The organism is Psychrobacter sp. ANT206 (assembly GCF_056880555.1).
In genome coordinates this window covers 2,883,574-2,941,244 of record NZ_CP096271.1, presented here as the reverse complement: position 1 = coordinate 2,941,244, position 57,671 = coordinate 2,883,574, and the positions used below count along the sequence as shown (strand labels likewise).

Sequence of the window (57,671 nt, the reverse complement as noted above, 5' to 3'; positions counted from 1 at the left end):
AGGCGTATGTCGTCGAGCTTGGTTGACGCAAAAACGTATCAAACATCTCAAAGATAGCGTAATATTTTGTGTGTTTGCCACCCTTGGTGAAAGACGGCTCCATACGATCGAACATATTGTGTAAAAATTTCATCGTGGTTAGCCCTCCAGCTCAATGCGCGTTAAGTTATCACGCAAAATATCGCCGAATTCATATTTGCCAGGAGATACGAAGGTGCATAATGCTAAATCTTCTTCGTCCAATTCAAGTACACCCAAATCTACAGCCGTGATAATGTCTTCGACAATCAAAGCACGCAATAGCTGGGTTGGCAGATAGTCTTGTGGCATGACTTCTTCATAGACACCGATTGGCACCATCGCTCTAGGTGAGCCATTGCTCGTGGTGGTGAAGTTATACTTTTTGCCACCAAAAAACTGCGAAATATAGATAGGCAGTTTAGAGAAGCGGTTTGCCCCTGGCGTAAAGAAGTGGAACGCTGGACGCTCACGACCTTCTGCTAGCACACTGACTTGATTATCAAAGCGACCAAGATAGGCAATATTGCCAAATACTTGACGCCCAGACAGCACTGAACCTGAAATCACACGGTTCTCGCCAGCTGTCAAATTACCTTTGGTCAAGGCAGCAATATCCGCACCGCGTTCGGTGGCGATAATATGAGGATTGCTAACAGCAGGACCAGCTAAGCTCAACAGGCGACGCGTATATAAACGCCCGCTAGTAAATAGCTTGCCAATCGCAATCACATCTTGATAACCAATTGTCCAAACGCTTGTACCACGCATGATAGGGTGCAAGAAATGAATGTGCGTGCCTGCAAGACCAGCAGGATGTTTGCCCGCAAAGCTATGATACTCAGTGACATTATTAGCTGCAGTTTTTGCAACTGGTGTCAACTGACTATTGCCATGGTGGCAGACAAAGGTCTTTGGGCTCAAAGTGGATAATACAGCAAGACCGTCGTTGAACGCCTGCAGTTGCTCATTGATCAGCAACATCGGGTCAAATGCCAATGGATTGGTATCCATGGCTGTGACGAAGATAGCATGAGGACGCGCACCGATTTCAGGAGCACGGCTAAAGGGGCGCGTACGGAACGCCGTCCATTCACCAGAGGCAAGCAGTTGGGTTTCAACGACTTCAGAATCTAGGTCAGCAAGTTGCTGGGAGTCGTAGCGCTGAAATTCTACTTCCGCACCATTTGGGTCGACCGCAATTACAAGACTTTCAAACACACGACGTTCACCGCGTTTAATGGCGATGACTTTACCAGCAGCAGGCGCAGTGTAGATAACGCCAGCCCGTTTTTTGTCTTCAAAAACGGGTTGACCTTTTGCTACGATATCGCCTTCTTTGACATTCATCGTCGGCTTCATACCAACGTAATCATAGCCAATAAGTGCCACATGGGCGGGTCTGTGCTCAGATATCTCGCGGGAGGGTTCACCAGTGATGGGTAAATCCAAACCTTTCTTGATGGTAATCATAAGCGAAAACTTAGTCCATAGTCTAAAACGATACCAGACGTCCTGTGTGGTATATCGGCAGCATGAATGGTAACGCCATCACTAAAATAACCAAATCATATCTTATAAAAAGACAGCGATAAGGTTTTTAATAATGACACTTCATGACTACTAGTAAGAGTATTAACGCTGACCTTAGACTCCTTAACAACACGTTAATGTCTTATTCGAATGACCAAAGTGGCGACTGGCTACCAAGGTGTATACTAAAACACTGCAATCTAATTCTCATCTCTTAAAGAAATGGTGTTAGACAAAATACGGTTTTACCATACGATTTATTAAAATCTTAAAATCCATACTATTTGTGAGATTTAAGCAGCACCACCCATTTGCTTAAATACAAATGAGAGATAAATGACTTATGATACTGAGTAGAAGCTATCTAAGCGCTATTGAATAACCTATGATTATAGGATAAATATTAGGACTGAGTAACAGCCGTTGCTAAGTGAAACGTTTAATAGCGTATCAATACCGCATTATCATCTATCTTGCAATGATCGAAACCATCTATAGGTAGCAGACGATCTGGCTTTATCGCACAAATACAAATTTACCTAGGATTATACGCTAAACTGACCTAAAATTGCCAGTTGGTAATCGAATTTACCCAATGTTGCTAGTAATCCTTTGTGCTAAAACTTATGGTTATGACTGTCTGTTTTCTGCTGCAATAGAGAGAAAACTTTAGTTGATTTTATGACTAGAGTACTTACATCATTTTTAAATCACTATCATGCTTATACATCTTTCGTAGTGAATTGACTTTATTGTGACCTGCTTAAATTGGCAGTTCTAGACATTTTATATTAAGTTTGTGTTTAAATAGCTCTTGTAAGCTAACCTACCTCCAAGTTTTGATTATTAATATCGTTTTATAAGGAATCCTATATGTGCGCTGTCCCTGTGATTATCCCTGCTATCGATCTCAAAGATGGTAAGTGTGTGCGCTTAAAACAAGGTCGTATGGAAGATGATACGGTATTTTCTGATGACCCTGTGGCGATGGCGGCACGTTGGGTAAAAGAAGGCGCGCGCCGTCTGCATTTGGTCGATCTAAATGGCGCATTTGATGGGATTCCAGTGCATAAGCAAGTGGTGCATGACATTGCAAAAGCTTTTCCTAAACTGCCAATTCAATTGGGCGGCGGTGTGCGCAATATGCAAACTATTGAGCAGTATATTACTGCTGGTCTGACCTATATTATTATCGGTACTAAAGCGGTTGAAGATCCAGATTTTGTTGCTGAGGCGTGCCGTGAGTTTGCTGGACACATTATCGTTGGTATCGATGCCAAAGATGGGTTGGTCGCAACCCATGGTTGGGCAAACGTGACTGACACCAAAGCCACTGAACTTGCCAAACGTTTTGCTGATGTTGGCGTGTCTTCTATCGTCTATACCGATATCGCCCGTGATGGCATGATGCAAGGCGTTAATGTCGAGCAAACCGTTAATTTAGCACGTGAAGGTGGCTTACCAGTGGTTGCATCAGGCGGCGTCACCGATATGAAAGATATTGAGTTATTAAAACCTTATGGTGATTGCATTGAAGGTATCATTACTGGTCGTGCTATCTATGAGGGCACGTTAGATTTGGGCGAGGCACAACTTTATTTGGACGGTAAATAATATTTGAAAAATACGCTTATCAGATTTTGAATAGATAAGGCGTAATCAAGGATGCTTATGGCCACTTATTTTGACTGCATTACATCACGCAAGTGCCAAAAAATGTGGAGTCAATGGCTGTTGCCATTAAGCATCCTATTAAGTTTACCAGCTTATGCCGCTCAAGAAAGCGAAACTGTTAATCCTACTGTATTAGACAGTAATGCTGCCAAGCCTGCGCTTGATAGCAACGCATTACCTAATGCGGCTAATGACATTAATAGCACACCTCTTCCTAGTAATACTCTTGAAAGTGGCACTTTGCCGGCTCAAGCGCCAGCTGTACCACCTCCGCTAACCCCTATTTCAATTGAACCTGCACCTCCTATCGATGGCGAGAGCAGTAATAACACTCAAATTGAAACTGCTCAAACTGTGCAACATGATAATGACATCCGCCAACGTATCAGTGGGATATTCTCAGAAATTGAAGGCTTGCAAGCAATTAATGTTGGTGTCACTCAAGGCGTTGTTACTCTAACCGGTGAAACACCCAACGAGAAAAAAGCCCAACAAGCCATTAATCTTACCAATCGTTTGACAGATGTTGTCACAGTTGAAGATAAGATTAACCGAACGCTTGATGTTCAGGATAATGTCACGACGGTTTATCAAAGCATCAAAGCTCAAGCCAAAAACCTTATCAAAGCTGTGCCGTTATTATTGGTCGGGATTATTTTATTTGCTTTAGTAACTTGGTTTGGTAGTTGGTTGTCCAATCGGCAAAAAATGTGGCAGCGCTTAACGCCCAATCCTTTTGTTGCAGAATTATTGTCGCAGACTGTCAAAGTCATTTTTATTATTCTGGGGCTTATATTAGCGTTAAGCCTAATCGGCGCGGAGACGATTTTGGGAACGCTACTTGGCGGCGCTGGGGTCATCGGTATTGCCGTTGGTTTCGCGGTTAAGGATACTATTGAAAATTATATTGCCTCTTTAATGCTCAGTATTCGCCAACCATTTCGCGCCCGCGATCATATTTTGATTAATGCTCAAGAGGGAATAGTGGTGCGCCTGACGTCGCGCGCGACTATTTTAATGACGTTAGATGGCAATCAATTACGTATTCCCAATGCCGAAGTCTTTAAAGCCACGATTTTAAATTACACCAAAAATCCTGAGCGCCGCTTTACCTTTGAATTAGGCGTTGATGCCAATGACGATCCGCTTGCTGCCATCAAAGTGGGTATCGATGCGATTGCTCAATTGGGTTTTGCCTTAGATAAGCCAAAAGTCACCGCGATTATCAAAGAAGTAGGCGACTCAAACATTATTTTGCAGTTCCAAGTATGGGTCAATCAATCAGAAGCTGATTTTTCCAAAGCCCGCAGTATAGCTATTCGCGAGACCAAGCATGCTTTAGAAGATGAAGGCTTTAGCTTACCTGAGCCCATTTATCAGTTACGCTTTAACCATAATCTAGAGCAAGCTTTTGAGTATTTCCAAAGCAGTCGAAATGGTGATAAGTCTCAAGAGGACATAACAGTAACGCCCATCATCGTTAAACCCCCTAACGATTCTAAAATAGCTAATGATGCTCAAGCGGCTGAAACTACGATTGAAGATAAAGATAAGCAACAAGCAAAGGCGCGGGCGAAGCATATCTTGCAAGGTCGGAATGCCGATCAAGTGCTTGATGCGCGCCCTGACGAAAAGCTAATGGAAAAGGTTGAGCAGGAAATTGCAGAAAACTCAGATGAGACGGATTTATTGAGTAATAATAGCCCGCAAGAATAACGTTGAATACCAACTATAAAAATCGGCATAGAAAATGCAGCGAAATGTTTATCTACATTTTATCGAACTAGACGAGACATTTTTATGCAAATGAAACATCTGATTATATTCGCGGTCGTTGGTATGGTTGTGTTATTGGGTTTTAATATCATGAATGGCAGTCAACGTGAACAAAACCGAGAAGTTATAGCAGCGAGTAGTGAGGCAGCTGTATCTGAAAATAATGGTTCTGATACGAGAAATGCTAATGACAGCCATACATCAGATATCGCAAGCAAGCCCTTAGGTCAGCAGCCAAAAGCCATTCTAGATGATGCTACTACCAAGATCGATCAGGCACAGCAAGCAGATGCTGCGCGCTTAGAGCAAATGAGTCCTGCGGAGCAGTGATAGATCTATTATTAGAAAACTGAAGACACAAAAAAGGCTAACGATAACGTTAGCCTTTTTTAATACTTATAGATTCAAGCTGGTTTAGCTCTTTTTACTACTGCCTCTACCACCACGACTGCCGCTTCTCTTCGCAGGTGATTTCTTTGGCTGATCTTTGCTTGTGGAGCTGCGGTTTGGCTGACTAGAGTTTGAATGATCTTTCTTAGTTTGATTCATTTTACTAGATTGCAGCTTTGCTTGTAAACCAAAGTCAATTTGTAGCAGATCCATATTAACGCCAGCTACTTTAACTTTAACCAAATCGCCCAGCCCAAACACTGTGCCTCTATCTTTACCGATAAGCTGTTGCTGCTGCTCATCATAAACAAAGAAATCGTCACCAACGTTTGAGATATGCACCAAACCATCGATATACAAATCCGTCAGAGTAATAAATAAACCAAAGTTTGTGACGGTAGTTACGACACCATCGAACTCTTCGCCGACATGATCTTTCATATAATGACATTTGAGCCATGATTCTACGTAGCGTGAAGCCTTTTCAGCACGGCGCTCAGTATCTGAGGTTTGCATGCCAGCACCTTCTAATGAAAAATCCATCACAGGCTGTTTGGCATTTGTCACTTTCGCCTTGATCGCACGATGCAACATTAAGTCAGGATAACGACGAATCGGCGAGGTAAAATGACTATACTCATCGTAAGCCAAACCAAAGTGACCGATATTGTCAGGTGAATAGTTCGCTTGCATCATCGAACGAAGCAGCATGCTATGAATGCTAACCGCATCCGGTCGCTCTTTAGTTGCTTCAATGATACGTTTATAATCCTCGTGAGTAGGACTTTCCTGTGGGAAGGGTAGACCAAAGTTTTTGACATATTCATGTAAAATTCTCGACTTTTCATCATCAGGCTTATCATGATTACGATATAACACAGGCAGCTCGTGTTTTAGTGAAAAGTTTGCTGCACAGGTATTGGCAAGCAACATCATCTCTTCGATAAGCTTATGTGAATCACCGCGCGTACGCTTTACGATATCATCGATATCACCTTCTTCATCGAACTTAATATAAGTTTCTGGGGTCTCAAACTCCATCGCGTTACGTTGTTCACGCTTTTTATCGAGTACCTCATACAGTTGGAACATGGTATCTATAGATTTTTTGACGTCTTTATTTCTTGTCAATTCGTCTGGAACGCTCTCGTCAGTTGGATCTACAAAATAATCGTTCACTTGATTGTAAGTCAAGCGCGCTTGCGAGTGCATGACACTAGGATAAAACTCATAACTGGTGATTTTACCTGTACGTGATACCTTAATATCAGCAACCATACAGAGGCGATCGACGCCAGGCTTCAGCGAACAGAGACCATTAGACAGTACTTCAGGCAACATAGGCACCACATGATGCGGGAAATATACTGACGTACCACGCTCGTAGGCTTCGTGATCAAGTGGCGACTGCGGTGTCACATAATGACTGACATCACTAATCGCTACCACGACGCGATAATTACCACCTGTACGCTTTTCTGCATACACAGCATCATCAAAGTCACGGGAATCTTCACCATCGATCGTCACTAATGGCAATTGACGTAAGTCAGTACGATTTTTGAAATCTTTTTCAGTCGGCTCTTTATACGAAGCTGCTTGCTCGAGAGTCGCGGCACCGAACTCATGTGGAATATCATAATTATATAACGTAGTCTCAATGATTACTTCGCGATCATTGTCATCATCCATGACTTCAACGATTTTGCCCGTGGCAAATTCATGCTGATTTGGCCAATCAATAATATCAACTTTTACCGGCGAGCCTTGCTTAGCATTGAAAGCCTGTACATTGTCTTCTGTAACGGTAATCGGCTGATGGTTATTTGGGCTACCAAGCTCAACGCAGTAACCGTCTTCATCATGAGCCAGCGTACCGATAAAATGATTTTGACGACGCTCAACGACATCAACGATACGACCTTCAGTACGACCGCGGTTGTCTGTTGACGTGCCAACGGCTTCTACTGTATCGCCATTAAAGACCCAACGCATTTGTTTTTCATGCAAGAATAGGTCAGGCATATCACTTAATAATACAAAGCCAAAGCCCTTTGGATGGGCTGTTACTGTACCGGTGACGATGTCGTGCTGAGTGACCGTACGATAGCGATAAGGGCGACCGTCACGATTGACTTGTCCATCGCGTGTCATCGCTTTTAGGCGGTTGCCTAAAGCGTCAAACTGATCGGGATCAGCAATATTAAAGGCTTTTGCCAATTGCTGATGGGTGATTTCACCGTGTTCATTAATCGTGCTTAATATAAGCTCGCGACTAGGAATCGGGTTATCATATTTTTGTGCCTCACTTGAGGCGTTTGGATCATTCCAACTCATAAATTACCGTATCTATTTTTAAATTATTAATAATGACTATCTTAACACGAACAACGTCCCAATATCTTAGGTCAATTGTCTTATCTGTATTTGATAGCGAGTAGTCGTTAGTGGTCAAATTTTATTAAAAGTGAATGCTTATCTAAATCAAATATCAATATCGACCGTATTTGATTGATTGGTTATTTTTTCCATGTTCAATTCTTTTGACACTTCTAATACCGTGGTCTGATTAGATTTATCGAGGTATTTTTGGGCTTTATCAACCTCAGTGGTCAAGGTATTGACCGTTTGCTTCATATTCTCAAGCGCTTCAATTTTATAATTGCTAATCATATCCATGGTGTCATAGACATTATTGAAGGCATTTTGCAATTTATCAAGCTCAATAGTGCTACTGGTCGCTTGCTCATGAATCTCAAGTGATTGACGTTTCAGCATTGCCGAAGTCGATTCAATCAAGCTACTGGTCGTTTTATTCAAAGCAGTAATTTGGTCAAGTACCAGTTTTTGGTTAGTCATGGCTTGTGCGACAACCACTGCCGTACGTAGGGCTGAGATAGTGGTAGTAGTGGCGCGATCTACCCCTTTAATCAGCTCTAAATTGTTTTTACGGATAGTATCCAATGCTAAATAACCTTGAACATTTACCGCCAATTGTGTCAAAAAGTCGGTATTTTTTTGGCGAACATAAAATAGCATCTCTTCTTTAATAATACGTGCTTTCTCAGGGTCAGTCGCTTCTATCGCATAGACTTTTTGCTCGAGCTGCTCATCGATTTTTTTACCCACATAGATATATTGGCGAATCGATTGCATCAGCTCCCACATATTAATTTTTTCTTGCTCAATCATAGCATTGTCTTTGAGTAGCTCATCTTTACCATTATATAGGCTCGTTACTACCGCATTAATATGAGATTGCGCTGACTCATACTGACGGAAATAATCTTGTACTTTATTACCAAATGGAATCAAGCCAAATAGCTTACGTGAGCTGGTCAGCTCTTTTTTGCTGGGGTCCAAATCTTCGACGATACCGCGCAGCTCCGTCAATGATTTTGCAATAGGGGAGTTATCAAATAAGCTGTCATTCAGGCTCTTAGCGGGTAGCTCTAACATACGGTTAGACACTTGCGCCGATTCACGGATTTCTTTATTACCCAAATTATGAATAGATTGGACGTTTTGTTGAAATTCAGAGCTGTGTACAGAGTTATTGATGACATGATCGACAAAAGCATCGACTTTGGCATCAAGCTCTGGAATATCGCTGTCATCTAACTTGACCATCTGATCTGCTTCACTTTTTTGTATCTCTTTAACAGGTTCTGGCGCGGTTAGAGTAATCGTTGGTGTAGAGGTGTTAGCAGGTGGGGTTAATTCTTGCATAAGGCTTCCTATGATATCTAAAAGAGGTTATATTTTTTATCAGCGACATTTGTAGTCGAGGCATGGATTATTTTTATCAGTTTAATTGTTTTTATTGAAATTATTCTTCATAAAGATAGAGTAGGTCTTTAGATTACCGTGTAATGAAAAGGTTGAGAAGATGGGTTTTGTAAAGCACTGTCGGCTTCATATATTTAAGGTGAATAATAGTCAAAGAGGTACAAGTGTCATAATTAACTATAAATATGCTTATTAAGCCCTACATACTAAAAACCACCAATATGCCGTAGCATATTGGTGGTAGGAAATCATGAATATCTATATAAACACAGCCACTACTAAGAATAGACGATTAAAAAGTCTATTTCTTCTTAGTAGGTCCTAACAGCATACCCATTTGACGACCTTCCATCTTAGGATACTGTTCGACGTTTGAGATATCAGCCGTATCTTCAATGATACGATCAAGTTGCTTGCGACCAATTTCTTGGTGCGCCATTTCACGTCCGCGGAAACGGATGCTAATTTTAACTTTATCCTGATCTTCTAAGAAGCTAACGATTTTTCTCAATTTAACCTGATAATCGGCTTCTTCAGTGCTAGGACGTAGCTTCATCTCTTTTAGCTGAGTCTGCTTTTGGTTCTTTTTAGCTTCTTTCGCCTTTTGCTTCTGATCATAGAGGAAATGTTTATAATCCATGATTTTACATACTGGCGGTTTGGCTTCGGGAACCAGCTCTACTAAATCTAGACTGTCTTCACGTGCCGCTTTCATCGCGGTGTCGATATCGACCACGCCCATTTGTTCACCGTCTTCTTTGACCAGACGGACTTCTTTGGCACTGATATCTTCATTAATGTTCAAACGGTTTGACTGTTTAATAGGTATTACTCCTGATCTATTTTTGGGATCTGTCGGCCCTTTTTGGCAACAGCTGCTTCTACTAATGTGATAAATTCAGCGACACTCATCACGCCTAGATTTTCGCCTTCGCGAGTCCTAACGTTGACGCTGCCTGATTCGACTTCTTTATCCCCTAATACTAGCATATAGGGAATACGTTCTAATGTTTTCTCTCGTATCTTAAATCCAATCTTTTCGTTACGCAAGTCACTAATGGCGCGTAAGCCTGCTTTTTTCAACTCATTGACCACATTTTCACATGCATCTGCCTGTTTATCTGTGATATTCATGACTACTACTTGTTGCGGCGCTAGCCATACTGGCATCCAACCGGCATAGTTCTCAATCAAGATACCGATAAAGCGCTCAAATGAACCTAAGATGGCACGGTGCAACATAATCGGTACTTCGCGCTCGTTTTGCTCATTGACGAATTCGGCATCAAGACGCTCAGGCATATTCGGGTCAACCTGAATAGTACCGCACTGCCATACGCGACCTAATGAATCTTTTAGACTAAATTCAATCTTGGGACCATAAAACGCGCCTTCACCTGGTAGATAAGCCCAATCAAGACCGGAACTATCCAATGCATCGGCTAATGCTTTTTCTGCAAAATCCCAAGACTCATCGCTACCGACACGTTTTTCAGGACGAGTCGATAGTTTCATAATGATCTTATCAAAACCAAAATCTTCATAAACAGCAAGGGTCAGCTTAATAAAATCAGCGACTTCTTGTTGAATCTGCGACTGTGTACAGAAGATATGAGCATCATCTTGAGTAAAACCACGAACCCGCATCAAACCATGGAGCGAACCTGATGGCTCGTTGCGATGGCATGAACCAAACTCTGCCATACGTAATGGCAAGTCACGGTAAGATTTTAAGCCCTGATTAAAGACTTGCACGTGACAAGGACAGTTCATCGGTTTTACCGCATAATCACGATTTTCGCTCGAAGTGGTAAACATATTGGTCGCATAGTTGCCCCAATGTCCAGAACGCTCCCACAAGCTACGATCGACAATTTGCGGCGTTTTAATCTCTTCATAACCATTATCGTGCTGCACTTTACGCATATATTGCTCAAGTACTTGATAAATCGTCCAACCATTGGCATGCCAAAACACCATACCCGGCGCTTGCTCTTGCATATGGAATAGATTTAACGCTTTACCAATTTTACGATGGTCACGTTTTTCGGCTTCTTCAATACGCTGGATATAGGCTTTTAAATCTTTCTTATCCGCCCATGCTGTACCATAAATACGTTGTAGCTGTTCGTTCTTAGCATCGCCGCGCCAATAAGCACCTGACATTTTGGTCAGTTTAAAGACTTTTAAGAAGCGAGTATTTGGCACGTGTGGACCACGGCACATATCGACATATTCTTGATGATGATATAGACCAAAGGCTTCTTCGCCTGGCATATCATTAATCAGCTTAAGCTTATATTCTTCACCACGTTCTTCAAAGATTCTAATGACTTCAGCACGTGGCGTTATTTTTTTGATAACGTCATAATCTTGCTTAATGAGCTCCATCATACGTTTTTCAATGGCTGCCATATGCTCAGGCGTAAACGGCGTTTCGCTATAGATGTCATAATAAAAACCATCATCGATAACGGGACCAATCACCATTTTCACATCAGGATATAACTGCTTAACGGCATGACCTAATAGGTGAGCACAAGAATGGCGAATGATATCGACACCGTCATCATCTTTTGGTGTCACGATTTCAACTTTCGCATCATGGGCGATAGGGTCATGCGCATCTACCAACTGACCATCCACACGTCCAGCGACAGTCGCTTTAGCAAGCCCTGTCCCAATACTTTGCGCCACTTCCATGACCGTTGTATTACCTTCGAAGTTTTTTACGCTACCATCGGGTAAAGTAATCGCTACCATAATCTATTCACCTTTTTGCGTCCGTTGGCAGTGATGATTGCAACCATCAATCATATAACCGTAAGACTGCGTCAATTATATCTAATTACTATGATATGTTGTAAGAGATGGTATTACTTAAAGGCAAGGCTCAAAGCAGCAGCTTCTTAGCTAAGTCTTAATAAACGAAGTGCCATTAAGTAATATTATAAAGTCAGCTATTATAGCAAAAAATGTCTATTAACACTAGATAAATGGGGAGTAGGGACTGTTATGAATAGCCATCTATTCTATATGGTCGTTAACAAGTTTCCATATATAGGTGCTTTCTATACCAATATCAATACACTCAAATAAAAGGCTTTTTAGCGATAAAGCAGCTACTCAAAATAGATTGATAGTAGGCAGTGGTAATGCAATTAAATAGGGGCATTTATGACCAAAGGTGCATTTACAAGATTATTTAATGATAGCAAAGATAATTAATGCGTTAAGTATTTGAAAACAATCGACTATTTAAACCCCACTTAAATTAGTTTAAAAACCTTTCATAAAGCAGTTGACACCCCAGTTAGAATCTATATAATACGCCCCACAGCAAAGGAAGCTAGGCAATAAGTTAACCAACTTATCACTTAGATTACCGAGTTGAAACAAATTAAGAAAAGAAGTTGACAGACTATTAAAACATGATATGATGGTCAGCTCGCTAAATAGGATAAGCCAGATTGGTTTAGCATATTTAGTCAGAATACTCTTACTGGACGACAGTAGAGACATTATTTAAAAGCATAACTAAAGAACAACTTGTGTGGATTTTTGCTGATTCAGAATGCTAAAAAATAAAGTTGGTTGACTATCTTTTCGATAGGATTCTAACTATAAAAATTATCATTTAAGACAGTAAAAAAACTCAAAGTTAATTCATTACGAACATAATTTTTAGCGATTTTGCCAGATTAGATGAGCCAAGTTTAGAAGCTTCTTTAAAGAGCTTCATAGCAAGATTAAACTGAAGAGTTTGATCATGGCTCAGATTGAACGCTGGCGGCAGGCTTAACACATGCAAGTCGAGCGGAAACGATGATAGCTTGCTATCAGGCGTCGAGCGGCGGACGGGTGAGTAATACTTAGGAATCTACCTAGTAGTGGGGGATAGCACGGGGAAACTCGTATTAATACCGCATACGACCTACGGGAGAAAGGGGGCAGTTTACTGCTCTCGCTATTAGATGAGCCTAAGTCGGATTAGCTAGATGGTGGGGTAAAGGCCTACCATGGCGACGATCTGTAGCTGGTCTGAGAGGATGATCAGCCACACCGGGACTGAGACACGGCCCGGACTCCTACGGGAGGCAGCAGTGGGGAATATTGGACAATGGGGGAAACCCTGATCCAGCCATGCCGCGTGTGTGAAGAAGGCCTTTTGGTTGTAAAGCACTTTAAGCAGTGAAGAAGACTCCGTGGTTAATACCCACGGACGATGACATTAGCTGCAGAATAAGCACCGGCTAACTCTGTGCCAGCAGCCGCGGTAATACAGAGGGTGCAAGCGTTAATCGGAATTACTGGGCGTAAAGGGAGCGTAGGTGGCTCGATAAGTCAGATGTGAAATCCCCGGGCTCAACCTGGGAACTGCATCTGATACTGTTGAGCTAGAGTATGTGAGAGGAAGGTAGAATTCCAGGTGTAGCGGTGAAATGCGTAGAGATCTGGAGGAATACCGATGGCGAAGGCAGCCTTCTGGCATAATACTGACACTGAGGCTCGAAAGCGTGGGTAGCAAACAGGATTAGATACCCTGGTAGTCCACGCCGTAAACGATGTCTACTAGTCGTTGGGTCCCTTGAGGACTTAGTGACGCAGCTAACGCAATAAGTAGACCGCCTGGGGAGTACGGCCGCAAGGTTAAAACTCAAATGAATTGACGGGGGCCCGCACAAGCGGTGGAGCATGTGGTTTAATTCGATGCAACGCGAAGAACCTTACCTGGTCTTGACATATCTAGAATCCTGCAGAGATGCGGGAGTGCCTTCGGGAATTAGAATACAGGTGCTGCATGGCTGTCGTCAGCTCGTGTCGTGAGATGTTGGGTTAAGTCCCGCAACGAGCGCAACCCTTGTCCTTAGTTACCAGCGGGTTAAGCCGGGAACTCTAAGGATACTGCCAGTGACAAACTGGAGGAAGGCGGGGACGACGTCAAGTCATCATGGCCCTTACGACCAGGGCTACACACGTGCTACAATGGTAGGTACAGAGGGCAGCTACACAGCGATGTGATGCGAATCTCAAAAAGCCTATCGTAGTCCAGATTGGAGTCTGCAACTCGACTCCATGAAGTAGGAATCGCTAGTAATCGCGGATCAGAATGCCGCGGTGAATACGTTCCCGGGCCTTGTACACACCGCCCGTCACACCATGGGAGTTGATTGCACCAGAAGTGGATAGCTTAACCTTCGGGGGAGCGTTCACCACGGTGTGGTTGATGACTGGGGTGAAGTCGTAACAAGGTAGCCGTAGGGGAACCTGCGGCTGGATCACCTCCTTATAGATGGCATTCGGTCAGCAAGAATTCACAACAAGTTGTTCTTTAGTTTAAGCTAGTTTATTAGCTAGAGGTATATGCCTCGCACAGGCCTGTAGCTCAGCTGGTTAGAGCACCGTGTTGATAACGCGGGGGTCGGCAGTTCAAGTCTGCCCAGGCCTACCATTATTAGGGGCCATAGCTCAGTTGGTAGAGCGCCTGCCTTGCACGCAGGAGGTCAACGGTTCGACTCCGTTTGGCTCCACCACATAATAAACTATTCTTTAGATGCTAATAAATAAATAGGTATCAAATAGAAACAAGTGATTCGTCTTAACAAAGGCAAGATTACTTCTTTCTGTTTTATACAGAATCTGTGACTCGACGAGAGCACAGAGACTATTTAAAAACATAGATATGAGTCTGGGTTAGGAACACGTGTTCACGCGTTGTTTCTAACCTTAATAACTCACTACTTAACGACATCAGTTGTTATCCCAGTAGTGAGTTATTAAAAAAGTAAAGAGAACTGAATCAAGCGTATAAAATTAGGTGATATCGTTATCATAATTAGACTTATATAACACTTAGAAATCTAACTCTATTTATAGAGAAAGACTACTTGGGGTTGTATGGTCAAGTAATGAAGCGCACATGGTGGATGCCTTGGCAGTCAGAGGCGATGAAAGACGTGACAGCCTGCGATAAGCTTCGGGGAGGCGGCAATATCCTGTGATCCGGAGATTTCTGAATGGGGAAACCCACCTACCATAAGGTAGGTATCTTGTACTTGTACAAGAGGCAAACGAGGGGAAGTGAAACATCTCAGTACCCTTAGGAAAAGACATCAAATGAGATTCCCCAAGTAGCGGCGAGCGAACGGGGAGAAGCCGATTAATGCTAATGTAGAAGAACAGCGTGGGAAAGCTGACCGTAGTAGGTGATAGTCCTGTATTCGAAACATTAGCGTTAACATATTAAGTAGGGCGGGACACGAGAAATCCTGTTTGAAGATGGGGGGACCATCCTCCAAGGCTAAATACTCCTGACTGACCGATAGTGAACCAGTACCGTGAGGGAAAGGCGAAAAGAACCCCTGTGAGGGGAGTGAAATAGAACCTGAAACCGTGTGCGTACAAGCAGTGGGAGCCTTAATTTATTAGGGTGACCGCGTACCTTTTGTATAATGGGTCAGCGACTTATGTTCTGTAGCAAGGTTAACCGTTTAGGGGAGCCGTAGGGAAACCGAGTCTTAATAGGGCGTTTAGTTGCAGGGCATAGACCCGAAACCGAGTGATCTATCCATGAGCAGGTTGAAAGTGCCGTAACAGGCACCGGAGGACCGAACCCACTATCGTTGAAAAGCTAGGGGATGACTTGTGGATAGGGGTGAAAGGCTAATCAAACTCGGTGATAGCTGGTTCTCCCCGAAAGCTATTTAGGTAGCGCCTCGGACGAACACCATTGGGGGTAGAGCACTGTTTCGGCTAGGGGGTCATACCGACTTACCAAACCGATGCAAACTCCGAATACCGATGAGTGATATCCGGGAGACACACAGTGGGTGCTAACGTCCATTGTGGAGAGGGAAACAACCCAGACCGCCAGCTAAGGCCCCAAATTCCTAGTTAAGTGGGAAACGAGGTGGGAAGGCATAGACAGCTAGGAGGTTGGCTTAGAAGCAGCCATCCTTTAAAGAAAGCGTAATAGCTCACTAGTCGAGTCGGCCCGCGCGGAAGATGTAACGGGGCTCAAACTAGGAGCCGAAGCTGCGGATTTGAATTTGTTTTCAAGTGGTAGGGGAGCGTTGTGTAAGCCTGTGAAGGTGTGTCGTAAGGCATGCTGGAGGTATCACAAGAGCGAATGCTGACGTGAGTAACGATAATGCGAGTGAAAAGCTCGCACGCCGGAAGATCAAGGGTTCCAGTCCAACGTTAATCGGGGCTGGGTGAGTCGACCCCTAAGGCGAGGCCGAAAGGCGTAGTCGATGGGAAATCGGTTAATATTCCGATACTTGTTTATAATGCGATGGAGGGACGGAGTAGGTTATGTCAGCCTGGCGTTGGTTGTCCAGGTGAAAGGATGTAGGCAGACAGTTTAGGCAAATCCGGACTGTCATTATGCTGAGATCTGATAGCAAGCTGTACTTGTACAGCGAAGTGGCAAATACCATGCTTCCAGGAAAAGCTTCTAAGCAATAGTTATAAACGAATCGTACCCTAAACCGACACAGGTGATCAGGTAGAGAATACCAAGGCGCTTGAGAGAACTCTGCTGAAGGAACTAGGCAAAATGGTACCGTAACTTCGGGAGAAGGTACGCTGCCGATGGTGATAGGACTTGCTCCTTGAGCTGTTGGCAGTCGCAGATACCAGGCTGCTGCAACTGTTTATTAAAAACACAGCACTCTGCAAACACGAAAGTGGACGTATAGGGTGTGATGTCTGCCCGGTGCTGGAAGGTTAATTGATGGGGTTAGCGTAAGCGAAGCTCTTGATCGAAGCCCCAGTAAACGGCGGCCGTAACTATAACGGTCCTAAGGTAGCGAAATTCCTTGTCGGGTAAGTTCCGACCTGCACGAATGACATAATGATGGCAGCGCTGTCTCCAGCAGAGACTCAGTGAAATCGAAATCGCAGTGAAGATGCTGTGTACCCGCGGCTAGACGGAAAGACCCCGTGAACCTTTACTACAGCTTTACATTGAACTTTGACCTGACTTGTGCAGGATAGGTGGGAGGCTTTGAAGCAGACACGCTAGTGTTTGTGGAGCCAATCTTGAAATACCACCCTGGTCATGTTGGGGTTCTAACTCAGGTATAACAATACCGAGGACAATGTATGGTGGGTAGTTTGACTGGGGCGGTCTCCTCCTAAAGAGTAACGGAGGAGTACGAAGGTGCGCTCAGACCGGTCGGAAATCGGTCGTAGAGTATAAAGGCAAAAGCGCGCTTAACTGCGAGACCCACAAGTCGAGCAGGTACGAAAGTAGGTCTTAGTGATCCGGTGGTTCTGTATGGAAGGGCCATCGCTCAACGGATAAAAGGTACTCTGGGGATAACAGGCTGATACCGCCCAAGAGTTCATATCGACGGCGGTGTTTGGCACCTCGATGTCGGCTCATCTCATCCTAGGGCTGAAGCAGGTCCTAAGGGTATGGCTGTTCGCCATTTAAAGAGGTACGCGAGCTGGGTTTAGAACGTCGTGAGACAGTTCGGTCCCTATCTACCGTGGGCGTTGGAAATTTGAGAGGATCTGCTCCTAGTACGAGAGGACCAGAGTGGACGAACCTCTGGTGTTCGGGTTGTCACGCCAGTGGCATTGCCCGGTAGCTACGTTCGGATGGGATAATCGCTGAAAGCATCTAAGCGAGAAGCCCACCTCAAGATTAGATTTCCCTAAAGAGCCGTTGAAGACTACGACGTTGATAGGCAGGGTGTGGAAGTGCAGCGATGCATGTAGCTAACCTGTACTAATTGCTCGTTTGGCTTGACCATACAACACCCAAGTGGTTTGTATGAAAGCTCTAATTAATCTATCTTGTATAGCCTAGGCTATAGAATATATAATTTCGATATCACCTTTAACCTTGATTCAGTTAGGTTACAAGTTGGTCGACCAATAGATAATATCTTGACGTCAAAACAATAATAACAGACTCATATCTAACCCCCTTTGCTGACGACAATAGCACGATGGAACCACCTGATCCCTTCCCGAACTCAGAAGTGAAACATCGTCGCGCCAATGGTAGTGTGGTTCGCCCATGTGAGAGTAGGTCATCGTCAGCTCTCTATTCCTAGATAAACCCCCAACGTTAATTCGTTGGGGGTTTTCTTTTGCCTGACGTTTGGAAAGGGTGGTGAAAATACGTGGGTTTTACAATTGGTTTGAAAGGTTAAAAACTTAGAAGCTATGGATTAAAGACTGCTTTGAGGTTGTTTTTTAAATCTGATTACCTATTTAGCAGGTTAAATGAGCTTCATGTCATGATGTTCCAAGCACTATCCAAGCTCATAACAGTCTTAAAGCGGTTCAATTTCAGCTAAATAGAAGATCTATATAGTTTTTTACCAGTTGGAGCTAAAGTCATCCAAATAAATATTTTCTCTAACCCATTGAAAACAATCGACTATTTAAACCCCACTTAAATTAGTTTAAAAACCTTTCATAAAGCAGTTGACACCCCAGTTAGAATCTATATAATACGCCCCACAGCAAAGGAAGCTAGGCAATAAGTTAACCAACTTATCACTTAGATTACCGAGTTGAAACAAATTAAGAAAAGAAGTTGACAGACTATTAAAACATGATATGATGGTCAGCTCGCTAAATAGGATAAGCCAGATTGGTTTAGCATATTTAGTCAGAATACTCTTACTGGACGACAGTAGAGACATTATTTAAAAGCATAACTAAAGAACAACTTGTGTGGATTTTTGCTGATTCAGAATGCTAAAAAATAAAGTTGGTCGACTATCTTTTCGATAGGATTCTAACTATAAAAATTATCATTTAAGACAGTAAAAAAACTCAAAGTTAATTCATTACGAACATAATTTTTAGCGATTTTGCCAGATTAGATGAGCCAAGTTTAGAAGCTTCTTTAAAGAGCTTCATAGCAAGATTAAACTGAAGAGTTTGATCATGGCTCAGATTGAACGCTGGCGGCAGGCTTAACACATGCAAGTCGAGCGGAAACGATGATAGCTTGCTATCAGGCGTCGAGCGGCGGACGGGTGAGTAATACTTAGGAATCTACCTAGTAGTGGGGGATAGCACGGGGAAACTCGTATTAATACCGCATACGACCTACGGGAGAAAGGGGGCAGTTTACTGCTCTCGCTATTAGATGAGCCTAAGTCGGATTAGCTAGATGGTGGGGTAAAGGCCTACCATGGCGACGATCTGTAGCTGGTCTGAGAGGATGATCAGCCACACCGGGACTGAGACACGGCCCGGACTCCTACGGGAGGCAGCAGTGGGGAATATTGGACAATGGGGGAAACCCTGATCCAGCCATGCCGCGTGTGTGAAGAAGGCCTTTTGGTTGTAAAGCACTTTAAGCAGTGAAGAAGACTCCGTGGTTAATACCCACGGACGATGACATTAGCTGCAGAATAAGCACCGGCTAACTCTGTGCCAGCAGCCGCGGTAATACAGAGGGTGCAAGCGTTAATCGGAATTACTGGGCGTAAAGGGAGCGTAGGTGGCTCGATAAGTCAGATGTGAAATCCCCGGGCTCAACCTGGGAACTGCATCTGATACTGTTGAGCTAGAGTATGTGAGAGGAAGGTAGAATTCCAGGTGTAGCGGTGAAATGCGTAGAGATCTGGAGGAATACCGATGGCGAAGGCAGCCTTCTGGCATAATACTGACACTGAGGCTCGAAAGCGTGGGTAGCAAACAGGATTAGATACCCTGGTAGTCCACGCCGTAAACGATGTCTACTAGTCGTTGGGTCCCTTGAGGACTTAGTGACGCAGCTAACGCAATAAGTAGACCGCCTGGGGAGTACGGCCGCAAGGTTAAAACTCAAATGAATTGACGGGGGCCCGCACAAGCGGTGGAGCATGTGGTTTAATTCGATGCAACGCGAAGAACCTTACCTGGTCTTGACATATCTAGAATCCTGCAGAGATGCGGGAGTGCCTTCGGGAATTAGAATACAGGTGCTGCATGGCTGTCGTCAGCTCGTGTCGTGAGATGTTGGGTTAAGTCCCGCAACGAGCGCAACCCTTGTCCTTAGTTACCAGCGGGTTAAGCCGGGAACTCTAAGGATACTGCCAGTGACAAACTGGAGGAAGGCGGGGACGACGTCAAGTCATCATGGCCCTTACGACCAGGGCTACACACGTGCTACAATGGTAGGTACAGAGGGCAGCTACACAGCGATGTGATGCGAATCTCAAAAAGCCTATCGTAGTCCAGATTGGAGTCTGCAACTCGACTCCATGAAGTAGGAATCGCTAGTAATCGCGGATCAGAATGCCGCGGTGAATACGTTCCCGGGCCTTGTACACACCGCCCGTCACACCATGGGAGTTGATTGCACCAGAAGTGGATAGCTTAACCTTCGGGGGAGCGTTCACCACGGTGTGGTTGATGACTGGGGTGAAGTCGTAACAAGGTAGCCGTAGGGGAACCTGCGGCTGGATCACCTCCTTATAGATGGCATTCGGTCAGCAAGAATTCACAACAAGTTGTTCTTTAGTTTAAGCTAGTTTATTAGCTAGAGGTATATGCCTCGCACAGGCCTGTAGCTCAGCTGGTTAGAGCACCGTGTTGATAACGCGGGGGTCGGCAGTTCAAGTCTGCCCAGGCCTACCATTATTAGGGGCCATAGCTCAGTTGGTAGAGCGCCTGCCTTGCACGCAGGAGGTCAACGGTTCGACTCCGTTTGGCTCCACCACATAATAAACTATTCTTTAGATGCTAATAAATAAATAGGTATCAAATAGAAACAAGTGATTCGTCTTAACAAAGGCAAGATTACTTCTTTCTGTTTTATACAGAATCTGTGACTCGACGAGAGCACAGAGACTATTTAAAAACATAGATATGAGTCTGGGTTAGGAACACGTGTTCACGCGTTGTTTCTAACCTTAATAACTCACTACTTAACGACATCAGTTGTTATCCCAGTAGTGAGTTATTAAAAAAGTAAAGAGAACTGAATCAAGCGTATAAAATTAGGTGATATCGTTATCATAATTAGACTTATATAACACTTAGAAATCTAACTCTATTTATAGAGAAAGACTACTTGGGGTTGTATGGTCAAGTAATGAAGCGCACATGGTGGATGCCTTGGCAGTCAGAGGCGATGAAAGACGTGACAGCCTGCGATAAGCTTCGGGGAGGCGGCAATATCCTGTGATCCGGAGATTTCTGAATGGGGAAACCCACCTACCATAAGGTAGGTATCTTGTACTTGTACAAGAGGCAAACGAGGGGAAGTGAAACATCTCAGTACCCTTAGGAAAAGACATCAAATGAGATTCCCCAAGTAGCGGCGAGCGAACGGGGAGAAGCCGATTAATGCTAATGTAGAAGAACAGCGTGGGAAAGCTGACCGTAGTAGGTGATAGTCCTGTATTCGAAACATTAGCGTTAACATATTAAGTAGGGCGGGACACGAGAAATCCTGTTTGAAGATGGGGGGACCATCCTCCAAGGCTAAATACTCCTGACTGACCGATAGTGAACCAGTACCGTGAGGGAAAGGCGAAAAGAACCCCTGTGAGGGGAGTGAAATAGAACCTGAAACCGTGTGCGTACAAGCAGTGGGAGCCTTAATTTATTAGGGTGACCGCGTACCTTTTGTATAATGGGTCAGCGACTTATGTTCTGTAGCAAGGTTAACCGTTTAGGGGAGCCGTAGGGAAACCGAGTCTTAATAGGGCGTTTAGTTGCAGGGCATAGACCCGAAACCGAGTGATCTATCCATGAGCAGGTTGAAAGTGCCGTAACAGGCACCGGAGGACCGAACCCACTATCGTTGAAAAGCTAGGGGATGACTTGTGGATAGGGGTGAAAGGCTAATCAAACTCGGTGATAGCTGGTTCTCCCCGAAAGCTATTTAGGTAGCGCCTCGGACGAACACCATTGGGGGTAGAGCACTGTTTCGGCTAGGGGGTCATACCGACTTACCAAACCGATGCAAACTCCGAATACCGATGAGTGATATCCGGGAGACACACAGTGGGTGCTAACGTCCATTGTGGAGAGGGAAACAACCCAGACCGCCAGCTAAGGCCCCAAATTCCTAGTTAAGTGGGAAACGAGGTGGGAAGGCATAGACAGCTAGGAGGTTGGCTTAGAAGCAGCCATCCTTTAAAGAAAGCGTAATAGCTCACTAGTCGAGTCGGCCCGCGCGGAAGATGTAACGGGGCTCAAACTAGGAGCCGAAGCTGCGGATTTGAATTTGTTTTCAAGTGGTAGGGGAGCGTTGTGTAAGCCTGTGAAGGTGTGTCGTAAGGCATGCTGGAGGTATCACAAGAGCGAATGCTGACGTGAGTAACGATAATGCGAGTGAAAAGCTCGCACGCCGGAAGATCAAGGGTTCCAGTCCAACGTTAATCGGGGCTGGGTGAGTCGACCCCTAAGGCGAGGCCGAAAGGCGTAGTCGATGGGAAATCGGTTAATATTCCGATACTTGTTTATAATGCGATGGAGGGACGGAGTAGGTTATGTCAGCCTGGCGTTGGTTGTCCAGGTGAAAGGATGTAGGCAGACAGTTTAGGCAAATCCGGACTGTCATTATGCTGAGATCTGATAGCAAGCTGTACTTGTACAGCGAAGTGGCAAATACCATGCTTCCAGGAAAAGCTTCTAAGCAATAGTTATAAACGAATCGTACCCTAAACCGACACAGGTGATCAGGTAGAGAATACCAAGGCGCTTGAGAGAACTCTGCTGAAGGAACTAGGCAAAATGGTACCGTAACTTCGGGAGAAGGTACGCTGCCGATGGTGATAGGACTTGCTCCTTGAGCTGTTGGCAGTCGCAGATACCAGGCTGCTGCAACTGTTTATTAAAAACACAGCACTCTGCAAACACGAAAGTGGACGTATAGGGTGTGATGTCTGCCCGGTGCTGGAAGGTTAATTGATGGGGTTAGCGTAAGCGAAGCTCTTGATCGAAGCCCCAGTAAACGGCGGCCGTAACTATAACGGTCCTAAGGTAGCGAAATTCCTTGTCGGGTAAGTTCCGACCTGCACGAATGACATAATGATGGCAGCGCTGTCTCCAGCAGAGACTCAGTGAAATCGAAATCGCAGTGAAGATGCTGTGTACCCGCGGCTAGACGGAAAGACCCCGTGAACCTTTACTACAGCTTTACATTGAACTTTGACCTGACTTGTGCAGGATAGGTGGGAGGCTTTGAAGCAGACACGCTAGTGTTTGTGGAGCCAATCTTGAAATACCACCCTGGTCATGTTGGGGTTCTAACTCAGGTATAACAATACCGAGGACAATGTATGGTGGGTAGTTTGACTGGGGCGGTCTCCTCCTAAAGAGTAACGGAGGAGTACGAAGGTGCGCTCAGACCGGTCGGAAATCGGTCGTAGAGTATAAAGGCAAAAGCGCGCTTAACTGCGAGACCCACAAGTCGAGCAGGTACGAAAGTAGGTCTTAGTGATCCGGTGGTTCTGTATGGAAGGGCCATCGCTCAACGGATAAAAGGTACTCTGGGGATAACAGGCTGATACCGCCCAAGAGTTCATATCGACGGCGGTGTTTGGCACCTCGATGTCGGCTCATCTCATCCTAGGGCTGAAGCAGGTCCTAAGGGTATGGCTGTTCGCCATTTAAAGAGGTACGCGAGCTGGGTTTAGAACGTCGTGAGACAGTTCGGTCCCTATCTACCGTGGGCGTTGGAAATTTGAGAGGATCTGCTCCTAGTACGAGAGGACCAGAGTGGACGAACCTCTGGTGTTCGGGTTGTCACGCCAGTGGCATTGCCCGGTAGCTACGTTCGGATGGGATAATCGCTGAAAGCATCTAAGCGAGAAGCCCACCTCAAGATTAGATTTCCCTAAAGAGCCGTTGAAGACTACGACGTTGATAGGCAGGGTGTGGAAGTGCAGCGATGCATGTAGCTAACCTGTACTAATTGCTCGTTTGGCTTGACCATACAACACCCAAGTGGTTTGTATGAAAGCTCTAATTAATCTATCTTGTATAGCCTAGGCTATAGAATATATAATTTCGATATCACCTTTAACCTTGATTCAGTTAGGTTACAAGTTGGTCGACCAATAGATAATATCTTGACGTCAAAACAATAATAACAGACTCATATCTAACCCCCTTTGCTGACGACAATAGCACGATGGAACCACCTGATCCCTTCCCGAACTCAGAAGTGAAACATCGTCGCGCCAATGGTAGTGTGGTTCGCCCATGTGAGAGTAGGTCATCGTCAGCTCTCTATTCCTAGATAAACCCCCAACGTTAATTCGTTGGGGGTTTTCTTTTGCCTGACGTTTGGAAAGGGTGGTGAAAATACGTGGGTTTTACAATTGGTTTGAAAGGTTAAAAACTTAGAAGCTATGGATTAAAGACTGCTTTGAGGTTGTTTTTTAAATCTGATTACCTATTTAGCAGGTTAAATGAGCTTCATGTCATGATGTTCCAAGCACTATCCAAGCTCATAACAGTCTTAAAGCGGTTCAATTTCAGCTAAATAGAAGATCTATATAGTTTTTTACCAGTTGGAGCTAAAGTCATCCAAATAAATATTTTCTCTAACCCATTGAAAACAATCGACTATTTAAACCCCACTTAAATTAGTTTAAAAACCTTTCATAAAGCAGTTGACACCCCAGTTAGAATCTATATAATACGCCCCACAGCAAAGGAAGCTAGGCAATAAGTTAACCAACTTATCACTTAGATTACCGAGTTGAAACAAATTAAGAAAAGAAGTTGACAGACTATTAAAACATGATATGATGGTCAGCTCGCTAAATAGGATAAGCCAGATTGGTTTAGCATATTTAGTCAGAATACTCTTACTGGACGACAGTAGAGACATTATTTAAAAGCATAACTAAAGAACAACTTGTGTGGATTTTTGCTGATTCAGAATGCTAAAAAATAAAGTTGGTCGACTATCTTTTCGATAGGATTCTAACTATAAAAATTATCATTTAAGACAGTAAAAAAACTCAAAGTTAATTCATTACGAACATAATTTTTAGCGATTTTGCCAGATTAGATGAGCCAAGTTTAGAAGCTTCTTTAAAGAGCTTCATAGCAAGATTAAACTGAAGAGTTTGATCATGGCTCAGATTGAACGCTGGCGGCAGGCTTAACACATGCAAGTCGAGCGGAAACGATGATAGCTTGCTATCAGGCGTCGAGCGGCGGACGGGTGAGTAATACTTAGGAATCTACCTAGTAGTGGGGGATAGCACGGGGAAACTCGTATTAATACCGCATACGACCTACGGGAGAAAGGGGGCAGTTTACTGCTCTCGCTATTAGATGAGCCTAAGTCGGATTAGCTAGATGGTGGGGTAAAGGCCTACCATGGCGACGATCTGTAGCTGGTCTGAGAGGATGATCAGCCACACCGGGACTGAGACACGGCCCGGACTCCTACGGGAGGCAGCAGTGGGGAATATTGGACAATGGGGGAAACCCTGATCCAGCCATGCCGCGTGTGTGAAGAAGGCCTTTTGGTTGTAAAGCACTTTAAGCAGTGAAGAAGACTCCGTGGTTAATACCCACGGACGATGACATTAGCTGCAGAATAAGCACCGGCTAACTCTGTGCCAGCAGCCGCGGTAATACAGAGGGTGCAAGCGTTAATCGGAATTACTGGGCGTAAAGGGAGCGTAGGTGGCTCGATAAGTCAGATGTGAAATCCCCGGGCTCAACCTGGGAACTGCATCTGATACTGTTGAGCTAGAGTATGTGAGAGGAAGGTAGAATTCCAGGTGTAGCGGTGAAATGCGTAGAGATCTGGAGGAATACCGATGGCGAAGGCAGCCTTCTGGCATAATACTGACACTGAGGCTCGAAAGCGTGGGTAGCAAACAGGATTAGATACCCTGGTAGTCCACGCCGTAAACGATGTCTACTAGTCGTTGGGTCCCTTGAGGACTTAGTGACGCAGCTAACGCAATAAGTAGACCGCCTGGGGAGTACGGCCGCAAGGTTAAAACTCAAATGAATTGACGGGGGCCCGCACAAGCGGTGGAGCATGTGGTTTAATTCGATGCAACGCGAAGAACCTTACCTGGTCTTGACATATCTAGAATCCTGCAGAGATGCGGGAGTGCCTTCGGGAATTAGAATACAGGTGCTGCATGGCTGTCGTCAGCTCGTGTCGTGAGATGTTGGGTTAAGTCCCGCAACGAGCGCAACCCTTGTCCTTAGTTACCAGCGGGTTAAGCCGGGAACTCTAAGGATACTGCCAGTGACAAACTGGAGGAAGGCGGGGACGACGTCAAGTCATCATGGCCCTTACGACCAGGGCTACACACGTGCTACAATGGTAGGTACAGAGGGCAGCTACACAGCGATGTGATGCGAATCTCAAAAAGCCTATCGTAGTCCAGATTGGAGTCTGCAACTCGACTCCATGAAGTAGGAATCGCTAGTAATCGCGGATCAGAATGCCGCGGTGAATACGTTCCCGGGCCTTGTACACACCGCCCGTCACACCATGGGAGTTGATTGCACCAGAAGTGGATAGCTTAACCTTCGGGGGAGCGTTCACCACGGTGTGGTTGATGACTGGGGTGAAGTCGTAACAAGGTAGCCGTAGGGGAACCTGCGGCTGGATCACCTCCTTATAGATGGCATTCGGTCAGCAAGAATTCACAACAAGTTGTTCTTTAGTTTAAGCTAGTTTATTAGCTAGAGGTATATGCCTCGCACAGGCCTGTAGCTCAGCTGGTTAGAGCACCGTGTTGATAACGCGGGGGTCGGCAGTTCAAGTCTGCCCAGGCCTACCATTATTAGGGGCCATAGCTCAGTTGGTAGAGCGCCTGCCTTGCACGCAGGAGGTCAACGGTTCGACTCCGTTTGGCTCCACCACATAATAAACTATTCTTTAGATGCTAATAAATAAATAGGTATCAAATAGAAACAAGTGATTCGTCTTAACAAAGGCAAGATTACTTCTTTCTGTTTTATACAGAATCTGTGACTCGACGAGAGCACAGAGACTATTTAAAAACATAGATATGAGTCTGGGTTAGGAACACGTGTTCACGCGTTGTTTCTAACCTTAATAACTCACTACTTAACGACATCAGTTGTTATCCCAGTAGTGAGTTATTAAAAAAGTAAAGAGAACTGAATCAAGCGTATAAAATTAGGTGATATCGTTATCATAATTAGACTTATATAACACTTAGAAATCTAACTCTATTTATAGAGAAAGACTACTTGGGGTTGTATGGTCAAGTAATGAAGCGCACATGGTGGATGCCTTGGCAGTCAGAGGCGATGAAAGACGTGACAGCCTGCGATAAGCTTCGGGGAGGCGGCAATATCCTGTGATCCGGAGATTTCTGAATGGGGAAACCCACCTACCATAAGGTAGGTATCTTGTACTTGTACAAGAGGCAAACGAGGGGAAGTGAAACATCTCAGTACCCTTAGGAAAAGACATCAAATGAGATTCCCCAAGTAGCGGCGAGCGAACGGGGAGAAGCCGATTAATGCTAATGTAGAAGAACAGCGTGGGAAAGCTGACCGTAGTAGGTGATAGTCCTGTATTCGAAACATTAGCGTTAACATATTAAGTAGGGCGGGACACGAGAAATCCTGTTTGAAGATGGGGGGACCATCCTCCAAGGCTAAATACTCCTGACTGACCGATAGTGAACCAGTACCGTGAGGGAAAGGCGAAAAGAACCCCTGTGAGGGGAGTGAAATAGAACCTGAAACCGTGTGCGTACAAGCAGTGGGAGCCTTAATTTATTAGGGTGACCGCGTACCTTTTGTATAATGGGTCAGCGACTTATGTTCTGTAGCAAGGTTAACCGTTTAGGGGAGCCGTAGGGAAACCGAGTCTTAATAGGGCGTTTAGTTGCAGGGCATAGACCCGAAACCGAGTGATCTATCCATGAGCAGGTTGAAAGTGCCGTAACAGGCACCGGAGGACCGAACCCACTATCGTTGAAAAGCTAGGGGATGACTTGTGGATAGGGGTGAAAGGCTAATCAAACTCGGTGATAGCTGGTTCTCCCCGAAAGCTATTTAGGTAGCGCCTCGGACGAACACCATTGGGGGTAGAGCACTGTTTCGGCTAGGGGGTCATACCGACTTACCAAACCGATGCAAACTCCGAATACCGATGAGTGATATCCGGGAGACACACAGTGGGTGCTAACGTCCATTGTGGAGAGGGAAACAACCCAGACCGCCAGCTAAGGCCCCAAATTCCTAGTTAAGTGGGAAACGAGGTGGGAAGGCATAGACAGCTAGGAGGTTGGCTTAGAAGCAGCCATCCTTTAAAGAAAGCGTAATAGCTCACTAGTCGAGTCGGCCCGCGCGGAAGATGTAACGGGGCTCAAACTAGGAGCCGAAGCTGCGGATTTGAATTTGTTTTCAAGTGGTAGGGGAGCGTTGTGTAAGCCTGTGAAGGTGTGTCGTAAGGCATGCTGGAGGTATCACAAGAGCGAATGCTGACGTGAGTAACGATAATGCGAGTGAAAAGCTCGCACGCCGGAAGATCAAGGGTTCCAGTCCAACGTTAATCGGGGCTGGGTGAGTCGACCCCTAAGGCGAGGCCGAAAGGCGTAGTCGATGGGAAATCGGTTAATATTCCGATACTTGTTTATAATGCGATGGAGGGACGGAGTAGGTTATGTCAGCCTGGCGTTGGTTGTCCAGGTGAAAGGATGTAGGCAGACAGTTTAGGCAAATCCGGACTGTCATTATGCTGAGATCTGATAGCAAGCTGTACTTGTACAGCGAAGTGGCAAATACCATGCTTCCAGGAAAAGCTTCTAAGCAATAGTTATAAACGAATCGTACCCTAAACCGACACAGGTGATCAGGTAGAGAATACCAAGGCGCTTGAGAGAACTCTGCTGAAGGAACTAGGCAAAATGGTACCGTAACTTCGGGAGAAGGTACGCTGCCGATGGTGATAGGACTTGCTCCTTGAGCTGTTGGCAGTCGCAGATACCAGGCTGCTGCAACTGTTTATTAAAAACACAGCACTCTGCAAACACGAAAGTGGACGTATAGGGTGTGATGTCTGCCCGGTGCTGGAAGGTTAATTGATGGGGTTAGCGTAAGCGAAGCTCTTGATCGAAGCCCCAGTAAACGGCGGCCGTAACTATAACGGTCCTAAGGTAGCGAAATTCCTTGTCGGGTAAGTTCCGACCTGCACGAATGACATAATGATGGCAGCGCTGTCTCCAGCAGAGACTCAGTGAAATCGAAATCGCAGTGAAGATGCTGTGTACCCGCGGCTAGACGGAAAGACCCCGTGAACCTTTACTACAGCTTTACATTGAACTTTGACCTGACTTGTGCAGGATAGGTGGGAGGCTTTGAAGCAGACACGCTAGTGTTTGTGGAGCCAATCTTGAAATACCACCCTGGTCATGTTGGGGTTCTAACTCAGGTATAACAATACCGAGGACAATGTATGGTGGGTAGTTTGACTGGGGCGGTCTCCTCCTAAAGAGTAACGGAGGAGTACGAAGGTGCGCTCAGACCGGTCGGAAATCGGTCGTAGAGTATAAAGGCAAAAGCGCGCTTAACTGCGAGACCCACAAGTCGAGCAGGTACGAAAGTAGGTCTTAGTGATCCGGTGGTTCTGTATGGAAGGGCCATCGCTCAACGGATAAAAGGTACTCTGGGGATAACAGGCTGATACCGCCCAAGAGTTCATATCGACGGCGGTGTTTGGCACCTCGATGTCGGCTCATCTCATCCTAGGGCTGAAGCAGGTCCTAAGGGTATGGCTGTTCGCCATTTAAAGAGGTACGCGAGCTGGGTTTAGAACGTCGTGAGACAGTTCGGTCCCTATCTACCGTGGGCGTTGGAAATTTGAGAGGATCTGCTCCTAGTACGAGAGGACCAGAGTGGACGAACCTCTGGTGTTCGGGTTGTCACGCCAGTGGCATTGCCCGGTAGCTACGTTCGGATGGGATAATCGCTGAAAGCATCTAAGCGAGAAGCCCACCTCAAGATTAGATTTCCCTAAAGAGCCGTTGAAGACTACGACGTTGATAGGCAGGGTGTGGAAGTGCAGCGATGCATGTAGCTAACCTGTACTAATTGCTCGTTTGGCTTGACCATACAACACCCAAGTGGTTTGTATGAAAGCTCTAATTAATCTATCTTGTATAGCCTAGGCTATAGAATATATAATTTCGATATCACCTTTAACCTTGATTCAGTTAGGTTACAAGTTGGTCGACCAATAGATAATATCTTGACGTCAAAACAATAATAACAGACTCATATCTAACCCCCTTTGCTGACGACAATAGCACGATGGAACCACCTGATCCCTTCCCGAACTCAGAAGTGAAACATCGTCGCGCCAATGGTAGTGTGGTTCGCCCATGTGAGAGTAGGTCATCGTCAGCTCTCTATTCCTAGATAAACCCCCAACGTTAATTCGTTGGGGGTTTTCTTTTGCCTGACGTTTGGATGAGTGAGTGTTTATCGGATAATCGCGCTGATTTATTCAATTTAGAGTACGTATCCTAGTGAGGCGTTATCATGAGCTTTTTAGAAAAGCTTACCCGCTTCTGCTGTGTCTTCAAAATCAAACCCCAACTGCTCACCTTTACGCTGTTTCATTTGTTCGATACGTTGCCTGCGTCCAGAGACTAGCCGTAGCACCTCACGGCGCTGCTCGTTAGTCATGCTCAGCCATAGCTGACGCTCAGGACGATTGCGCAAGCAACCAAAGCAATAGCCTTTTTTATTGCTTTTACAAAGACCAATACATGGATTGGCAATCTCGAACAGCTCAAACTGTTGATTCATGGCTACTCCATCGCTATTATCGTCATTCCTTTGACCTATATAAAACTGCAATGACAATATTCTTATGTCGCAAATACTGACTTATAGTGTGCTGTTTTATTGTTATTACTTTTGTCTAGCGGGTGCTATGCTTGGCTTTGATAGCCTATATAAGATAATCATAACAAAATTAACAAAGGAGATGATACGTGAACCTGATTTATATCCATGGACTAGACAGTGATGCCAACTCGACCAAAGGCATATTATTAGAAAGCTACTGCCAAAAAAACCATTCTGACATTAAAGTATATCGTCCTGATCTAAACCAATCACCTGAACAAGTCTTTAGTTATTTAACTGATTTGGTCACTGAGCTGAAAAAAGATAATAAAACCGTACTGATTGGCAGCTCGTTAGGGGGCTATTTTTCCACCTTGGTAAGCAATCATACAGGTTGCCCTGCACTATTGCTAAACCCTAGTACTCAGCCTCATGTCACCCTACAGCGTTTTTATAATACATCGATATCAAATCGAGATAGCAGTGATGGGTTACCTAATAATAAAGTCCTGCATACGACGGCGGGCGGCTGGAATATTACTCCCTCAGATTTACAATGGTTTGCAGACCATCAACTTTTAGCAGTAAATTATCCCGATAAAGTTGCTGTGCTACTGAAAAAAGGCGATGAGCTGTTAAATTCTGAATTGTCTAAAGCTTATTATCAGAGTCAGGGCGCATCGGTAGCTGTGCAAGCAGGTGGCGATCACAGGTTTAGCGATTTTGGTGAGCAATTGCCAAAGGTGATTGATATGCTACAGCAGTTGCTCTAAGTTCAAATAAAGCTGACATAGTGTATTAAATAGACGACATTATCTGACGTAAGCGACTGACTATTACCGTTACCGTCGCTATTTTTCGTTATAATGGTTTGATAGAATTAAACGCACGCGAACAGTTAAGGATGCATTTGTGAGTCAGTATAATGCGCAATCGTTAGAAGTTTTAGAAGGACTTGAGCCAGTACGTCGTCGTCCAGGTATGTATACCGATACCACCCGCCCCAATCATTTGGCGCAAGAAGTTATTGATAACTCAGTTGATGAAGCGTTGGCGGGTTATGCTAAAACCATCAAGGTGCAACTGCATAGTGATGGCTCGTTGTCAGTTGAGGATGATGGGCGCGGTATGCCTACTGATATTCATCCTGAGTTTAATCAGTCAGGGATTGAGCTGATTTTGACCCGTTTGCATGCTGGTGGGAAGTTTTCGACTTCTAATTATGAAGTGTCAGGCGGTCTGCATGGTGTGGGTATCTCTGTCGTCAATGCGTTATCGACACGTGTTGAGGTAACGGTATGGCGTAATAGTACACAGTTTGATATGGCGTTTGAAAATGGCGCACCAGTTACGCCGTTGACTGAAGCAATCAGCTCAAACAAACGCAAACGTGGTACCAGAGTACATTTTTGGGCAGATGATCGCTTTTTTGATACGCCTAAATTTAATGTCAAGCAGCTCAAGCACAATCTAAAAGCTAAAGCGGTGCTAGCAGCTGGGCTGACGATTGAATTCACCGATGATATCAATGATGAAAAGGTGGTTTGGCAGTTTACTGATGGGGTGGTCGAATATTTAAGCGAACAGTTAGATGGTCTTGAGACATTGCCTGAAGCACCGTTTTATTATAATTACGATGCGAAAGCGGGCGAACGAGCTGCTATTACCTTTGCATTGTCTTGGTTGCCTGATGGTGGGACGCCAGTTCAAGAAAGTTATGTAAACCTGATTCCTACAGCTCAGGGCGGTACGCACGTCAATGGACTGCGCACGGGTATTTTAGAAGCCTTGCGTGAGTTCTGCGATATCCATAATTTACTACCGCGTAGTGTAAAGCTAACCGCAGAAGATGTCTGGGATGGGGTGAACTATATCCTGTCTCTTAAGTTCTCTGAGCCGCAGTTTTCTGGACAGACCAAAGAGCGCTTGTCTAGCCGTGAGGCTGCTGGAGCCGTGCAGACATTGGCAAAAGATGCTTTTAGTCTGTGGTTAAATCAACATGCCGATATGGGTACACAAATTGCCGAATTGGCAATTAACAAAGCAGGACGTCGTTTAAAATCGGCAAAAAAAGTCGCTCGTAAGAAAATCACTCAGGGGCCAGCATTGCCCGGTAAATTGGCAGATTGCCGCGGTGATTTGCGTGATGGGGCTGAGCTGTTTTTGGTAGAAGGGGATTCTGCGGGTGGTAGTGCGAAGCAAGCACGTGATCGTCATTACCAAGCGATTCTACCCTTGCGTGGTAAGATTTTAAATACGTGGGAGGTATCATCTGATACAGTGCTCTCGAGTCAAGAAATTCATGATATTGCGATTGCCATTGGCGTTGATCCGGCATCTGACGATTTATCTGAGCTACGTTATGACAAGGTATGCATCTTAGCGGATGCTGATTCTGATGGACTGCATATTGCTACTTTGATCTGTGCGTTATTCGTGAAGCACTTTCCTGCCTTAGTCGATGCCGGTCATTTATTTGTTGCAATGCCGCCACTCTATCGCGTCGATGTGGCTAAAGAAGTGCATTATGCGTTAGATGAAACCGAGCTTCAGCATATTTTAGCCAATGTACCGGGCAATAAAAAAGCCCAAATCACACGTTTTAAAGGCTTGGGTGAGATGAGTGCAGAGCAGTTGCGTGAAACAACTATGAATCGCGATACTCGTCGTTTGGTTCAGTTGGATATGGATGACATGGTACTAACCAACAGTGTGATGGATATGCTGCTAGCCAAAAAGCGTGCTGCTGATCGTAAGATATGGCTAGAAGATAAAGGTAATCTAGCTGATATCTAATAGCTATTTTTAGGACGCTTAGCGTTATTTATAATCATGATTGAGTAAGATATAACATAACAAAAGCATGTAAAATCCAGATTAGTGATACCAGCTTAATGGTATTATATGGATATCTTCTACTACATGGTGCCGTTATGACATCAAAATTATTTAATCGCTCTAATGCTAACAGTGCTAAGCCGCCACGCTCTAAAACATTACCAAGTTTCAATAAAAAACAGCTTGGGAATTTGGTTCCTAGACGCGGCAACAAGATTGCGCCAGTGATTGCGTCTGCATTGTTAAAAGCGGCAGGCTGGCGTACCGTTGGTGAGATAGCAAATATTCCACAGGCGGTGGTGCTAGCGCTTCCGCATACATCAAATATCGACGGTGTATATGCGATACCCAGTTTGTTTGCGCTCGATTTGAAAATTAGTATTATGGGCAAACACACCTTATTTAAGGTGCCGATCCTTGCACAATTGCTGCATTGGATAGGTATTGTTCCGATTGATCGCCGTAATAAAGGCTCCGTATTACAAGCGAGTATTGATAAATTTAAAACAGGTGAGCCATTATTTTTGGGGTTGTCGCCAGAAGGTACGCGTCAGTACACCAAAAATTGGAAGTCAGGCTTTTATTATTTAGCAGTGGGTGCCGGTGTGCCAATCTTGCCAGTGGCGCTGGATTACAATACCAAAGAGATACGCTTTATGCCCTTGGTCTATCCTACCGGAGATATCGAATCCGATTTGCCAAGAATATATGCTCAATATCAAGGTGTAATTCCAAGACATCCTGAGCGTTTATCGCAGCCGCTACAGGACGTTAATAAATCAGCGGAGTAGTTTTTTAAGTAGTAGCTGATTATATTTATAAAAAACCCCTGATATGGAGTATCAGGGGTTTCTTGTTTGCGCTTATTAATCTTGAGCCCTTACACATTAAGGTTTTATAAAGTTATAAAGGTAGCTGACGGTTAGAAGTACTTACACCGCCATCGACGGGCAAATTGGTACCGGTAATCATGGCAGCATCATCGCTTGCTAAGAAAGTAATCACCGCGGCAATATCGTTTGGTGTAGCACAGCGTCCTAATGGACTATTATCTGATGATTCATCTATATTTGCTTGAAGATCTGTTATATCGGTATTTTGAATATCGGTGTTTTGAATCGCATCTGATATATCAGACTGAGTGACGCTTGGATTTACTGCATTAACGCGCACGCCGTCTGCGCTGTGTGCCGAAGCCAACGTACGGGTCAAATCAGTAATACCTGAGGTGGCAGCATCATAAGTTGCTGCACTCTGATCGCTACTACAAGCTGCAAATGAAGGAACGTTAATGATACTACCTTTACTCTGTATTAAGTAAGGCATAGCCGTCTGACAGACATACAAGGTTTCACTTAAATAGTCATCAACAGCTGGACTCTTCTGTTCAGTAGATAACCCACTATTTCTGCCTTGCGTCGTTTGTGCTGCGTTATTCACCAATATATCGATTGTTTCAAACTTATCGATGACTCTTTTTATCATCTCTTGTACTTGGCTCTCAACACCAATGTCACAAGCAATGGTTAAAAAGTTGTCGGTATGAATCCATGTACGGTCTTGTGGAAACCCTTCAGTGATTTGATTTAATGTATCGGTCGAGCGTCCGACGAGTATGACATTAGCACCTTCATTCGCAAAACGAATGGCAGTTGCACGACCGATATGTGAGTCGGCACCTGTTACGACGACTGTTTTCTCTTTAAAGCGTTTCATGATGGGCAAGTCCTTGTTATCATCAGAGAGACATTTTCTAAATAAATGGGCTAATTATATTGTAAGGTAGCATGCGTATTAATTGATTCCTCAATACGCGAGTAATACCGCTTTTATATCATCATAACAAGTCACTGTGCTGAAAGCGACCATGTATAATTGCTATTATGTAGTTTATATTTTATCCAATAGTCTTGGAGTAGCAGTTGCATTTATCCGCTGCACACCAATTGCGCCGCTTACAATAGCGTATTTTTTTCAGACAAAAAGGTGGTGACTGTGCCCAGTGATTCGACGATGGTAATGTCTGATAGCAGCTATCTTATGCATGAAATAGCTTGTTATTTACGAGCAGATATCTTAAAGATTATCTTACCGGATATGCCAGTGATAGAGAGCAACTATCAAGCGCAGTATTCTCAGTACCAGCTACCACTGGGCGATCTTAACTTAGTAGAGTTGGTGATATATTTGCCTAATGACATGCTGCCAGCTGATATTGAGGCACTAGGTAGGACAGCTTTTAATGCTGTAAATATATGGCGCAAGACTCATATATCAAGATCTATAGACAGCCAGTTACGTAGTATTAACATCTTGGTTTTGGATATCCAACGTCAAATTGATATTGATATTGATAATGAACATGATGTTCATAATAAATCCTGCAAAAAAAATCCTGTTCAACGTCTAGCCCATAGTTTTACGGACAGTGATTTAGTAGAGGGTTCGCCCGTTGATACAAGTGCATCTATTCAGCCATTACAAGCATTTGGCTGGCATGACTGGCATATTCATTTAAATAAATTACAGATACCTTGCGAGCTATGGCGATTTTTATACTATCGTTTAGGGCAGTCACAGCAGGGTAATAAGGATCATATAACAAATTCCGAAAACGATATTATTACTGGATTTCTAAATGTTGCCGACTTCTTTGCACCTGCAATCACGATAGATAATGCGTTGATAAAATATGGTTTGCAAAATGAGCCTAACTCGGCATTGATAGCGATGTCGCTGGCGCAGAAAACCAATAGCCCAACTAAGCAGATGTATCAACAGCATATGGCGCAAGCGGCTGCTTTATGGTCACAACTTAGCATGCAGATGTTAGAAACAGTTTATAAGAATCCTGCTGCGTTTAAGCAAAAAGAATCATCGAAGAAGTCTAGTGAGGCAGATTTTTCTCATTGGCAACAGCAGATATTGGATGAATCATTGTTTTCGCGTCATGAGTTAATTCGCACTTTATATAAGCATCCCAAGCAAGCGCAGCAGTTGCAGCAACAAGGCTATGTCGTCCACCAACATTCTTACGAGTGTTTGGGGCGGCATTATGTACTAATATTTTATGGACAAGATGCAGAAGGAAAGCATGGTAAGTCGGCTATACGCCCAAATTTAGCGAAAATCGCTTTAGATGTGGCGACACGGTTACCAATGGCAGAACTACATCATGTGGTTGTATTGGGTATAGATTTTATAATAGAGGCTGAAGATGCTTTTATGGATATTGATTTATGGATTCAGCCAGTTAATCCCATGACCCAGCGCGAGCGCCAACTGACTAAAAAGGTTCAGCAGTTGCAGCAAAGTAATCAAAGTAATCAAAGTAATCAAAGTAATGCTAGTGAAATTACCGAAGATAATAAGAAAAAAACTGACTCTAATCATCTATCATAAGTCCGCCTACATGTCTCGATTCCATCTCGCCCTAATAATAATGACTAAAATTGCTTATTATCAAACATAAAAAAAGACAGCATAAGCTGTCTTTTTTATAAAATAAATTAATGACGATAAATTATCTTAGATTATTAGGACCATCGATATCACTATCATCAGTTGCAATATGATTGATATCAACCGTAGAAGAATTTACATCACTGGTAGAGCTTAAGTTATTAGGTGTGATGGTATTATTATCTACTTGGGTTGTGCTGCTACCAAACGTATCAGTAGCTGTACTTGGCGTATTGTCACGTACTGAAGCAGCAACCTTATCTTGAGTCGATGAGCTTGGTGTCAAAGCAGATTTTGCTTTTGCTTCGTCACGTTCTCTGTCCATTTTATCCTGCATTTTGCGTAAGAAACGTGCTGCTGCTTCTTGACCACCTAGACCAAACGATAGGGCAAATGCTACGGCAACTGCACCTAAAGTTAGTCCAAATGCTAGGTTAACGATAGAATCCGCAATACCCATCGCTTTTAGACCCATGGCAAGAACTAAGCCCATGATCAAAACGCGCACGATATTTGCTAGGAACTGTGAACCTTGTTCAGAGCGCTCAACGACACCAGCGATGATATTGGCAAGCCAAAAACCGATGAATAGGATGATTGCGCCTAGGATGATATTGGCACCGAAAGCAATAAACATCGCAATAATGGCTGAGATAGGTTCAAAACCTAATAAGTCAGCAGCAGCGATAGAGGCAAATAACATGGCAAAAAATACGATGGCATAGCCAACTAAGTCAGAAACCTTTTTATCACCCATGGTCTGTTGAAGACCAACTTTGGCAGGTAACTGATTGATTTGCGTATTTTCAAGCAAGCCTTTAATGATGTTTGCAACCATACGTACAACATAAAAAGTCACAACCAAGATAGCAATTGCCATAAAGATATTTGGCAAGGCTTCCATGATTTTGTTTAACATGTTGGTTGCAGGACGAGCAATTACATCAATTTTTAGGGCATTTAAAGCAGCAATGATTGTTGGAATAATCACTACTAGAAACGCTAAAGAACCTGCAATGTTGGGTAAGCTATTCTGTTCGCTTAAACCAGCTTTAGTTGCAAGCTTCTGGACATCAAAAGTAGAAACAAGGTTGGTTACGATGCCACGTACCACTTTGGCGATGATGTAACCTACTACGAATACTACAGCAGCAATCAGAATATTAGGGATAAAGCTGAAGATTTTATCAACCATATTGGTTAATGGAGCAAATAAACCATCTAGCTCTAGTTGGCCTAATACCATGGTCAATACTACTAATAGAATGAACCAATAAACCATGTCAGCAATCGTGCTGCTCATTGGTTTTACACCAGCTTTTGCACTTAAACGCTCATCCATTGAGGTTTTTGAAAGTGCAGCATTGATGGCAGTACGTGCAACTGTTGCAATTACCCAACCGATCACACCAACTGCAATAGCAGCGATAAGATTAGGGATAAAGGTGAGTACTTGGTTTACCATATTGGCAAACGGTGCTGAAATAGAGTTTAGGTTTAACTGACTTAACGCGCCAGAAATAGCGATAACGAAAATAAACCAAAAAACAATCTTAGAGATGATGCCCTCTAAGTCATAGCTTTTACCCGTTGAAGAGTTCATACGTTGATTGAGATTGATTTTAGACAGCACGCCGCGTACCAGAGCAGCTATGCCCAAGGCGACAAGCCAACCAATGATGAAAATAAGAATAGCGCCGATGATGGAGCCGATAGGGCCACCCAGATAACCGTTGAACGATGTAAACATTGGATTCATCCTGTCCTCCTCTAATGATCATGTGTCTGCTATAAGATAAGAAAATCACTTTAATTCAAGCGTTTCATCTGAGGCAAACACACACCTATTTATTAGTATTTTTAATTAAAATTATTTGTAAACTTGATTTTAGTGCTTTATAAGAAATTTATAATTAACAATCAGTAGTCACTATTAACAAGACATATCTTTTGTTATTTCTTTCCTTAACCAATTTAGCTTAACTTATGTAATTATGAATTTAAAGATAGAAAGCTTAACGTCTTACTATATTTGTGTGATAAGTTGTTATTTTTACGGTAAATATTAACATAGACTGTACATTTGACCGATAATTTCAAGTGAGTCATAGCAGGCAAAACTAAGATTTGCTATTATAGATAAATGTGACATCTCGCCACTATTATTACAATTTGAGAGCATTTTATGAAAAAAATCACTACCCTAAGCATCAGTGCCCTTGCTAGTGCTATGTTATTAATCACAGGCTGTAGCGCAAATAATGGCAGTAAAGAAACCGCTACCAAAAGTGTTTCAGTGACTGAACAAAGCCCTGCCAAGGAAAAAGTAGGCTATAGCTTGGGCTATATGATGGCAGAAGGGAATAAAGAAGCGGTTGGGGATCTGAACCTTGATACGTTTGAAAAAGGTTTCCGTGATGGCTATGAAGGCAAAAAAGCAGCATTGACAGAAGAGCAAATGCAAGAAGTGTTAATGGCCTATCAAAAAGAACAGGAAGAGAAGTTTGTGAAAGATATGGAATCTAAAGCGGGTGCAAACAAAACTAAGGGCGCCGCATTCTTAGTAGAGAATGGCAAAAAAGCTGGCGTGAAAACCACTGCTTCAGGTCTGCAATATAAAGTAGTGACCGCAGGTACTGGCAAGTCGCCAAAAGCTACGGACGTGGTTGAAGTAAACTACGAAGGTAAATTGATTGACGGCACTGTATTCGATAGCTCATATGAGCGCGGTGAGCCAATTGAATTCCCACTAAACCAAGTAATCGCTGGCTGGACTGAAGGTCTACAGTTGATGAAAGAGGGCGGTAAATACGAGTTTTATATCCCCTCTGATATCGCTTATGGTGAAGCGGGTAACGCAGGTATCGAGCCTAATAGCACGCTAATCTTTACCGTTGAGCTATTAAAAGTAAAGTAATTAGCAGTAATTAATTAATGCTAATTTAGTATTGATACAATAGAAGCAAAAAGAAGCCCTCTTAATGTAAGAGGGCTTCTTTTTGCGTAAGAAATAGCACTTAAGCTTTCGACGTTAACGAGCCATTATTCAAAGGTTCTTTTGGAAAACTTTAGAATTGCGACCGTTATTATACTTCTCGCGGCGTACTTCAGGTAAGGCGCTTGCCTCAACTTCAGCAAACCCTTGTTCAACGAACCAATGTGCTGTACGAGTGGTCAATACAAATAACTTGTGTAGACCATGACTGCGTGCTTGTTGCTCCAAAAATGCCAGTAAATCAGCGCCGCGGCTACCACTGCGATATTCTGGATGTACCGCGACGCAGGCAACTTCTGCTGAATCTGTATTGAGTGGATAAAGCGCTGCACAACCTAAAATCATGCCGTCACGTTCGATGACGCTATAATTATCAATCTCTTGCTCCAAGCGTTCTCGTGAGCGACTGACCAAGATACCTTGCTCTTCTAACGGCGATAATAGCTCTATCAGCCCTACCACGTCATCGACATCAGCGCGGCGAATCTCTTCGTAAGGGTCGTGACTAATCAAGGTGCCAGAACCATCACGGGTAAATAGCTCTTCAAGTAGTGCGCCGTTTTTGGCATAAGAGATAATATGGGTGCGATGAACCCCTTGACGACAGGCATTGCTGGCACAGCTTAAGAAGTAATTAATCTCACAGTTTAGATCACGGTCACGTAAGAAGCGGTCGACTTCATTTGGAATCATCTCACGTAGCAAACGATCATTGTGATTGATACCGGCTTCTTCGCCTAGGAAAATCAGCTTGTCGGCACCAAGAGCCACGGCGGCACTAAGAGCAACATCTTCAGCCAATAAGTTAAAGACTTCACCGGTTGCCGAATAGCCCATAGAGCCTAAAATTACAATATGATCGTGTAGTAGATTATTTTTGATGGCTTCAACATCGATAGAGCGTACTTCGCCCGTCATCTGGTAATCAACGCCATCGCGGATACCATAAGGACGCGCAGTGACAAAATTGCCCGACACTGCATCAATACGTGAGCCGTACATAGGTGAGTTGGCAAGCCCCATCGATAGCTGCGCTTCAATCTGCAAGCGAATAGCACCAACCGCTTGTAATATAGAAGGCATCGCGACGCGAGGTGTCACACGAATGTCTTGATGCAGTGGCGATTCAATATCAGCATCTTTGAGGTTTTTCTCGATTTGCGGTCGCGCCCCATGCACCAATACCAGCTTGATACCCAAGCTATGCAATAAAGCAAAGTCATGAATCAGTGTGCTGAAATTTGGATGATTGACCGCCTCACCACCAAACATAATCACGAACGTTTTGCCGCGATGGGTATTGATATAGGGGGCAGAATTACGGAACCAATGGACGTATTCAGGGTTAATCTGGGGCATGGCGCTAGTAGTCATAATGGGAGCAATAGTCGTTAGAATAAGAAAAAGGGCGTGACAGAGAATGCCTGTCGCTAAAGGATCGCTAAAGATTTACCATAGCAAAAAACGTCGTTATGAGCTATCTTTTATTTCAGTAGCGTTAAAGAGTCTTCACAGCAGATTAACGATATACACAACATCAACACAGGGTTAATGTACGTATAAATGCTTTTTGTTATGCTAAGCGCTATTGCTTTACCGATGGCTTACGCAGATAATTGATAAAAATAATAATGTTTAAAAATTAACATGACTGAGTATGACCATATATGATGGTAAATTGCTTATTGTCCTATATTTTTAAAACTACTAATTTTTACCAGCTCCTTTTTTACCAGCTTTGTTTTACCGATACATCAACTAGGGATAATGAATGTCATGAAGAAAAGTAACCATTTTGCGAACCCATTCAGTGCATGGACTGGACACCGTTTGTTTCATGTTGTCGCTGGTACGCTCGTTGGCGTTATGGCTGTCACGCAAGCATCAGCGATGTTGCCCACACCAGAACAAGCCGTTAATAATTCAGTAGCGGTTCAGTCAAACTTTAATCAAAACAGTCAGTCAAATGCGCAAGCAGTTAACAGTAGAATTACAGCGTCATTGATTAGTGTTGATGCCAATGGTAAAGAAATACTGGTTCCTGTGGATGCAAATACGCGTTTGCAGTCAGGTAATGTTTTAGAGTATCAAGGCTATTTTACCAATACCAATGCCGATCGTGTTCGTAAAATGACCGTGACGATGAGTATTCCTGAACAAGTAGAATTGCTGCGTGCTGTTTCTCCTGATTTTCCTTATGGTAGTGCAGATGGCAATACATTTGCCCGTATGCCGCTACGTGGAAAAGTTGACAATCAGTTGCAAGAAATTCCGTTAAAATTCTATAAAGCCGTACGCTGGGATTTGGAAGGCGTTGGTCTTAATGATACAGTCGCAGTGAAATACCGTGCACGTGTCAAATAAGTTTATGCTTTGATATCTGCTTCAACAAAAAAGCACCGCAGCAATCACTGTGGTGCTTTTTTTATCGTCAATCTTTAATATCTGTAGTTAGCAGGATTTTTATATATGCTTTTCCACTATAAATTAAAGAGTGGCATATTTACTCTTGGATTTTTCGTTAATAAGTTGCTTAATGGCATGAATTTGGGTGGTAGTGGCTTGCAAGCCAGCAGCAATCACAGCGCTGCGCTGGCTAGTATCTAGCGAGCTGATATGACCGACATTTGGCATAATCACAATATCAGCACGATCACGCTCATGACGCATTGATGCAGCGCTATGATTAATCGGAGATGCTTTCGCGTTATAGGCTGCATTGGCGATTAAACTGTTTTCAAGAAAGCCCCAAAAGCTGGTTAATGAATTGATGTTTGGTTTTTGATTGACAGTCGATGTATTAGTGTTAGCAGCAGTCACATCAACGGCGATGATAATATCAGCACCCAAATCACGGGCGCTATCCACAGGCACCAAGCTGACCACGCCACCATCAATATATTTTTTGCCGACTTTTTCAGGGATGCGCGGTGCAATAAAGATATTAGGCACACTACAGGATGCTTGTACCGCAAGCCCAACATCACCCGTGGTAAAGACGGTCTTTTTCAGCGTATTTTTTTCAGCAGCAACCGCGGCAAAGGAGATGGGAAAATCTTCTATAACCTGTTTTCGTACTTTTGCATTAATAAAGTTTTTGAGCTTAATACCTTCGATAAAACCTTGGTTAGATAAGGTAAAGTCTGTCAATTCACTATCAGTGGTGGTCAGTGCCAAGTGTTCAAGCTGCTTTGCATTATAACCACTGGCATATAAGCTACCAACTAAGCTCCCGACACTGGTGCCTACTACCAGTGTCGGTTTAATACCGTTCTCTTCTAATGCTTTAATCACGCCTACATGAGCGAAACCTTTTGCACCGCCACCACCTAATACTAAAGCTACCGTAGGTTTGTTCGGTACTGACGTATCTGCTGGCGCGACTGGCGTCAAACTATTGCAAGCACTCATCAATATAGCGAATATAGCGAAGAGGCTCAGACGAAGCGTCAATAAAAAATGATAATAAGGGTGGCAGATAGAATGAGAGGACATAAAAAACCTTATCAAAAATTATCATAGAGGAATAAATAGCGGTGTAGTAGGGTATTCATCAATAGGTTACGCAGAAATCAGCTAGACGTTGTATGGCGAAATAGCTTAGCATAAGGTATTAGTTAGCATAATAATTTAGCGGTATAGCTAGGCACGTTACACAATATTGATCATTATCACATGATAAGACAGCTTATAAGCTAGCATGAATTCTTGAACAAGACACTTGACCCTATAAAATTTATATTAACATCGTTAGGATTTTTGATGCCCACATCGGTTAACCCTGCTACACCTCATTTACTAGACGTTTTGGCACTTGATATGCCGGTGACGGCGCTGGCAGGTGTTGGACCAAAAGTGGCCGAGCAATTGACGCAATTGGGCATTGCCCGTATCTTTGATTTGCTACTACATCTGCCGCGCGACTATGAAGATCGTAGTCGCTTGGTGTCAATAGGCGATGTGGCTCATGGACAAGCCGCCATGATTACTGGTCGCGTCGTGCATGTCGATACCAATCGCAGCGGCATGACGGTGATTGTAGATGATGACACGGGTACGATATCTCTACGCTTTTTTAAGGTATATCGTGGACTTGCTCAAACCATGTGTCTAGGTACCCATCTGCAATTATTCGGTGAAGTCAAAGTGAGCCGCTACGGTAAGCAGATACATCATCCTGAATATCAAATTATCAGCAGTAACGAGACGGTAGTAAATACGGGTTTACAGCCTATTTATCCAAGCGTTAAAGGTTTACATCAAAATAAGCTGCGTACATTGATTAAGCTTGCACTGCAAACGGTTCGTAGTCATGGCTTGCCAATGACTTTATTTACGCCTGAGGATTTTTCAGTCGTTGTGGATTTGCCATTAGTGCCTTTTGAACCAGCTAAAATACCGATGACCGAGCCAGATTATCCAGAAGATATCTTTTCCACCCTCGCGCGTAGTGTGCCTGACAACGGTTTTAGTAGTAGTGTTAATGATAGCAGTAACAGTAGCGTCAATAGAACGAAGCCCTCTTTTTATCATAGTCAAAATAATAGCAGTTCGGATGCTATAAGTATGGCTAACAATAACGTCTATAATTTAACCATATTTGAAGCGTTGGTATTACTGCATACGCCGCCTACTTATACTGATGCTGGTCAACAATACAAATTATTAACCCAATTAAGCGCTCGTACTCATGCTGCTTGTCAACGCCTCATTATTGAAGAGTTGACTGCACATCAGCTCAGCTTATTATATCGCCGTCAGCAATTACATCAGTATAAAGCGCCAAAATGTGCTATCCAAAGTCCATTGGCAGATAAATTATTTGGTGCGTTACCATTTGATTTAACGGGCGCACAAAAAAGAGTTATGAGGGACATTACCGCTGATATGGCGACTTCAATACCAATGCTCAGATTGGTACAAGGCGATGTTGGCGCTGGTAAAACCTTAGTCGCGGCAGGCGCGGCGGGTTATGCATTAGATAGTGGTTGGCAGGTGGCCGTCATGGCGCCGACGGAGATTTTAGCGGAACAGCATTTGGTTAATTTCAAAAACTGGTTTGAGCCGTTAGGTATTGGGGTCGGTTGGTTGGCTGGTAAACAAACCGCTAAGCAGCGCCGCGAAGCGTTAGAAGCGGTGAGCGAGAATACCGTACAAGTAGTCATTGGTACTCATGCGCTTTTTCAGGATCAGGTACAATTTGCCAAATTGGGTTTGGTTATTATCGATGAACAGCATCGTTTTGGTGTTGAGCAGCGTATGGCGTTGACCAATAAAGGCGTGGCTGGTAGCACACCGCATCAGCTGATTATGACTGCAACGCCCATTCCGCGGACGCTAGCGATGAGTGTTTATGGCGATATGGACACTTCTATTATCGATGAGCTACCACCAGGGCGTACACCGATTACTACCGTAACAATTGACCGCAACCGCCGTGATGAGGTGATTGAACGTATTGCAGTTAATTGTGAAGCTGGCAGGCAGGCATATTGGGTGTGCTCACTGGTTGAAGAGTCGAGTGTACTCGATGCGCAAGCTGCTGAGGCGACTTATGAAGATTTGAGCGAGCGTTTGGATATTCGTATTGGCTTGGTGCATGGCAAAATGAAAGGCGCTGATAAACAAGCCATTATGCAAGCGTTTAAGGCAGGACAACTTGATTTGTTAATAGCTACCACAGTTATCGAAGTGGGTGTTGATGTGCCCAATGCTTCTCTGATGGTCATTGAAAATGCAGAACGATTGGGTCTATCGCAATTGCACCAATTACGCGGGCGAGTCGGGCGCGGTTCAACAAAAAGCTATTGTGTGCTGCTGTATCAGAAGCCGTTGTCGGAGACAGGTATTGAACGTCTAAATGTATTGCGTGATAGTACCGATGGTTTTGTCATTGCGCAAAAAGATTTAGAGCTGCGTGGTCCGGGCGAGTTATTAGGAAAGCGTCAAACAGGTAATGTCGGCTATTATTTGGCGCACCTTATTCGGGATGAGCAGTTATTTGCTATTGCCCAGCGTTTGGCAAAGCATCTGATTGCAGATCCTGCACGCAAAGCCGATGTCAGTCAACTGATTCATCGTTGGATGCCATCGGCAAGTCGTTATACCAATGCTTAATGATAGTTAACTCAACCTGTTTTCTATTACTGATTACTATAAAAAAAGCCATTATTTTAAGAAAATAATGGCTTTTTTATGGTTTTATAAATCATTTATCAACCAATAATTAACACTGTATTCTGATTTTAATGAACTAATATTGACTTATGTGTTCATGAGTTATTATTGAACTATGATTATTTGTGTGGCAGTTTACGATAATGGATTGGCACAGTGTCTTCCATGCGTTTGCTAGGATATCGCGTTTTGCATAATGATATATGGTTAAAATATGCGTATTTCTAGTCGTTTTATCGATTCTAACAGGACGTTAGGATGAGAACTTGATTAACTTCATAGTGGCAATCTATCTGCTTTGTTTGATGACTACTGTGCCATTCATGCTTTTTATTAACGACCTGAATTTATTAACAAGGATGTTTCATGAAAAAGACGTTAACCTTCGTTTGTGCTATCGCCACACCATTATTATTTAGCCAATCAGCGTTTGCTGCATTCGATTATTTTAAAACCGATGGTAGCTTCAAACGCTTTTCGGTCTCTGCTGGCTGGTTGCATGCCTCTCCGCAAGGCACGGCCAATCCTCTAGAAAATACGACAGCCATTAAAGATGGTACTGTCGCTAAAAACGGCAGTGTTAAAATAAAAACTGTCAGAGAGGTTATTGATCCTGATCAAAGTGAGCTTACTAAAGTTAAAGTAAATACAGGCCTAACTGCTATAGGGGTAGTAAGCTTTAGAGGTGAAGAAACTGATTTGTCTAGAACTACCCTAGGTGATGTATCAGGTCAAGTTAAGCTTGGCGGTTTAGAGAATTTCAGCAGTCCAGGTACGGGTCTTGAGTCTGCTGATGTTGATACTTTTGGTTCGCTATTTAACTATTATCTAAATGATAACTGGTCGATTGAAGTCAAAGCCGGATTTCCTCCTAAAGTAGATATTATGGGTAAAGGGAAAGTGTATGCACCTATATCTGGTGAGGTTACAGCTGGTGGAATAGGAGAATATGCACTACCAAAATTTAAAATTAAAAAAGAACAGCTTATAACCGATTTAGAACAAGGTGATGGCGTGGCATCTAAGGCTCGCGCATGGCTACCGGCAGCGGGGGTGCAATATCAGTTTGGCAAATCTGGGGTCAATAAGTTTCGCCCTTATGTCGGTGCTGGGGTCATGTATGCCTATTTTAACGGTATTGAGCTAAATGAGGGTATTCGTAAAGATTTAGAGGCAGCTGGACATCAAATTCAGAATATCAAAGATGGCAAATCGGGTGCTGCGCTAGAAAATGTGCCATCCAATCGAGAGATGAACGTGGATGTGGAGGCAGAAAGCGCTTTTGCACCTATCGTCACTGTTGGCGCTACTTATGATTTCAATGATAGATGGTTTGGAGTCGGGTCATTGTCTTATGCAAAACTGGACAGCGATACGACCATCACCGTTAAAAATGATAAGAATGAAGAGTTGATTCGATCGAAAGCTCACCTCGATATCGATCCTTATATTACTTTCCTTGGCGTCGGCTATCGTTTCTAATAGAAGATTTATAGTAACTACAGAATAGTAGGATAAACATAGCGCACATTCTTAGGAATGTGCGTTTTGTCTTACGATCTACAAAAAGAATCTCTATCCTGTCAAATTCATTAATAAGCAGTATGTATTGCTTATCACTTTTAATATGTTCGCTTGGAGCGTTTTTACATCTGCCGATATTGAGTCAGTATGGAACTTACGAAGCTCAGACACTATATATATAAATCAGATGACAACTTAATATATGCTATGCTCAATAAATTTACGAACTATTGTAGTCACAAACAGCATTTTGACCATATAAAGATGCTCGTTTAACGTAATGCTAGCCTATTTTCACCTATTATTTTCCTCATATTATATATCCTTATTATTGCCTGTATTGACAGAGAGTTATCATGAGCGATGTTGAAGACAACAAGCTGCCAGTTGAATCTGAGCTACCCCCATACCGCCAATCTGATGCGCGAGCGTCTAAGCCTTTATCAGATAAGCCATTATCAAAATTTCCTTTATGGTTATTACCAGTATTGGCTATTGTGCTCGTTATTGGGGTATTGGTTGGTAAGTACTGGGGCAATGATGAGGAAGCGAGCAATGAGTCGCCCGTTGCTAACAATGTGCAAAACGATAGCGCTAACCTAAAAGATGCTAGCATTGAGCAAGCTGTATTATCGGTCGAAACAGTGCTACCAAGCCAAGATAATATTGGTAATACGCTCAGTGCTGACGGAACCATCAATGCTAAGGATGTCGCTAATGTCAGTGCCAAAGTAAACGGCGTAGCGATTGAACGGATATTGGTCGAAGAAGGTCAGCGTGTTAAAGCTGGTCAAATACTGGCTGTATTTGATACCGACGCGATGGAGCAGCAAGTCTTGCAAGCAGAAGCAGATGTTGCCGAAGCAGAAGCGACGCTTGCCAATGCCACTGCCGATGCCGCCCGCGTCCTGCCACTTATTGATATTGATGCCATTAGCAAGCAAGAAGCGGATCGCTATCGTACGGCTAAACTACAAGCGCAGGCGTCACTGCAAGCCTCTAAAGCTCGACTGAGTACGCAGCGCTTGAGTGTCAATAATGCCAATGTGGTTGCACCGGTTAGCGGTATTATTAGTGAAAAAATGGCTGAAGTTGGTATGGTTGCTGGTGGAGACCCACTATTTACTATTATCAAAGGTGGTATTTTGGAATGGCGTGCGGATATCGATCCTAAGCTGATTGGTGAGGTTAATGTTGGCACACCAGTGCAAGTTAGCCTACCGGGCGGCGATTCTGTCATGGGGCAGGTCAGTCGCATTGCACCAACTGCTGATAATAATAGGCAAATTACCATTTATGCTAGCCTTGCTGCTAACGCAAAAGTACGAGCAGGCATGTATCAAACGGGCGAGTTTTTATTGGGTAGTAGCAGCGCTCAAACGGTTCCTAATAGCGCCATTGTCAGCAATGACGGCTATGACTATGTGATGCTAGTGACCAATATCAGTACTAAAGACGGTAAGAATATAGGTCGTATCAAGCAACAACGTGTGACCCTTGGCGAGCGCTTTGGCGATAGTATTATGCTCACAGAGCCACTCCCTGCAGAGAGCCGACTTGTAAAGCAAGGGGGAAGCTTCTTAAATGACGGTGACTTGGTACGTGTCGTTGATGCTCTCAGCCAAACTGGCAAGCAAGCGAATGCTAATGGTCAAGCAACTGCTAATCAGGCTAGTGGCACAGACACGCAGGCGCGCTCATGAGTTTAAATGTTTCCGCCTACTCGATTAAAAATCCATTAGTGGCTATTTTGCTGTTTGTACTGCTGACATTAGGCGGCATCTATGGCTTTATGCAAATGAAGGTGCAGCAGTTTCCCGATATTGACCTACCAGCGGTGGTGGTCACGGTTACTTTACCGGGCGCTGCGCCATCGCAGCTTGAAAACGATATTGCAAAAAAGGTGGAAAATAAGCTCACCAGTATTGAGGGCGTCAAGCACATTCGTACCACGCTACAGACGGGCGCTGCCACTATGGTCGCCGAGTTCGTCTTAGAAAAAGACATCCAAGAAGCGGTTGATGATGTACGTTCAGCAGTCGGTGAGGTACGTGGCGATTTGCCTGCCGCTGCCAATGACCCTATCGTTACCAAAGTCTCAACATCAGGATTCCCAGTCGTCACGTACTCTGTCGCTGCTGAAAACATGAATGTAGAAGACTTGTCCTGGTTTGTCGATGATACCGTCACCAAGCGTTTATCTGATATACCCGGTGTCAGTACCGTTAGCCGTATCGGCGGTTTACAGCGTGAAATTACGGTTGCCGCTGACCCTATTACCTTGAGTGGTCTAAAGCTTTCTATCACGCAATTATCCAATCAAATCACCGGTATTCAGCAGGACAGCTCAGGTGGTGAAGCCGAAGTCGGCAAAACCACGCAGACCATTCGTGTACTTGGTGCCGTTGAGCGCGCAAGCGATTTAAATAACTTACAAGTTGCAGTGCCTACGGGTGGTACGCAAGCGCTTGGACGCATGGCACAAATTACGGATGGCGCGGCTGATCCTAGCTCTATTGCCAAGCTCGATGGGCAAACGGTGGTTGCGTTCAATATTACGCGCTCGCGTGGTGCCAGTGAAGTGGAAGTCATGGAGCTGGTTGACGCTGAGCTTACTAAGCTGTCAGCAGATGTAGGCAATATTAGTATTGAAAAAGTTTACGATCGAGCAACACCAGTCGCTGAAGATTATCAAGCGTCATTACGGATGCTGATAGAAGGTGGTTTGCTTGCCGTAGTCGTGGTGTTCTTATTTTTGCGCAATATCCGCGCGACTTTTGTAGCTGCTGTAGCATTGCCATTGTCCGTCATACCTACTTTTTTGGGTATGTATCTGTTTGGTTTTAGTCTCAACATTATCTCCTTGTTAGCACTGTCGCTGGTCATTGGTGTACTGGTCGACGATGCCATTGTAGAAGTTGAAAATATTATTCGTCACTTGCGTATGGGTAAAACGCCTTATGAGGCGGCAATGGAAGCGGCGGATGAAATTGGCTTGGCGGTTGTTGCCACTACCTTTACCTTGATTGCCGTATTTTTACCGACTGCGTTTATGGGCGGAATTGTCGGGCAGTTTTTCCGGCAGTTCGGTTGGACAGCAGCATTATCAATATTTGCCTCGTTAATGGTTGCGCGCCTCATCACACCGATGATGGCAGCATATATATTAAAACCAGAAAAGAAGCACGTTGAAAAGCAGAGCGCGCTGATGGATTGGTATCTTAAAGTGGTCTCATGGACGCTAGATCATCGCTGGATGACGATGGGTGCTACCTTAGTATTATTTGTGGCTTCATTGGCTTTGGTAAAATTATTACCCACCTCTTTTATACCTGACAATGATATTGACCAAACACGGGTGGCGATTGAGCTGACACCCGATGTGGCGTTAGCGGACACGGAACGAGTTGCCGCGCTGGCAAGTGAGCGTATTTTAGCCATGCCGGAAGTGACCAATATTTTTACGTCGGTAGGTGAGGCGCAGGCGACAATGGACTCAAACTCTAGCGGTGGCAAGGCAGAAAATATAGCAGGTCTAGATATTGTACTTGCGCCAAGAGCAGAGCGCGGCTCTAAGCAAGAGATTGAGCGTAAGATGAGTACTATATTGGCAGAAGTACCCGGTGCGCGCTTCACGGTCGGGTTATCGAGTGGCGGTGAGACAGGTTATAATTTTTCTTTGACCAGCACCGACCCGCAACTGCTTGAGCAAACGGTGCAGCAGATGATGTCAGAGATTCGTCTGTTACCGACGGCAGGTTCTGTAACCAGTGACCGTAGTCTACCGCGCCAAGAGTTGACCGTCACGCCAAATAGGCTAGCAATGGCGGATAAAGGGGTGACGACGCAAGACATCGCCACGACCTTACGTGTGGCGACCGTTGGTGACTATGAGCAACGTTTGTCCAAGCTGAATTTAGATACGCGGCAGATACCAATTGTCGTGCGCTTGCCAGATATCGCTAAGCAAAATGTCAGCCAACTCGAAGGTTTATATGTACCAAGTGCGCTACCAGCAGGACAAGGCGTGCGTGTTGGCGAAGTTGCGACACTCGACTTTGGTACTGGACCTGCGCAAATCAGTCGCCTAGATCGCGAGCGGGCGATTAGTATTACTGTTCAGCCTGCCAATGGTGAGCTTGGTGATTTGGTACAAGCGGTCAAGAGCATACCTAGTATGCAACAGCTGCCAGCCTCTATTACTATTATTGATCAAGGACAAGCAGAAAATATGGCCGAGTTATTTAGCGGCTTTGTGATTGCAATGTCGGTCGGCGTGGTCTGTATTTTGGGCGTACTTATATTATTATTTGGACGCATCTTGCAGCCATTTACGATTCTCATGGCATTGCCCTTGTCTATCGGTGGTGCCTTTGTAGGCTTGGTAATTACCAATAGCAGCCTGTCGATGCCCTCGATGATTGGTTTTATTATGTTGATGGGCATTGCGACCAAAAACTCTATTCTTTTGGTCGATTATGCACTGATTGCTCAGCGGCGCGGCTTAGCACGTTTTGAGGCGATTATCGATGCTTGTCGTAAGCGTGCGCGTCCGATTATTATGACTACCATTGCGATGGGTGCGGGCATGCTGCCATTGGTCTTTGGTTGGGGCGATGCCGATCCGACGTTCCGTCGACCGATGGCGGCAGCAGTATTGGGAGGTTTAGTCACCTCAACCTTATTAAGCCTCGTTGTTATTCCGGTGGTCTATACCTTGATGGATGACTTATCAGGATGGTTTGGTAAGTGGCTTGCTCCGAATGGTAAGCCAGATATAATGACTGAGGAAAAATAGCAGCTCTAACAGTATTACTGTTAGTAAGCGACATAAAAAGCTCAAACTATATTCAGGTATAGTTTGAGCTTTTTATGGGTAAGATGTTAGCTACTAGATTAATTCAAGCTATTATGAGGTCAAAGAGTCGTAATGTGTGTTATTGGGAGACAAGTTACCAAGGTGATGGGCTTTAATTATGGTTCTTTGTATGACGTTAGTCTGAAACTGGTAAGTTTAGTGGTTTAGTTGAGCAAGTCTTTGTTATAGTCGATTCAGTTAAATTTATCAAAGAAACGGTTTATATCGATATTTTGATGCTATCCGTGTCTTGATCATTACTAGAACTATAAACCAGTTTCTACAAATATTAGAAAACAAGGAATAACTATGATTAATGCCTATGCAGCAAAAGAAAAAGGTGGCGAGTTTGTGCCTTATCAATATGATCCTGGCACATTAGGGGATCATGAAGTAGAAATCGAAGTACATAGCTGCGGTATCTGCCATAGCGATTTATCGATGTGGCAAAACGAATGGGGAATGACCCAATATCCGTTTGTAGGTGGGCATGAAGTCGCAGGAAAAGTCCTCGCAAAGGGCAAGCATGTCAAGCACCTAGAGCTTGGCGATAAAGTCGGGCTTGGCTGGCATAAAGGATATTGCAACGTTTGTGATCTATGTATCGGTGGGGACCACAATCTATGCCCTGAGCAAGAAGGTACTATCATTGGTAACCATGGCGGTTTTGCAGATAAGGTGCGCGCAAAAGATACTAGCGTCATCAAGATACCTGAAGGACTTGATTTTAACGCTGTAGGACCGTTGCTATGTGGCGGCGTTACGGTGTTTAATCCGCTTATGCAGTACGACATCACGCCAACCTCAAGAGTAGCTGTTATCGGTATTGGTGGTTTAGGTCATTTAGCGCTTCAGTTTGCCAATGCGTGGGGCTGTGAGGTGACGGCATTTACCAGTGAATCAAAAATGGAAGAGGCAAAAGAGATGGGCGCTCATCACTCATTAAACTCAAGAGAGGATAGTGAAATTGAAAAAGCCGCTGGTTCTTTTGATTTAATCATATCAACAGTGAACGTCGATATGAACTGGGATGTTGTGATCAAGACTTTGAGACCAAAAGGTAAGCTACACTTTGTTGGACTGTTAGAAGCTCCATTAGAGATATCAGCTGCACCAATGATTATGGCTCAAAACAGTCTGTCAGGCTCACCAGTTGGATCACCGTCAACCATGCGAAAAATGCTGGATTTTGCCGCTCGACATAATATTCAGCCAGTGACTGAAACGTACAAAATGTCTGAGATAAATGAAGCATTTGAGCGCCTAGAGAGTGGTAACGCTCGCTATAGAGTGGTATTAGAAAGAGACTAAAAGTCATTAAAGGTAATAAGGCATAGTCATAGTAGTGATACCTCATTTAATGAAAGACGGGGTATCGCTATTTTTTTTGTATTGTACCTCTACTTTCTTTAAGCCATTTTTGCTTTTTTTTGAGCGCATAAAAAACCCTTGCTATGGTATTAAACAACAGCAAGGGCTAATAGTTGAGTAAATAGAATGAATTGTCTAGTATGATACTTTATTACTCGCTAACAATAAATATTGTTAAATTAGTAAATATTATTCGACTGTAACTGATTTTGCTAGGTTACGTGGCTGATCAACGTCTGTACCGCGCATTACTGCGACATGATATGACAGCAATTGTACTGGCACGCTATAAACAATCGGCGCAAGCGTTTCGCAAACATCTGGCACATACACCACGTGCAATCTATCTGCTGCGACCATTTGACTGGATTCGCTCGCAAAGATAAACAACTCACCATGACGGGCATGAACTTCTTGCATATTGGCTTTTAACTTATCAAACATACTGTCTTTAGGTGCTAGCACCACGATAGGCATGTCTTTATCCACTAATGCCAATGGTCCGTGCTTCAGCTCGCCTGCCGCATAACCTTCAGCATGAATATAAGAGATTTCTTTTAACTTTAATGCGCCTTCTAGAGCAATTGGGAACTGTAAACCACGACCTAGGAATAAGCAGCTTTTCTTATATTCAAAATGCTCACTCATGATCTTGATAGGCGCGTCGAGGTGTAAGCTGGCATGGAGCTGACCCGGTAGTTGTTGCAGTTGACCAAGCAGCGTGCTCAAATTTTCATCAGTCATGCGCTGTTGGGTCACACCTACCTTTAATAACAATAACATCAGTGCTGCAAGCTGAGTGGTAAAGGCTTTGGTAGATGCCACGCCAATCTCGGGACCGGCAAGCGTTGGTAAGAAGATATCCGTTTCACGTACCAATGATGAGGTTGGCACATTGCACAATGCCAGACTAACCAGTCCAATAGGAGACTGTTTTTGAATATCACGTAGTGCAGATAAAGTATCAGCAGTCTCGCCCGACTGAGAAATACAAATCACTAAAGAGTTATCAATGACGACTGGATTGCGATAACGGAACTCACTGGCAACTTCCACTGAGCAAGGCACACGAATAAGACTCTCAAACCAATATTTTGCGACCAAACCTGAATGATAGCTAGTACCACAAGCGATCACTTGTACGTGCTTAATGCCTTTTAATTGCGTTTCATGACGTTGCAGAAAATCATCACGCAGTTTAGTTGGCCCATCATTATCTAATGCCATCTCGAGAGTGCGAGCGACGGCATCTGGCTGCTCGTAGATTTCCTTGAGCATATAATGCTTAAATTCGCCTTTGTCCGCATTGTGTTGTGCTGCGTCAATTTCATGGATTTGGCGTGTGACCTCGATACCATTAGCGTAAACCTGAATACTATTACGCGTTAATCGGGCAATATCGCCTTCCTCTAGATACATAAAACGATTGGTCACTGGTAAAAGTGCCAATTGATCGGAGGCGATAAAGTTTTCGCCAATACCGACGCCAATCACTAAAGGAGAGCCCAAACGTACCGTAATAAGCTCTTCTGGGCAATCAATATGGATAACGCCAAGGGCAAATGCGCCATGTAATAAAGGAGTGACAGTGCGAACGGCTTCTAATAAGTCAGGCGTTGCTTTATAGATATCGTTAATAAGATGCGCGACGACTTCGGTATCGGTTTGCGAGGTAAACTCGTACCCTTTGGCAATTAATTCTTCTTTTAGCTCGGCGTAGTTTTCAACGATACCATTATGTACCACAGCAATCTTGCCTGAAACATGCGGATGGGCGTTACGCTGAGCCGGCTCGCCATGCGTTGCCCAGCGTGTATGCGCAATACCAATATGACCATCGAAAAACTCTGGGTTGACTGCGACGGCATCGACTAAGGCCTGAACTTTACCCACTTGGCGCTCACGGTGGAGCTCGCCATCACGAATGACAGTCAGACCAGCAGAATCATAGCCTCTATATTCTAGGCGCTTAAGTCCCTCAAGTAAGATATTGGCGATATTACGCTCAGCCACTGCTCCAACTATTCCGCACATAACTATTCCTTAAATTTAATTATTAGTATTTCTATGTATTTCTATGTATGACGATGTCTGGTTAATCTATAAATATAAATAAGCAGCACCACAAATCATTGTCGTACTGCTTGAGATTGCTAAGAGCCGTTTTTATTTAGCTAACTGTCAACGCTGCCATTATTTTTTAGTCGGACGCTTAAAGTCATTTTTCTGTGTTTGACGAGCACGACCAAAGGCTAGTGCATGAGCATCAACGTTTTTAGTAATCACTGAACCAGCTGCCACAGTAGCGGTATCACCAATTTTCACTGGCGCCACTAGACTTGAGTTAGAGCCAATAAAGGCATTATCTTCAATGATGGTTTGTGATTTATTCACACCATCATAATTGCAAGTAATCACACCAGCGCCAACGTTGACACCAGTACCAATAGTGGCATCACCAATATAGCTTAGATGATTAACCTTGCTACCATCACCAATCGTTGATTTTTTAATTTCGACAAAATTACCGACTTTGCTGTTGTCAGAGAGTATTGTCTCAGGACGTAAATGCGCAAAAGGACCAATATCTACACCTGCGCCAACTTCAGCGCTATCAATCACGCAATAAGGTTTTATATGACAAGCGTTGCCTATCTGGGCGTTTTTAATGACACAGCCCGCTTCAATATAAACATTATCACCTAAGACACAATCACCCTCAAATACCACACCCACATCGACAAACACGTCCTGACCTGCGCTCAAGGTACCACGAATATCGACACGAGTAGGGTCAGCAAACTGTACGCCAGCTTCTTGTAAGTCAGCGACCAGTTTACCTTGCCATGTACGCTCTAAGCTAGCAAGTTGTTGACGGTTATTCACGCCTTCAATCTCAAAAGTATGCTCAGGCTCAATCGCTGCAATAGTGATGCCATCAGCAACCGCCATTTTGACAATATCAGTCAGATAGTATTCTTGCTGCGCATTATCATTTGATAGCTTGGGCAAAAATTTATGCAATAAAGCATTATCGACGCAGTAAATACCGCTATTAATTTCTTGTATCTGCTGCTCATCGCTATTGGCGTCTTTTTGCTCAATAATGGCTTCAATATTGCCATCTTTATCACGTTTAATACGACCAAGACCAAATGGATTATCTACGGTTAGCGTCAACATAGACATGCCGTCAGTATTGGCATCCTGTAGTGTCGCTAAAGTTTGACAGCTAACCAATGGCACGTCGCCGTAAAGAATGAGACTTTGTCCATCTTTTGGTAGCTCAGATAGAGTCACTTTGACCGCATGTCCCGTGCCCAACTGCTCAGTTTGGGCGACCCAAGTAATGGGCAAATGCGCATATTGCTGGTCAATGTGATCTTGTACTTGCTCGCCACCAAAACCATGCACAATGATGGTGTCATCAACCGTCAATTGATGGCAAGTATCTAACACGTGACCTAGCAATGACTT

At 44.0% G+C, this 57,671-nt stretch carries 27 protein-coding genes, 6 tRNA genes and 9 rRNA genes (2 of these 42 only partly in view); 29 read left to right on the top strand and 13 right to left on the bottom strand.

Annotated elements, in window-relative coordinates:
* Together M0221_RS12255 and M0221_RS12250 are read right to left on the bottom strand one after the other, a co-directional pair.
* A protein-coding gene (locus M0221_RS12255) for an NADH:ubiquinone reductase (Na(+)-transporting) subunit B (protein ID WP_011514726.1) crosses the window boundary here: on the bottom strand, positions 1-133 show its beginning. The gene continues 1,103 nt to the left of window position 1, outside the view; the window shows 133 of its 1,236 coding nt (coding positions 1-133); it begins with the start codon at positions 131-133; the stop codon falls past the left edge of the window.
* A gap of 5 nt (positions 134-138) precedes the next feature.
* Positions 139-1,491, bottom strand: a complete 1,353-nt coding sequence (locus M0221_RS12250; protein ID WP_011514725.1) for a Na(+)-translocating NADH-quinone reductase subunit A — start codon at positions 1,489-1,491, stop codon at positions 139-141.
* Positions 1,492-2,424: 933 nt separating this feature from the next.
* On the opposite strand from M0221_RS12250, the gene hisA reads away from it, so the two are divergent.
* The 3 genes from hisA (at position 2,425) to M0221_RS12235 (ending at position 5,331) form a co-directional block, all read left to right on the top strand.
* Positions 2,425-3,165, top strand: a complete 741-nt coding sequence (hisA, locus tag M0221_RS12245; protein ID WP_483283939.1) for a 1-(5-phosphoribosyl)-5-[(5-phosphoribosylamino)methylideneamino]imidazole-4-carboxamide isomerase — start codon at positions 2,425-2,427, stop codon at positions 3,163-3,165.
* A 57-nt stretch (positions 3,166-3,222) separates the two neighbouring features.
* Positions 3,223-4,941 carry a mechanosensitive ion channel domain-containing protein gene (locus M0221_RS12240; RefSeq protein WP_483283938.1) on the top strand — a complete coding sequence of 573 codons (1,719 nt, stop codon included), beginning with the start codon at positions 3,223-3,225 and terminating at the stop codon, positions 4,939-4,941.
* 84 nt (positions 4,942-5,025) lie between these two features.
* The gene (locus M0221_RS12235) at positions 5,026-5,331 is read left to right on the top strand and encodes a hypothetical protein (RefSeq protein WP_440827079.1); all 306 of its coding nucleotides are present in this window, start codon (positions 5,026-5,028) and stop codon (positions 5,329-5,331) included.
* 84 nt (positions 5,332-5,415) lie between these two features.
* Here the strand turns inward: M0221_RS12235 and rnr are convergent, their stop codons facing one another.
* From rnr to thrS, 4 genes are all read right to left on the bottom strand, one after another.
* Positions 5,416-7,728 carry a ribonuclease R gene (gene rnr, locus M0221_RS12230; RefSeq protein ID WP_483283937.1) on the bottom strand — a complete coding sequence of 771 codons (2,313 nt, stop codon included), beginning with the start codon at positions 7,726-7,728 and terminating at the stop codon, positions 5,416-5,418.
* Positions 7,729-7,875: 147 nt separating this feature from the next.
* Positions 7,876-9,120, bottom strand: a complete 1,245-nt coding sequence (locus M0221_RS12225; RefSeq protein ID WP_483283936.1) for a toxic anion resistance protein — start codon at positions 9,118-9,120, stop codon at positions 7,876-7,878.
* Between the two features lie 361 nt (positions 9,121-9,481).
* Positions 9,482-9,985 (bottom strand): translation initiation factor IF-3, encoded by a 504-nt coding sequence (gene infC / locus M0221_RS12220; protein ID WP_011281352.1) that lies wholly within the window; start codon positions 9,983-9,985, stop codon positions 9,482-9,484.
* Between the two features lie 23 nt (positions 9,986-10,008).
* Complete coding sequence (gene thrS / locus M0221_RS12215) at positions 10,009-11,943, bottom strand: threonine--tRNA ligase (protein ID WP_483283935.1); 1,935 nt, start codon at positions 11,941-11,943, stop codon at positions 10,009-10,011.
* 988 nt (positions 11,944-12,931) lie between these two features.
* Between thrS and M0221_RS12210 the strand changes: the two genes are divergently transcribed.
* The 15 genes from M0221_RS12210 to rrf (M0221_RS12140) all read left to right on the top strand — a co-directional run bounded on the left by M0221_RS12210 (position 12,932) and on the right by rrf (M0221_RS12140) (position 30,522).
* Positions 12,932-14,470, top strand: a 16S ribosomal RNA gene (locus M0221_RS12210).
* Between the two features lie 85 nt (positions 14,471-14,555).
* Positions 14,556-14,632: transfer RNA gene (locus M0221_RS12205), tRNA-Ile, on the top strand.
* A 6-nt stretch (positions 14,633-14,638) separates the two neighbouring features.
* Positions 14,639-14,714, top strand: a tRNA-Ala gene (locus M0221_RS12200).
* A gap of 366 nt (positions 14,715-15,080) precedes the next feature.
* Positions 15,081-17,942 (top strand): 23S ribosomal RNA (locus M0221_RS12195).
* A gap of 180 nt (positions 17,943-18,122) precedes the next feature.
* Positions 18,123-18,236 (top strand): 5S ribosomal RNA (gene rrf, locus M0221_RS12190).
* Positions 18,237-19,074: 838 nt separating this feature from the next.
* Positions 19,075-20,613 (top strand): 16S ribosomal RNA (locus M0221_RS12185).
* An 85-nt stretch (positions 20,614-20,698) separates the two neighbouring features.
* Positions 20,699-20,775 (top strand) — tRNA-Ile (locus M0221_RS12180).
* 6 nt (positions 20,776-20,781) lie between these two features.
* Positions 20,782-20,857 (top strand) — tRNA-Ala (locus M0221_RS12175).
* Positions 20,858-21,223: 366 nt separating this feature from the next.
* Positions 21,224-24,085 (top strand): 23S ribosomal RNA (locus M0221_RS12170).
* Between the two features lie 180 nt (positions 24,086-24,265).
* A 5S ribosomal RNA gene (gene rrf, locus M0221_RS12165) occupies positions 24,266-24,379 on the top strand.
* A gap of 838 nt (positions 24,380-25,217) precedes the next feature.
* Positions 25,218-26,756 (top strand): 16S ribosomal RNA (locus M0221_RS12160).
* A gap of 85 nt (positions 26,757-26,841) precedes the next feature.
* Positions 26,842-26,918: transfer RNA gene (locus M0221_RS12155), tRNA-Ile, on the top strand.
* A 6-nt stretch (positions 26,919-26,924) separates the two neighbouring features.
* Positions 26,925-27,000 (top strand) — tRNA-Ala (locus M0221_RS12150).
* A gap of 366 nt (positions 27,001-27,366) precedes the next feature.
* A 23S ribosomal RNA gene (locus M0221_RS12145) occupies positions 27,367-30,228 on the top strand.
* Between the two features lie 180 nt (positions 30,229-30,408).
* A 5S ribosomal RNA gene (gene rrf, locus M0221_RS12140) occupies positions 30,409-30,522 on the top strand.
* Together the 16S, 23S and 5S rRNA genes with 6 tRNA genes alongside form the textbook arrangement of a ribosomal RNA operon.
* A 144-nt stretch (positions 30,523-30,666) precedes the next feature.
* On the opposite strand, the gene M0221_RS12135 is transcribed toward rrf (M0221_RS12140), so the two are convergent.
* Complete coding sequence (locus M0221_RS12135; RefSeq protein WP_483283934.1) at positions 30,667-30,927, bottom strand: DUF1289 domain-containing protein; 261 nt, start codon at positions 30,925-30,927, stop codon at positions 30,667-30,669.
* Between the two features lie 188 nt (positions 30,928-31,115).
* On the opposite strand from M0221_RS12135, the gene M0221_RS12130 reads away from it, so the two are divergent.
* The 3 genes from M0221_RS12130 (at position 31,116) to M0221_RS12120 (ending at position 34,598) form a co-directional block, all read left to right on the top strand.
* Positions 31,116-31,742, top strand: a complete 627-nt coding sequence (locus M0221_RS12130; RefSeq protein WP_483283933.1) for a YqiA/YcfP family alpha/beta fold hydrolase — start codon at positions 31,116-31,118, stop codon at positions 31,740-31,742.
* 139 nt (positions 31,743-31,881) lie between these two features.
* Positions 31,882-33,765, top strand: a complete 1,884-nt coding sequence (gene parE / locus M0221_RS12125) for a DNA topoisomerase IV subunit B (RefSeq protein WP_483283932.1) — start codon at positions 31,882-31,884, stop codon at positions 33,763-33,765.
* A gap of 137 nt (positions 33,766-33,902) precedes the next feature.
* On the top strand, positions 33,903-34,598 hold the full coding sequence (locus tag M0221_RS12120; RefSeq protein ID WP_483283931.1) for a lysophospholipid acyltransferase family protein: 696 nt from the start codon (positions 33,903-33,905) through the stop codon (positions 34,596-34,598).
* Between the two features lie 112 nt (positions 34,599-34,710).
* Here M0221_RS12120 and M0221_RS12115 read toward each other — a convergent pair whose 3' ends face one another.
* Positions 34,711-35,523 (bottom strand): SDR family NAD(P)-dependent oxidoreductase, encoded by an 813-nt coding sequence (locus tag M0221_RS12115; RefSeq protein ID WP_020444503.1) that lies wholly within the window; start codon positions 35,521-35,523, stop codon positions 34,711-34,713.
* A 279-nt stretch (positions 35,524-35,802) separates the two neighbouring features.
* Here M0221_RS12115 and M0221_RS12110 point away from each other — a divergent pair, with 279 nt between their 5' ends.
* Positions 35,803-37,209, top strand: coding sequence for a hypothetical protein (locus M0221_RS12110; protein WP_483283930.1), 1,407 nt, complete (start codon positions 35,803-35,805; stop codon positions 37,207-37,209).
* A 121-nt stretch (positions 37,210-37,330) separates the two neighbouring features.
* Here the strand turns inward: M0221_RS12110 and M0221_RS12105 are convergent, their stop codons facing one another.
* Positions 37,331-39,028: a mechanosensitive ion channel gene (locus M0221_RS12105; protein ID WP_020444501.1), complete on the bottom strand. Its 1,698-nt coding sequence runs from the start codon at positions 39,026-39,028 to the stop codon at positions 37,331-37,333.
* A gap of 426 nt (positions 39,029-39,454) precedes the next feature.
* On the opposite strand from M0221_RS12105, the gene bamJ reads away from it, so the two are divergent.
* A complete protein-coding gene (gene bamJ, locus M0221_RS12100; protein ID WP_149493132.1) occupies positions 39,455-40,186 on the top strand; it encodes a BamJ family beta-barrel-assembly machinery protein in 732 nt (243 codons plus the stop codon).
* Positions 40,187-40,315: 129 nt separating this feature from the next.
* Here the strand turns inward: bamJ and argA are convergent, their stop codons facing one another.
* A complete protein-coding gene (gene argA, locus M0221_RS12095) occupies positions 40,316-41,638 on the bottom strand; it encodes an amino-acid N-acetyltransferase (protein ID WP_149493131.1) in 1,323 nt (440 codons plus the stop codon).
* A 402-nt stretch (positions 41,639-42,040) separates the two neighbouring features.
* Here argA and M0221_RS12090 point away from each other — a divergent pair, with 402 nt between their 5' ends.
* Complete coding sequence (locus tag M0221_RS12090; protein ID WP_011514709.1) at positions 42,041-42,628, top strand: hypothetical protein; 588 nt, start codon at positions 42,041-42,043, stop codon at positions 42,626-42,628.
* 123 nt (positions 42,629-42,751) lie between these two features.
* Here the strand turns inward: M0221_RS12090 and M0221_RS12085 are convergent, their stop codons facing one another.
* Entirely contained in the window at positions 42,752-43,759 is a 1,008-nt protein-coding gene (locus M0221_RS12085; RefSeq protein ID WP_149493130.1) for a patatin-like phospholipase family protein, read from the bottom strand.
* A 267-nt stretch (positions 43,760-44,026) separates the two neighbouring features.
* Here M0221_RS12085 and recG point away from each other — a divergent pair, with 267 nt between their 5' ends.
* From recG to ahr, 5 genes are all read left to right on the top strand, one after another.
* A complete protein-coding gene (gene recG, locus M0221_RS12080; protein ID WP_483283929.1) occupies positions 44,027-46,381 on the top strand; it encodes an ATP-dependent DNA helicase RecG in 2,355 nt (784 codons plus the stop codon).
* A gap of 426 nt (positions 46,382-46,807) precedes the next feature.
* A complete protein-coding gene (locus M0221_RS12075) occupies positions 46,808-47,923 on the top strand; it encodes an OmpW/AlkL family protein (protein WP_483283928.1) in 1,116 nt (371 codons plus the stop codon).
* Between the two features lie 398 nt (positions 47,924-48,321).
* Complete coding sequence (locus M0221_RS12070) at positions 48,322-49,668, top strand: efflux RND transporter periplasmic adaptor subunit (protein ID WP_483283927.1); 1,347 nt, start codon at positions 48,322-48,324, stop codon at positions 49,666-49,668.
* The gene (locus M0221_RS12065; protein ID WP_483283926.1) at positions 49,665-52,763 is read left to right on the top strand and encodes an efflux RND transporter permease subunit; all 3,099 of its coding nucleotides are present in this window, start codon (positions 49,665-49,667) and stop codon (positions 52,761-52,763) included. The genes M0221_RS12070 and M0221_RS12065 overlap by 4 nt, the downstream gene beginning before the upstream one ends.
* A gap of 369 nt (positions 52,764-53,132) precedes the next feature.
* Positions 53,133-54,134, top strand: a complete 1,002-nt coding sequence (ahr, locus tag M0221_RS12060; RefSeq protein WP_483283925.1) for an NADPH-dependent aldehyde reductase Ahr — start codon at positions 53,133-53,135, stop codon at positions 54,132-54,134.
* Between the two features lie 249 nt (positions 54,135-54,383).
* Here ahr and glmS read toward each other — a convergent pair whose 3' ends face one another.
* A complete protein-coding gene (glmS, locus tag M0221_RS12055; protein ID WP_483283924.1) occupies positions 54,384-56,228 on the bottom strand; it encodes a glutamine--fructose-6-phosphate transaminase (isomerizing) in 1,845 nt (614 codons plus the stop codon).
* 159 nt (positions 56,229-56,387) lie between these two features.
* Positions 56,388-57,671, bottom strand: partial view of a bifunctional UDP-N-acetylglucosamine diphosphorylase/glucosamine-1-phosphate N-acetyltransferase GlmU gene (glmU, locus tag M0221_RS12050; RefSeq protein ID WP_483283923.1) — the 3' portion only. 93 nt of this gene lie beyond the right edge of the window; only the last 1,284 of its 1,377 coding nucleotides appear in the window; the start codon falls outside the window, past its right edge; its stop codon occupies positions 56,388-56,390.

Bases quoted from the DNA above. Each gene is read 5' to 3' on its own strand.
- M0221_RS12085 (WP_149493130.1), bottom strand. From the start codon at position 43,759: ATGTCCTCTCATTCTATCTGCCACCCTTATTATCATTTTTTATTGACG.
- ahr (WP_483283925.1), top strand. From the start codon at position 53,133: ATGATTAATGCCTATGCAGCAAAAGAAAAAGGTGGCGAGTTTGTGCCT.
- argA (WP_149493131.1), bottom strand. From the start codon at position 41,638: ATGACTACTAGCGCCATGCCCCAGATTAACCCTGAATACGTCCATTGG.
- M0221_RS12240 (WP_483283938.1), top strand. From the start codon at position 3,223: ATGGCCACTTATTTTGACTGCATTACATCACGCAAGTGCCAAAAAATG.
- M0221_RS12120 (WP_483283931.1), top strand. From the start codon at position 33,903: ATGACATCAAAATTATTTAATCGCTCTAATGCTAACAGTGCTAAGCCG.
- M0221_RS12115 (WP_020444503.1), bottom strand. From the start codon at position 35,523: ATGAAACGCTTTAAAGAGAAAACAGTCGTCGTAACAGGTGCCGACTCA.
- rnr (WP_483283937.1), bottom strand. From the start codon at position 7,728: ATGAGTTGGAATGATCCAAACGCCTCAAGTGAGGCACAAAAATATGAT.
- M0221_RS12090 (WP_011514709.1), top strand. From the start codon at position 42,041: ATGAAGAAAAGTAACCATTTTGCGAACCCATTCAGTGCATGGACTGGA.
- M0221_RS12075 (WP_483283928.1), top strand. From the start codon at position 46,808: ATGAAAAAGACGTTAACCTTCGTTTGTGCTATCGCCACACCATTATTA.
- hisA (WP_483283939.1), top strand. From the start codon at position 2,425: ATGTGCGCTGTCCCTGTGATTATCCCTGCTATCGATCTCAAAGATGGT.
- recG (WP_483283929.1), top strand. From the start codon at position 44,027: ATGCCCACATCGGTTAACCCTGCTACACCTCATTTACTAGACGTTTTG.
- M0221_RS12135 (WP_483283934.1), bottom strand. From the start codon at position 30,927: ATGAATCAACAGTTTGAGCTGTTCGAGATTGCCAATCCATGTATTGGT.
- M0221_RS12105 (WP_020444501.1), bottom strand. From the start codon at position 39,028: ATGAATCCAATGTTTACATCGTTCAACGGTTATCTGGGTGGCCCTATC.
- M0221_RS12225 (WP_483283936.1), bottom strand. From the start codon at position 9,120: ATGCAAGAATTAACCCCACCTGCTAACACCTCTACACCAACGATTACT.
- glmS (WP_483283924.1), bottom strand. From the start codon at position 56,228: ATGTGCGGAATAGTTGGAGCAGTGGCTGAGCGTAATATCGCCAATATC.
- M0221_RS12235 (WP_440827079.1), top strand. From the start codon at position 5,026: ATGCAAATGAAACATCTGATTATATTCGCGGTCGTTGGTATGGTTGTG.
- thrS (WP_483283935.1), bottom strand. From the start codon at position 11,943: ATGGTAGCGATTACTTTACCCGATGGTAGCGTAAAAAACTTCGAAGGT.
- M0221_RS12250 (WP_011514725.1), bottom strand. From the start codon at position 1,491: ATGATTACCATCAAGAAAGGTTTGGATTTACCCATCACTGGTGAACCC.
- bamJ (WP_149493132.1), top strand. From the start codon at position 39,455: ATGAAAAAAATCACTACCCTAAGCATCAGTGCCCTTGCTAGTGCTATG.
- M0221_RS12070 (WP_483283927.1), top strand. From the start codon at position 48,322: ATGAGCGATGTTGAAGACAACAAGCTGCCAGTTGAATCTGAGCTACCC.
- M0221_RS12065 (WP_483283926.1), top strand. From the start codon at position 49,665: ATGAGTTTAAATGTTTCCGCCTACTCGATTAAAAATCCATTAGTGGCT.